This is a genomic window from Brevibacillus sp. HB1.2 (assembly GCF_013332495.1).
Taxonomy (GTDB): domain Bacteria; phylum Bacillota; class Bacilli; order Brevibacillales; family Brevibacillaceae; genus Brevibacillus; species Brevibacillus porteri.
The window spans coordinates 346,029-403,699 of sequence record NZ_JABMIU010000002.1 but is presented as its reverse complement, the minus strand read 5'-3'; the positions used below and the strand labels follow the sequence as shown (position 1 = coordinate 403,699).

The following is a 57,671-nucleotide window of genomic DNA, read 5'->3' as shown; positions in this document are numbered from 1 at the left end:
AAAAAGGGCCGCCAATCTGCAAGTACGCTACCCTTGGACTCTGAACTGTGTACACAGTTCCTGGAAAAGTTTTTCCAGGGACAAACAGAGACTTCCGAAACCAAGAAGATTCGTGAGTTGCTGATGCAGACTGCGGCAGATTCGCCTACAGTCGCAGAGTGGTTTGCCCGCTTGATGGCAAAACTGTTTGGCAAGCACGGTCTAGTTCTGGTTGAATCCTCGTTGCCATTTGTTCGTGAACTGCAGCAACCCATTTTTTCACAGATCATTGAGAACAATGAGCAATTGACAAAGGTGATGCTACGGGCGGCGGATCGGATTTCAACGGCTGGCTATCCGCTTCAATTGCAAGTGGAAGAACATCAAGCTAATTTGTTCGTCTATGAGGGCAATGATCGATTGCTGCTAGAACGTCACGGGGAGCGCTTTATCAATCGGAGACGCTCTTACAGTCGCGATGAATTGCTCAAGCAGGTTGCAGATTCCCCGGAGCGTTTTAGCACAAATGTCGTTACTCGCGGGTTGATGCAGGAGCATCTGTTTCCTACGCTTGCCTTCATTGGAGGTCCTGGCGAGATTGCTTATTGGGCGTTTTATCGGGAGGTATTCGAGCTGTTCGGGATGCAGATGCCGATCGTATTGCCTCGTATGTCCATTACCCTTGTGGAAGGTGCTCAACAGAGACTGCTGGATAGCTTGGGGCTTTCTATGGAACAAGTCTTGACTGATTTCACCGCTTGGAAAACCGAGTGGTCCAAAAACCAGGCACCGCATCCGTTGGAGCAGCAATTCGCATCGGCAAGGGAGTTGATCATGTCGATCTATCGTCCGCTGGTAGAAGAGGTCGTTTCTTTGGATGGCGGATTGCGTGGTCTGGCTGAGAAAAATAGTAAGCTGCTATTAGAGCAAGTATCCTTTTTGGAAGAGCGTCTGATTCGTTCGCTACAGCAAAAAGATGATGTGGAGCATGTGCGCGTCCAACGAATTGAGACCGCTTTGTTGCCCGAAGGTGCTCTGCAAGAAAGAAAGCATTCGTTTTTCCCATTTGCAAATAAGTATGGTCTTGGCTTGGTTGACCGTTTAGTAGATGCGCCATTCGCGCATGATGGTACTCATCAACTTTATTACCTGTAAAATGCAGTACAAAATAGTCGGATCGTCCTAGAAGTGGACCCGGCTATTTTTTGTTGTTTAAGCTGATGGAAAACTTTTCTTCTAATTATGCTGAAACTTTTCCGACAAATTCTGCGTATTAGTAGTAATGGATTGTTTTTGGGGAAAGGTGGTACTCGGGATGCAGATTACATTACAACAAATCGGGAAAAAAGCCACTCTACTAGTTGTTAGCTTGTCGGTTTTATTGACGGGTATTGCAACCGCAGGATTGAAAAAGGCCGACGCACGGGAAGAATACGTGGCCAATTCACCTGCATTTATCGACACAAATGGACATTGGGCAGCAAAAGAAATAGGGATCGCTACCAAAAAAGGATTAATTAAAGGATTTCCCGACGGGACCTTTAAGCCAGAACAAACAGTGACGCAAGAACAGTTTTTATCCCTAATTGAACGCGTCATTCCTTCCTTTACAGGTCATGAGCCTGACAGCTTTATCAAAGAGACCTACTTGCAGGCTGCTGCGGGACGTTGGTCGGAAAAAACCTATCACCATTTGGCTTCAGCGGGTATCATGCCATCCGGGAAGCCGACGCATAGCATGACACGGTTGGAAGCGGCAAGAACCTTGCTGGCAGCCATCGGGCATCAATCAGAAGGGGAAAAATATCGGGGAACGACAGCGAAATTTTTCACGGATCTTTCAGTCGAAAATGAAACACAGGTGATGACGGTCTACCCTGCCTACAAAATGGGGATTTTGGCTGGCTTTCCAGATGGAAGCTTTCGTCCTGATGACAAAATCAACAGAGCACAGGCAGTCGTCCTGTTAAATCGTTTGGAAACAAAAATCGACGAGCTGTACCCTGGCAATGTAGCAGAGAGCGAGAAAAAGGCAATGACACAAGCCGTCTCGTCATTTGTGGGAGACGTGATGGATAAGCAAAAGATTCGTCGCTTTGATGACTTGTCCGCGTATGTAAAGAAAAACAATCTACCTGTCAGCGAATCGTTTTTACGTGAGCATTTTTCGTTTATGCAGTATGAAGTGTATGATTATGTCCGGTTTCCGCAATTTAATGAGCTGATGTACTTTGCAAAAATCGGAATGAATAAATACAGAATGACGGTTCAATATTACGCAGGGGATTTGGGTGGAAGTGTCGATCGCACGTTTTACCTTTCCTCGAGCGATGGCAAAACGTTTAGACTGATTGGAAAAGATGAATAAGAAAAGAAGGCTGGGATATGACCCCAGCCTTTTTTTGTGTCAGGCATGCCGTTTTTGCCAGATAAAAAGGACGAATGCAATCACGAGGGGATAGAGGGCGGACCATCCCAAAAAAGGATAGAGTCCTACTGTACAGACGAGAGAAGTCCAGGAAGCGATTCGGCCTACGCGACTATTACGCAAGAGTCGTACACCAGCCAGACACCCGCCGATGTAAGTCGCAAAAAAGGTTGCATTAGGCAGCTCGATGAGTCTGGACAAGTCGATCATGTCGAAATAGAGTACACCGAGAACGAGGACAAAACATAGAGAGAGAAACAGAAGTCCGCCGGTTGGTGTCCGGTACTTGGCGTGGAGGGTGCCAAACCAGCGAGGAGCGATCTTTTCTTGCGCCAGCGAATAGGCGATACGTGAAGCAGCACCAATGTAAGCGTTGGCTGTTGCGATACAAATGAACAGTGCGGTTACGGCTACGATCCATCCGCCGGTCGGACCCAGGGAGAGTTGAACCATGACACTGAGTGAGGCAGCGGAGATACCGAACCCGTAGCTATGCGTAGCGACAGTCATAAAGGCCACGGCAAAATACAAGAGAGCGACGATTCCCGCGCTCCACAAAACACCGCGAATCGCGTTTTTCGCAGGATCGACGAATTCCTCTGAGAGATGCGTCACGGCTTCCCACCCAATGAAGCACCAGAACATCAGACCTGCTGCTTGCACGACACTCAACCAACCGTTTGGCATAAAAGGGGTAAAGTGCGTGACTGATGCATGCGGAATGCTTGCGACAATGGCCAAAATCAAAATCGTAATAATCAGCGAGACAACAATCGTTTGGACACGTGCAGCTACATGCAAGCCTATAACATTCATCATAAGGACAGCGAGAAGAAGCAGAGCAGCAGCCGCATAAACTTGCGACTCACTCCAGTTCAGCAGGATCGCAATGTAGTTGGCCCCTGTAACACTTAGAATCGGTGCGCCAATCGGGACAGACAAGAGAAAGAACCAGCCTACCATGTTTCCGAATCGATCTCCGTACGCTGTCCGTACAAATGTAGAGACTCCACCTGAGCTCGGATAACGAGCAGATAACAGCCCCATCGTAATGGCCATGGGCAGGACGAGAATAGACATGACGAGCCAAGCTAAAATGGAAGCAGGACCAGCCTTCTGCGCTGCGAGTCCGGGGATGAGCAGTACGCCGGAACCGATCACAGCTCCGATGTATAAGGCGACGATCTGCGGAAGTCGCAGTGTTTTGGCTAGACTGGGGGCTTGCGTCGATGATTTCCCCATAGGTAGATCCCTCACTTTTTTTACTTACCTTGTCGTTGGTAACTGAAGTGTAGCATAGACTTAATCATCGGAGTTATCTATAATGTTAGATAATTCAAATCGGTTTTTTCGATGAAAAGAGGGGGAAATCTGGATACTCGTTATTTGCAAACATTCCGTGAAGTAGCAAAATTCCAAAGTTTTACTCGTGCAGCAGAAATTTTAGGATACGCGCAGTCGAGTGTAACGACCCAAATTCAAAATCTGGAATCGGAGTTCGGTGTCAGTCTATTCGAGCGTTGGGGCAAAAAAATTAGGCTTACCCATGCAGGCGAAGTGCTTCTCGGCTACAGCGAACAGCTGCAAGCTGTATTAGATGAAGCAAAAGCGAATCTGTCAGAGCAAGCACATCTGGCGGGAACGTTGAGTATCGGAACAGTGGAGTCACTGGCAGCCTTTTATTTACCACCCTATTTGCAAAAATTTCGCTTGGAGCAGCCGCGTATGCGAATCATGCTTGCACCGGGCATCTGTCAAGACTTGAGGCAGGGGGTAAAGGAAGGGAAGTTCGATTTCGCCTTTGTGCTCGACTGGCTCCACGATCAATCTGAGCTGACAAATGTCGTTTTAGGTGAGGAAAAACTAGTTGTTGTGGCTGCGCCTACACACCCGCTTGTGAAAAAAGAGAAGGTAGAAACGCACGATTTTAGCGGGGAAACCTGGATTTTTACAGAAAAGGGATGCAGTTACCGAGGGATGATGGAATCGGTGTTGCGTGAAGCAGGAGCCACCGTGGAATCTTCTTTTGAATTTGGCAGTCTGGAAGCGATAAAACAATGTGTCGCATATGATTTAGGAATTGCGTTACTTCCGAAAATTGTCGTACAAGAAGAAGTGAAAAATGGTACACTTGTAATACTCTCGTTTTCCCATCCGGATATCCGTGTTTTCCGACAGTTGGTCTACCATAAAAAGAAATGGATGCCACAGGCTTTGTTACGCTTTTTGGAGTTACTTACGGTAGAAACTGCAGAGTGTAAAGTGCCGATAATAGGAAGATAATTGGAAAAACTGATGATGGTTGAACTTGCGTATGATATGATAGACAAGGTTGCTTTATGAGATAAAAGGAGGTCCATCCGTACATGAACACAGTATCTGAAAGCATCGTAAAAGATATGGCGTTGGCGCACAACGGCCATCTGAAGATTGATTGGGTAAAAGAACACATGCCTGTCCTGAACCGCATTCGCGAGCGCTTTGAAAAAGAGAAGCCGTTTGCAGGACTGAAAGTTGCGATCTCCTTGCACTTGGAAGCGAAAACAGCTTATCTGGCAAAAGTAGTTCAAGCTGGTGGCGCTGAAGTAACCATTACCGGTTCCAACCCGCTCTCTACGCAAGATGACATTTGCGCAGCGTTGGTGGAAGACGGCATTCGCGTATTTGCGAAATACAATCCAGATCCTGCTGAGTACAAAGAGCACCTGATCAAAACACTGGAAACTCGTCCTGACTTGATCATTGATGACGGTGGCGACCTGATCACCATTTTGCACAGCGAGCGCCGTGATCTGCTGTCTCAAGTACGTGGTGGTGCAGAAGAAACCACAACAGGTATTCTGCGTCTGAAAGCGCTGGAAAAAGAAGGCAAGCTCGAATTCCCAATGGTTGCCGTAAACGATGCATTCTGCAAATACTTGTTCGACAACCGCTATGGTACTGGTCAATCCGTATGGGATGGGATCAACCGTACAACGAACCTTGTAGTTGCGGGTAAAACTGTTGTTGTAGCAGGCTATGGCTGGTGCGGTAAAGGTGTAGCGATGCGCGCAAAAGGTTTGGGCGCAAAAGTAATCGTAACCGAAATCGACCCAATCAAAGCGGTAGAAGCTTACATGGATGGATTTGAAGTAATGCCAATGCTTGAAGCTGCGAAGCATGGTGACTACTTCGTAACAGTGACAGGTAACCGCGATATCATCAGCAAAGACCATTTTGCTGTGATGAAAGATGGCGCAATCTTGTCCAATGCGGGTCACTTCGATGTCGAAGTAAACAAGGTCGATCTGAATGCAATGTCGACTTCTTCCCGTATTGTGCGTAAAGATATTGAAGAATTTGTCTTGGCTGATGGTCGAAAAGTGTATCTGCTCGCAGAAGGCCGCCTCGTGAACTTGGCTGCTGGCGACGGACATCCGGCTGAAATCATGGATATGACCTTTGCTCTGCAAGCAGTATCCTTGGCTTATGTCAATGAACAGTACCAAAACATTGGCAAAACAGTGCTGAACGTACCATTCGAATTGGATCAAATGGTGGCACAGTACAAGTTGGAAGCTCTGAACATCGGAATCGACAAATTGACAAATGAGCAAAAATCCTACCTGGAAAGCTGGGTCGAATAGTCACTCGAATCCCGTCTTTTCCCGGCAAAAAAATATGCGAAAAAATCCTGCTTACAAACGCAGGATTTTTTTTTATAATAACAAATAGGTACCAGGTGGGGAAAAGTGGGGGAAAGTGGAGCCAACCGACAGGAAAGTGGGGGACCAGGGCGTGTTCATGGGGGAATATCAGCACAGCATCGACGAAAAAGGCCGCCTGACGATCCCAGCCAAATTCCGTGAAGGGCTAGGCGCTTCCTTTGTTATTACCCGCGGGCTGGACCAATGTTTGTTTGCTTATCCGCAAGATGAGTGGAAACAACTAGAGGAAAGACTCAAGTCTCTCCCATTTACAAAAGCAGATGCTCGCGCATTTACACGATTTTTCTTTTCAGGTGCCACCGAATGCGAGTGGGACAAGCAGGGAAGGGTAAACATACCACCCAATTTACGTGAGCATGCAGGCATGCAAAAAGAATGTGTGATCATTGGGGTGTCAAACCGTGTAGAGGTATGGAGCAAGGAACGCTGGGAAGATTATTTTGCTCAGTCAGAAGGCTCTTTTGGAGAAATTGCCGAAAAACTGGTTGATTTTAATTTGTAGCAGCGAGAAGAACAGGAGTGACGACATTGTCGTTTCATCACGTAACCGTTTTGATGGATGAGGCTGTCGCAGGACTAAACATTCGTCCTGGAGGCATTTATGTAGACTGTACACTTGGTGGAGCTGGGCATAGCAGCTTGATTGCTTCCAAGCTGACGGATGGCGGTCGCCTTATCGCCATCGATCAGGACGACTGGGCACTGGATAATGCCCGCGAAAGACTCGCTTCCTATATGGACAGAGTCACGCTGGTAAAGAGCAACTTTCGCCATATCAAAGACATTGTGAGAGATTTAGGTTTGGATGGCGTAGACGGGGTGTTGTTTGACCTCGGGGTATCCTCTCCGCAATTGGACGAGGGAGAGCGCGGCTTCAGTTACAATGCCGATGCGCCCTTGGATATGAGAATGGACCAACAAGCGCCACTGTCTGCCTATGACATTATCAATGAGTGGGATGAAGAAGAGATTGCTAAGATCATTTGGCTGTACGGAGAAGAGAAATTTTCCCGGAGAATTGCCCGGCAAATCGTTCAACAACGAAAGAAGCAGCCGATCCAAACAACAGGCGAGCTGGTTGAATTGATTAAGGAAGGAATTCCTGCCGCTGCGCGCCGTACCGGACCCCATCCGGCGAAGCGCACATTTCAGGCGATTCGGATCGCAGTCAATGATGAGCTGGATGCATTCAAAGAGGCCGTCGTCGATGCTATTACTGTCTTGAATCCAGAAGGTCGCGTAAGCGTCATCACGTTTCATTCCTTAGAGGACAGAATTTGCAAGCAAATTTATCAAGACTTTTCAAAAGGGTGCACGTGTCCGCCAGCCTTTCCGATTTGCACATGCGGCAATAAAGCGGTTGTAAAAGTCATTACAAAGAAGCCGATTTTGCCATCAGAAGAAGAATTGGAAGCAAACAAACGTGCACGATCAGCTAAACTACGGGTAGCGGAGAAGCTATAGACCGGGATCGACGAGAAAGGGGAGGGAGAAGCGATGAGTTATTACTACCGAGGAAATCTAGCTATGGAGTTGGAACAACAATCCCGCTCTGTAACGAAAACAACAAAGCGCACGGTTCGAATCAAGCCAACGATTCCGACCGGAGAAAAATTGCTGTATCTCTTATTTATCTCGTTAACCGTCGTCGGCTTGGGTCTAGTGGGTGTCCGCTACTCGCAAATTTCCCAGTTGAATTACGAAATTCAAAGCACCAAACATGAAAACCGTGTGACGGCAGAAAAAAGTGCAACGTTGAAATTGCAAATTGAGCAAATGACCAATCGGGATCGCCTGCAAAAAGAAGCAGAGAAGCAGGGGATGGTATACACTCCAGCAGCTGTACATACGATTGGAAAACCAGAAGTACAAGCGAGTTCTCTGCCGCAAACACAACCCAAAAAACCTTAAATGTTACTGCTCTCACGTGCGGTAACATTTTTTCTTAGCTAGGCCCGAGTCTGCTCCTGACTCGGCTAGGTTGCGTTCGTCTCCCCCATCTACCTTTGTTGGGAGGCGGGCGATCTTTGATGCGACGGAGTTGAATGGAGATGGAATGGAAACGAAAAGTAAATTGGCGGATTCTCGTGGTAGCCTTATGCTTGATCTTGACCTTTTCGACGTTGAGCTTTCGAATTTATTGGATCCAAACCGCAGAGGCTGCCAGAATCATGGAAACTGCACAAAAGCAGTGGGACCGGGAACATGTTTTGAAGCCAAAGCGTGGAGCGATCTATGATCGAAACGGAGAGATTTTGGCGTATGATGGTAAGGCATACACGGTAAATGCAAGGCTGAAGCCACTTGATGCGAGAGACGAAGATGTGGTGAAAGACCCTTACTACACAGCGAATATGCTGGCTCCTATTTTGAATGCGCCTGTTCCAGAATTGGTGAAGAATTTGACCAAATCAAGTAAAGTAGTGGAATTGGGACGCTACGGGCTAAAGATCAGTGAAGAGCAGAGAAACCGTATTTTGAATTTGCAATATCCGACACTGCCAAGCGGTGAGAAGCTCAAAAAGAATCAGCTCCCAGGAATCTATTTGACTGAAACGACTCGCCGGGTTTATCCGAATAACGCCTTCGCTTCCCATGTGATCGGTTATCTTGATTTGTATGATGAACCGAAAATGGGGATTGAGCTGAAATTGAACGAAGAATTGGCTGGGAAAAAGGGAAATATTGCCTACCAAAAGGATCGCGCAGGCTACCAGCTGCCAGACGGAGAAGGGGAGTACATTCCGGCAAAGGATGGTTTAGATGTTTACCTGACAATTGACCGGCAAATCCAGAATTATGTAGAACAAGCGCTTGACAAGGTGGAGCAGCAGTACAAGCCACAGGGCATGACGGTGATTGTGGCCGACCCACAAAGCGGTGAGGTTCTGGCCATGGGCAACCGCTCACAGTTCAATCCGAATACGTACTACAACGGGATTGATAATTACAATAACCATGCAGTCACCACAATGTTTGAGCCGGGCTCTACGTTTAAGATTATTACTCTTGCGGCAGCGATTGAAGAAAAAATGTTTAATCAGAATGAAACCTATCAATCAGGTGCCTATACCATCAAGGGGCAGATTCCGATCCGCGACCACAACAATGGTGCTGGTTGGGGAACCATCACCTTTTTGGAAGGGGTTCAGCGATCCAGTAACGTATTGTTCGCGAAGTTGGGGTATGAACGGTTGAAGCTGGAGGGTTTGAAGAAATACTTCAAAAAATTCGGGATGGGTGAAGTAACCGGAATTGAGCTTCCCTACGAGAAAAAAGGAAGTCTGATCAACCTGGAAAAACCTCGGTCACCACGTGACTGGGCTGCAACAACGTATGGACAAGCCGCGACGGTTACGGCGATCCAGCAGGTTGCCGCTGTAGGGGCGATCGCGAATGGAGGAGAGCTTCTAAAACCTCATATTGTAAAAGAAATGCGCGATCCTCACACGGGAGCAGTCGTCAAACGCACGCAACGTGAGGCTGTGGAGAGGGTTGTAAGTGAAGCGACTGCGAAACAGACACGCGACATTTTGGGTAAGGTTGTCTCAGAGAAGCCCGGGACCGGTTTACAATATCAGATCGAAGGGTACCAAGTAGCAGGAAAAACGGGAACTGCACAAAAATATGATCCCAACACAGGGAAAATTATGGATGGACGTTATGTAGTTTCCTTCATTGGTTTTGCGCCAAAAGACAATCCAAAGCTGTTGGTCTATGTCGTTATTGATGATCCGCAAACAGATGCTTGGTATGCATTGTGGGGTAAAATGATGCTCGCTCCAATGTTTACATCCATTATGGAACGCAGCCTCCAATATTTGCAGCAGCAGCCCGATTTGTCGGTAGTCAAGGATAAACAGACTGAAAAGCCGACGACGAAAAAAGAAGCGCAGGCAGCACTTGCATCTTCACCTGCGACACCGAAGACATTGCCTAAGTTTGAAGGGATGTCCACGACAGCCGCACAATTGCGGGCGAAGCAGGACAATTTGACGGTCACAGTAGCCGGAACAGGTACGAAAATCGTCAAACAGTATCCGGAAGCCTACGATCAGGTCGTTCCAGGTGAACAGATCATCCTGGTAACTGACAGGGTAAAAGGAACAAAGATGCCTGATTTCAAAGGAAAATCATTGCGTGACGTTATGGAGTTCAGCTCTTTGATCAATCTCGAAATGAAATCGACTGGAACTGGATTCGTCACTCAGCAAAGTATTCCTCCGGGAACGGTGCTCCAGGGTACAGAGCTGCTTCAGGTGACGCTGCAATCTGTGTCCGAACCACCTGTACCGACTACACCACCTCCAGGTCAGGAGGGCGGCACAGTGCCTGCTACAACGACGCCTAACAATCAAGGGTCGAATCCTACTACAAATCCAACAGGTGGAAATAATCCGGCTCCGCCATCTTCCGGTCAGCAAACTGGGCAAGGTGGAGAGGCACAGCCGCCGGCATCTGGACAGGCACCTCCTCCTGACAAACCAGGAGACCAAACGACGCAAACACCGACAACTCCATAGTTCTAACTAGTCCCCCCTGCGAATAAGGTTAAGAAGAGACAACCTATTTGAGGGGGGACTCGCTTTGCGGGTATCCAATGCTACTGTACGCCGACGCATTTTTATCATCTTGATTGTAGGAGTCGTTTTGTATTCGGCACTTGTCACCCGTTTGGGGTATGTTCAATTGATAGAAGGACCGAAACTCTCGCAAATGTCAGATGAACTGCTCAAGCGGGAAATTAAATTTCAACCCAATCGCGGTCGCATTCTAGACAGAAGCGGCAATGAGCTCGTGACGAATATGACCGTCCCTACACTGGTATCGGTAGGGGCGCAAATCAAAGACCCTAAAGAAACAGCGAGACAGCTCGCCGTCATTTTGGAGCAAAAAGAAGAAGATGTATATCGTGCCATTACAAAAAAAGAAATGAGTAACAACCAGATTCCAGGTGGAAGAAAACTGTCTATTGAAAAGGCGAGAAAAATACAAGAATTGAATTTGCCAGGTATATACTTGGCAGGAGATACGAAGCGTTTTTACCCGAACGGAAATATGGCAGCCCATATTCTTGGTTTCACAGGCATTGACAATCAAGGGTTGACAGGACTTGAAAAAATTTACGATCCCTTCTTGATGGGGACCGAGGGGCATATTTCATTTCCGTCAGATGCCAAAGGGCGTGTACTGCCAGGTGGAACAGAAGACTACGTAGCACCCGTAAATGGTATGGACATGTATTTAACACTCGACAATACCATCCAATCGTTTATCGAACGCGAGCTGGATCAGGCGGTGGTCGCTTATCAGCCTGATGATGTGCTGGCGATCGCCATGAATCCAAAGACAGGAGAAATATTGGGGATGGGAAGTCGCCCGACTTTTCAACCGGATGCGTACAGGGACTATCCTTCAGAGGTGTACAATAGAAATCTCCCTATCTGGAAAACATACGAGCCTGGTTCCACTTTCAAGATCGTGACCCTTGCAGCGGCTTTGAATGAAGGTGTCATCAATTTGAACGAGGGATTTTACGATCCGGGTTTCATTAATGTGGCAGGTAAGCGATTGCGATGCTGGAAGCGGCAGGGGCATGGACAGGAAACGATGCTGGAAGTGGTAGAGAATTCTTGTAACCCTGGCTTTGTTACGATGGGCCAGCGACTGCAAAAAGAACGACTTTTTGACTACATCAAAAAATTTGGCTTCGGACAAAAGACAGGGATCGATTTGATCGGCGAAGAAAACGGGCTGTTATTCAACTTGAATAAAGTGGGACCGGTAGAGCTGGGTACGACTTCTTTCGGTCAAGGGGTATCGGTAACACCGATTCAACAAATGGCGGCAGTCTCAGCTGCTATCAATGGTGGCAAACTTATGAAGCCGTTTGTTGCCAAAGAATGGCGGGATAGTGTGACACACGATGTCGTAGCAAGGACCTTGCCGACGGAAGTTCGACAGGTGATTACTGCGGAGACCTCAGCCAAAGTTCGGCATGCGCTGGAAAGTGTGGTCGCTCAAGGAACGGGTAATAAGGCATATATTGAAGGGTATCGGGTAGGAGGAAAGACGGGAACCGCGCAAAAAGTAAAAAATGGCCGTTACGTAGATGGGGAATACATCGTGTCGTTTATCGGCTTTGCGCCGGCGGATGATCCACAGATTGTCGTATATTTCGCCGTGGACAATCCGAAAGCACTGGCGTTTGGTGGATTGATTGCCGCCCCGAGTGTAAAAAGTATCATGGAATCCTCCCTTCAACATTTGAATGTACCCAAACGAAAAGATGGCATCCCCAAGGAAATTAACAAAGCACTTGGAGAAAGGGCGCCAATTGAAGTGCCAAACATGGTCGGACAGTCCATGAGAGACGTAGTGACAACGTATGATACTCTGCCGCTAGTCGTTTCAGGTAAAGGACAGTACGTCATCCAGCAGTCCCCTGCACCTGGAGTAAAAATTGATGAGGGCGGAAAAATTCGCATATACCTTGGTGACAAATCGACCAAATAGCTTTAAAATGAGATTTCGAAGGCGGAGGGGAGTAGGCTTGTCTACGTTCGCTCTGCCTTTGTTCGTCAAGACTGCGCCTAAATGAACGGCGTAGCCAAGTACAAATGTTCAAATTTCTGTCTATACTAGTTGGAGAATGGGGTGCCTGTTTCATGTTTCTACGGGATCTGCTCATGCCTTTGTTGCCAGTAACGGTTTCGGGGGATGACAGCATGGAGATTACGGGTTTGACAGCAGACTCGCGCCAGGTAAAGCCCGGCTACGTGTTTGTCTGTCTGACTGGATATACCGTGGATGGACATACGTTCGCGGCCCAGGCGGTGAAGGATGGTGCCGTTGCCGTGTTATCCGAACAAGATCTGGACGTGCCAGCGACTATTGTCAAAGTACCGGATACCCGGCGGGCAATGGCTATGCTGGCTGATCGTATTTTCGGATCTCCTACGAAAGAAGTAAAAGTCATTGGCGTAACGGGGACAAATGGCAAGACGACCACTACGCATCTGATCGACAAAATTTTGTGCGATCAAAGCAAGCAAACAGGCTTAATCGGAACGATCCATATGAGAATTGGAGACGTAACGGAGGAAGTCAAGAATACGACTCCGGATGCCATAGATTTGCAAAGAAGCTTTCGCCGTATGTGCGATGTAAACACAGACTATGCGATTATCGAGGTTTCCTCTCATGCACTGGAGCTGGGAAGAGTCCGCGGTTGTGAAATTCATACAGCGGTTTTCACCAACCTGACGCAGGATCACCTCGACTATCATAAAACGATGGAAAACTATCGCTACGCCAAATCATTGTTGTTTTCCCAGCTGGGCAACAGCTATGACACAGACCGTTTAAAAACAGCTGTACTGAATGCGGATGACGAGGCGTCCGAATTATATGCTACCGTTACACCGGCGCGAGTCATTACATACGGCATTGATCAACCAGCAGATGTAAGGGCAAAACAAATCGAAATCACCAGTAAAGGAACTTCTTTTACAGTCGAAAGCTTCGCTGGTAGTGCGCGTCTGAACCTGAAGCTGATGGGAAAGTTCAATGTGTATAACGCTTTGGCAGCCATCGCGGTTACACTCGCAGAAGGGATTCCACTAGAAGAGATCAAAGCGAGCCTGGAAGAGGTAGCGGGCGTAAATGGGCGATTTGAAGCAGTAGATGCTGGTCAGCCGTTTGCAGTACTCGTCGACTACTCCCATACACCAGACAGCTTGGAAAATGCATTAATGACCGTCAAGGAATTTGCCCGTGGCAACGTATTTTGCATTGTTGGTTGCGGAGGCGACAGAGATCGAACCAAACGCCCAATCATGGCGCAAATTGCAACGAAATATGCTGATCTGACCGTCTTAACATCAGATAATCCGCGTTCAGAGGAGCCGCAGGCGATTCTCGATGACATGCTGGCTGGCTTGTCGGAAGTGGCACCTGATCGTTATACAGCACTGACAGACCGACGCGAAGCAATTGCACATGCCGTTTCGCTTGCAAAGCCGGACGATGTGATCTTGATCGCCGGAAAAGGACACGAAACGTATCAAATTATGAAAGACCAGGTGTTGCCCTTCGATGACCGTGAAGTTGCGCGCGAAGCGATTGCCCGGTACAACCAAGAATAGAACAGATGCCACACACTGCATCGAAAGAAAGGGGGCTCGGGCATGTTCGTTGACAACGTCCTAATCGTCACGATCGTCGCTGCGTTTCTCATCGCTGTACTCATTGGCCCATTGTTTATTCCCTTCCTTCGCCGCCTGAAATTTGGGCAGGCAATTCGTGAGGAAGGACCGCAATCCCATTTTAAGAAGGCTGGAACTCCCACGATGGGAGGCACCATCATTCTTTTGGCACTCATATTTACCGTGTTGAAGTTTGCCAATGCGAAAATGGAAATTTACTTCCTGTTATTGGTGACTCTCGGATACGGTTTAATCGGGTTTCTGGATGATTTCATCAAAATCAAGAAAAAACGCAACCTCGGGTTGACCGCCAAACAGAAGTTTGCTGGTCAGATTGTCTTGGCAATCGGCGCTTATATTTTGCTGCTCATGATGGGGCATGACACGTCCATCCATCTGCCAGGTACACCGTGGAAGCTCGAGCTTGGCTATTTTTACTTCCCATTCCTGTTGTTCCTGTTGGTAGGTACAACGAATGCCGTTAACATCACAGATGGATTGGATGGACTATTGGCAGGGACGGGAGCAATTGCTTTTGGTGCTTATGCGATCATCGCATGGTTTGGTCAAGATTATGACACCGCTATTTTTAGTGCAGCTGTTGTAGGTGCGGTACTTGGCTTCCTCGTCTTCAATGCACATCCGGCACGCGTGTTCATGGGTGATACCGGTTCACTCGGACTGGGTGGAGCACTTGCGGGAATTGCAATCATGACCAAGACGGAATTGCTCTTGGCTATTATCGGTGGGGTATTTGTTGTCGAGACGCTCTCTGTAATTATGCAGGTAGTCTCCTTTAAGACACGTGGAAAGCGTATTTTCCGTATGAGTCCCCTGCATCATCATTTTGAATTAACAGGCTGGTCAGAGTGGCGCGTGGTTGTCACGTTCTGGCTCGTCGGTATGTTCTTTGCTGGATTGGGTGTATACCTTGAGGTGGTGACAATCAGATGATGCGTTTTCAAGATAAGCATGTCGTCGTTATTGGTATGGCAAAGAGCGGTGTCGCAGTGGCAAAACTGCTACACCGCTTTGGTGCTCATGTCGTCGTAAATGATAAAAAGCCACGTGAAGAAGCGTTGGGGATAGAAGAGCTGGAATCATTGGGGATTCCGGTCATTTGCGGCTATCACCCAGATGATCTGATTCATGAAGGTGTTTCCCTTGTGGTCAAAAATCCGGGGATTCCGTATGAAGCAGCACCCGTCAAGCAGGCGCAGGCACTAGGCATTCCTGTTGTGACGGAGGTGGAGCTGGCCTCCCAGATTGCCAAGGCACCGATTATCGGCATTACAGGCTCCAATGGCAAGACTACGACCACTACGCTCGTCGGACTGATTTTCAAAGAAGCGGGTCTGGATGCGAAGGTAGGAGGCAACATTGGTACCGTGTTGTGCGGCCTGGCGGAGGAAGCTGGTCCTGACGAATGGCTCGTTGCCGAATTGAGTAGCTTCCAACTGATGGGGACGAGGGAATTCCGCCCGCATATCGGTGTTTTGCTCAATCTGTATCCTGCACATCTCGATTACCATCACACCATGGAAGAGTATTTGGCAGCCAAACTAAAAATGTTTACCAACCAAACGGCAGATGACGCAGCTATTTTGCCATATGACCAACCAGAGATCGTAGAAAAATGCAAAGACCTCCCAGCAGCCATCTACTACTTTAGCAAGAGTCAAGAGGTGCCAAAGGGAGCTTTTGTCAAGGATGGTTTGATCCTGTTTGCGGATGGGAATGGGAATACAGAGCCAATCGTTGCGATAGCGGACATTACCGTTCCTCATCTGGACAACGCTCTTGCAGCAATTCTTGTTGCGAAGCTCGCAGGCGCGGACAAGCAATCGATTATACAAGTTCTTACTACCTTCCCAGGGGTAGAGCACCGGATGGAGTTCGTGGATTCGATTCGCGGTGTCAAATACTTCAATGATTCAAAAGCAACCAACCCGGAAGCGGCATCGCGTGCCTTGCAAGCGTGTAAGGAGCCGGTCGTATGGATTTGCGGCGGGCTGGATCGTGGTGTTGATTTTCGGGAACTGCTGCCTGTGATCCAAGGTCGGGTAAAAGCAGTTATCGCTCTCGGGCAAACGGCTCCGATTTTATTGGAACGTGCTCAGGAAGCAGGGATTAATGAGCGTATCCATGTCGATACTGTGGAAAAAGCCGTTCTTGCTGCTTCCCAGTTGGCCGAATCAGGTGATGTGGTCTTACTGAGCCCTGCTTGTGCGAGTTGGGACATGTTTCCTTCGTTTGAGACAAGGGGGAGCATGTTTAAGGACGGCGTGCATAGACTTAAAACAAGCCTAGCATAACGTCCCACTGTACTATCAAGAATATGACAAAAGCGGGACGGCATGAGAAAGGATGACCTGGCACAATGAGCAAGGTACGCTCTGCCCCCGACTTCGTAATTATTTTTGCAACACTTTTTTTATTGGGAATTGGCATCGTGATGGTGTACAGCGCCAGCGCGATCGTGGCGCAAAAGCCGCCGTTTTCCGATCCGTATTTTTTCGCCAAGCGGCAACTGATCTTCGCTCTGTTAGGGATTACATCCATGTACATTACGATGAATATCGACTACTGGGTGTGGAAGCAATGGGCCAAGCCAGGGTATTTGGTGAGCATCGGTTTGTTGATTTTGGTTCTGATCATCGGGATTGAAGTAAATGGTTCGAAAAGCTGGCTTGGTTTTGGAGCCTTTGGAATTCAACCAGGTGAATTTGCGAAGCTAGGTGTCGTTGCATTCCTGGCCAGATGGCTCTCCGATAATCAGAAGCAAATTGTGTTGTTCCGAAAAGGTCTTATGCCTGCCTTGGGAATCCCGGTTCTGTGTTTTGGCTTGATCATGCTGCAACCGGATTTGGGCACAGGGACGGTTTTGATGGGAACAGCAGTTGTCATGATTTTTGCTTCAGGTGCGCGGATCAGTCATTTTGTCGGACTGGGAATGATCGGAGTTGTTGGCTTCATCGGCTTAGTTTTGTCAGCCCCTTACCGAATCAAAAGGATTACGTCCTTCCTCGATCCGTGGTCTGACCCGCTCAATACCGGCTATCAAATCATCCAATCCCTTTACGCGATCGGTCCCGGCGGTTTGTTGGGTCTTGGTCTAGGGCAAAGCAGACAGAAGCATTTGTACTTACCTGAGCCTTACAATGATTTTATTTTCTCGATTGTCGCGGAGGAGCTTGGCTTTATCGGAGGCACGCTCATTCTCCTGCTTTTCCTCCTCTTGTTGTGGAGGGGAATGCGAACGGCGATTACGGCTCCAGATTTGTTCGGAAGCTTGCTTGCACTAGGGATCATTGGCATGATTGCCATCCAGGTGGTCATCAATATTGGTGTTGTGACAGGGATGTTTCCGGTGACAGGGATCACGTTGCCGTTCTTAAGCTACGGTGGTTCATCATTGACACTGATGCTCACTGGTGTAGGTGTCTTATTGAACATCTCTCGTTTTTCTCGATAATAGAAACCTCAACGGGGAGTACGCAATCAGCAAGTAATCAGTCTATTGCTACTCCTTCTCAAAAAAGGGTGTGATCGTATGCGTGTCGTCTTAACAGGCGGTGGCACAGGTGGACATATTTATCCGGCGCTTGCGGTGGCGAGGGAAGTTTCCCGCCAAAATCCGCAGGCTGCCTTTTTGTATATTGGTAGTAAAAAAGGCTTGGAAGCAGGTTTGGTTCCGAGATCAAATATACCTTTCCAATCCGTGGAAATTAGCGGGTTGAAACGCAAGCTGTCGTTGGACAACCTGAAGACCTTGTGGAAATTCGTCCGGGCAGTTGGCGATGCGAAGAAAATGCTGCGCGAATTCAAACCGGATGTCGTAATTGGGACGGGTGGCTACGTATGTGGTCCAGTCGTATATGCAGCTTCGCGATTGGGGATTCCGACTCTCATCCATGAGCAAAACGTAGTACCAGGCTTGACCAACAAGTTTCTTTCTCGTTCATCTACTCGGGTGGCCGTTTCGTTCAAAGAATCGCTTGCCCATTTTCCCCCGTCCAAAACGGTACTGACCGGAAATCCGCGTGCAACGGAAGTTATGCACGGTAATGCAGAGGCGGGTCGTAGCTTTTTGGGCGTGGACAACAACAAAAAAATCGTGCTGATCTTTGGCGGTAGCAGGGGAGCGCGCGCAATAAATGAGGCGGTGCTTTCAGTTGTTACGCAGTTGGGCAAATATGCCGATACTCATTTTGTATATGTGACAGGCGACGTTCATTTTGAAACGATTTCGGCACAGCTTCGTGAACTGGGAACACTTCCAAGTAACATTTCTGTGCTTCCTTTCGTCCATAATATGCCGGATGTTTTGGCGGCGACGCATGTATTGGTTGGTCGTGCAGGGGCATCTACCTTGGCTGAAATAACGGCACTAGGTGTGCCTTCGATCTTGATTCCGTCCCCGTATGTCACGAACAACCATCAAGAGAAAAATGCAAGAGGATTGGAGCGCGCAGGGGCAGCTCATGTTATCGTAGAGCGGGAGCTTACCGGAGAGAGCTTGCTACTTTCCTTGGAAAATATCCTTGCCAATCCAGCGAAATGGGAAGAAATGAAAAACAGTGCTCTTTCCTTGGGGATGCCGCAAGCAGCGACGGAGATTGTCCGTCAATTAGAGGCGATTACACGAAAAAAATGATCGGATGGGCGATTGTCACGCCGATCTGGGCGAACGCATAGTATAGAGCAAACACGTGAGAAGACTAGGTCCGACCTAGCAAACGTATCAGGAGGTTCACAAATGAAAAAGATCGCAGATGAACTCATGCAAGCAGGAATCGAAAAAGTGTGGACCGATGAACCCCTTGCTAATCATACAACGTGGCGGATCGGGGGTCCTGCTGATTTGTTAATCCAACCAAAGGATAAAGCATCCTTGCAAAAAGCCTTGCAGATCATCCATCGTCATGAAATTCCTTGGAGTGTAATCGGGCGCGGCTCAAACCTTCTGGTGAGGGACAGAGGGATACGTGGAGCCGTGCTTAAAGTGGCCGAGGGCTTAAGCCACTGTGAGTTCAGGGGCGAAGAGGTGTGTGTGGGTGCCGGATATTCCATGATCCGCCTGGCGGTGGAGACAGGCAAGATGGGATTAACAGGTATGGAGTTTGCAGGAGGGATTCCTGGTACGGTAGGCGGCGCCGTCTATATGAATGCGGGGGCACACGGATCTGATCTTTCACGTATTCTTATTGATGCCGAGATCCTTTTCGACAACGGCGAAAGTAAAGTGTTGAGTAACGAGGAACTGAGCTTTAGTTATCGGACGTCTCTTTTGCAAAAGCAAAAAGGGATCGTGTTAGAAGCCCGTTTTCAATTGAGGAAGGGCGACCGCAAGGAGATTGCGGCCACGCTCGCTGCCAATAAGGAACGACGGCGAAATACGCAGCCACTGCAGATGCCGTGTGCCGGCAGCGTGTTCCGAAATCCGCCAAATGACCACGCAGGTCGCCTGATTGAGGCGGCTGGGCTGAAGGGCTATCGGGTCGGAGGAGCTCAAGTTTCAGAAAAACACTCCAACTTCATCGTGAATTGCGGAGGTGCAACGGCTGCCGACGTCCTCACCTTGATTGATCACGTGCGGAGCACCATTCTCGAGAAAAATGGGATTGACCTGCATCCGGAAGTCCTGGTGGTGGGCGAGGGGTAACACGGAGGTGAAAGTTTGGAGACTTTTGCGATCGAAGGCGGAAGACCTCTGTCCGGTTCGCTTCGGATCCAAGGTGCTAAGAACGCTGCTCTTCCCATTCTTGCCGCTGCTGTGCTCGCGGAAGGGCAATTCTATATCTATGACGTCCCCCATCTAAAAGACATTAAAGTCATGCTCGAAATCTTGACGCTGCTTGGGGCGAATACGAAGCATGAGGACGGATGTGTCGATCTGGATACAACATCTGTCTGTGTCCCGCAGGTGCCGGATGATTTAATGAGCCAAATGCGATCTTCGATTTTTTTGGCGGGACCACTCCTGGCACGTCTGGGTGAGGTCACGATTTCCAGACCAGGTGGATGTGACATTGGAGAGCGCAGGATTGACTTACACTTGGCTGGATTGACTGCGCTAGGAGCCAAGATCGAAGAATCGGAAGGCTACATTACATTTCGGGCCAAACAATTGCGTGGGTCCAATATCTTTCTTTCCTTCCCTAGTGTGGGCGCGACGGAAAATATCATGATGGCGGCTGTGCTGGCAAAAGGCACGACCCGAATTTGTAATGCAGCACGAGAACCGGAAATCATCGACCTCCAAAATTTCCTGAATGCAATGGGCGCGCGGATCAGAGGGGCAGGCACCGATACGATTGAGATCAGTGGTGTACCTCGCTTGCGTTCCGTCAGTTACCGGATCATACCGGACAGGATTGTGACAGGGACCTATCTGCTGGCTGTCGGTATTTCACAGGGACATATCGAATTGACCAATACACTGCCTGAGCAATTGATGGCATTGATTGAGGTCGCCCGTAGCTGCGGTGTTGAAATCAAGACCCGCCATGATATAATGGAAATCAAAAGCACCTCCCGTCCACGTGCCTACGACCGGATCATCACCTCGCCATATCCAGGGTTTCCAACCGATTTGCAGGCGCAGCTGATGGTGTTTCTGTCACAGGCTAGGGGAACGAGTGTCATCAAAGAGACCATTTTTGAAGGAAGATTCAAACATGTGAATGAATTGGCGCGAATGGGCGCCTCTATATACGTAGATCTTGGCTCCGCAATCATTCGGGGTGTCAACAAATTGACCGCTACGAATGTCGAAGCTACCGATCTTCGAGCAGGTGCTGCCTTAGTCCTCGCAGGGCTTGCTGCAGAAGGTATTACCACGGTGAACCAGATCCATCATATCGATCGCGGATACGATCGGCTGGAAGAGCAGTTGCTTCAATTAGGAGCCGATATATCACGCGTATCGATTTAACCGAGGGAGAGTGGGCGGCATAATGTTATGCCGCTTTCCCTGTTTTGTTTAATGACATTTATTCGAAAGACATCCAGTAATTTACTTTGCTCTGGGCAATGAGCCTAAAAAACATGAGGAAGGGTACGGCCATGGCGGTATATGAGGAACGCATTCCGCAAGTTAAGCAACAACGCCCCAGAAGAAGGGGCAACCGCAAGCTGGTCATTCTACTGGTACTATTTTTTCTTACCATTCTCATCATCGTTTTTATCCGTTCCCCTTACAGTAAGGTGCAAGAGATTCGAGTGATTGGTAATGATATTTATACGACGGAGCAAATCATTACACAATCTGGCTTAAAAAAGGACATGCAGTTTCTAAACGTATGGGAGAACAGTGTACGAACTAACATGAAACCATTAGAGGCCATTAAAGATGTGACGGTGAACCGCTCTTTCCCTGGGTTGATCACGCTACATATAACCGAACAAAAGCGCGTCGCTTTTTGGAGTGGGCAGGACGGAAGCCGTTATGCCTTACTGGACAATGGCTATGTGCTCAAACAGGTTAATTTCGCCAAGCGCGTAGTGGACAGGCCATTGATTAGCTCGTGGGCTTCACCTGAGCTCCTTCCCCATCTTGCGAAGTCGCTATCGAAATTATCGCCAGATGTACTCGCGGAAATTTCGGATATTACGCTGACACCAACGGTTTACGACAAGCAACGCGTCACGCTGTACATGCGAGACGGGAATGAAGTAAGAAGCGTCATCTACAAGCTCGACAAGATGATGAACTGGTACCCGACGATCGTGAAAGAATTGCCGTCAAATACAAAAGGGGTGCTCTCTTTGTTTGAGCAGCCGTGGTTTATTCCGTACGGTGCTCAAGGGGCTATTCCTATACAGGAAGGGCAAGAGCAACCACAGCAGTAAATGAAAAAGGGGAAAGTAGACAATGAGTCGTCGTCGCAAATTTCATTTGTATTTAACCATCGTGACGTTATCTACCGGCTTTCTAGTGGCCACTTCCTTCGAAACGAACAAGCTTACGCGCAAAGAACGGATGAATGATCAGCTGTTCCAACAGGAAACGCAATTAAATGACCGAATTTTGGCTGAGAAGGAGCAAAATCGGCATCTGGAAAATCAACTGCTCGATTTGCAGCGTCAGGTGGGAAAAGTGGAAGAAGCGATGGCAGAGCGTAAATCGGAGGCTGCAGAGACACTCAGTCAACTGGATGCAGCGCGGATGCTGGCAGGGGTAGTCGCTGTTGCAGGGCCGGGTATTGTCATAACGATGCAGGATAGCCAAAATGCAGCGAACAGCGCAGACATCGCGAACTACATCGTGCATGAGCAGGATGTGCGCCTGGTCGTCAATGAACTGCGTGCAGCAGGAGCAGAGGCCATCAGCATTAACGGACAGCGAGTGGTGAGCAATTCCGAGATCCGTTGCATTGGACCAACGATTATCGTAAACGGCATCAAGTCGGCCGCTCCGTTTGTCGTAACAGCGATTGGAAATCCCGATACACTAGACAGTGCTTTGAACTTGCCGGGTGGTGTTTTGCACTCCTTGCAAGATTTTGTCCAAATAAGCGTAGCCAAAAAAGAGCGGGTCGAGCTGCCTGCCTTTGTTGGTGACGCGAAAACGAAACACTCCTAAATAAAAGGATGCGTTTACCTATGTTACAAAAAAGCCGTAAAATCACATTTATTCTTGCCATTATTAGTGCTATCATAGGTGTGATGTTGACTGTGCAATTACGAAGCAGTCTTCATCCTGTTCATAAAGAGTCTCGCAGCATCGCGGAACTTCGGACCACGTTGCAAAAAGAACTGGAGAAACACAAAAACCTGCTCGCAGACATTTCAAAGTATAATCAGCTGTACTACCAATACGAAACCTCACTCAGTGAAGATGAAAGTATCTCCGTTATGAAAGAGGAGTTGGCACGGACTCGCCGAATGGCTGGTATGGTAGGGATGGAGGGAGAAGGCATCGTTATTGATGTTGTCGATGCCCATACGTCTGAACAACCAGCTATGGATGAACATATGCCTGTGCCTGTTGTAGGAGACTATACGATTGACGATGAAGATTTGCGCTGGTTGGTAAATATCCTGTTTGCAAACGGAGCACAAGCTGTTTCCATTAATGGCCATCGACTGATTGCTACCACTGCAATCCGCAATGTGGGAGACGTCATCCAAATCGATACCAGGACGATTAGGGCTCCGTATGAGATAAAAGCATTGGGGGAACCTGAAGTATTGTTGTCCGCATTGAAGCTGGAGGGCGTAGAAGAGAACTTTCAACTGGCGAATAAAAAGGTGCTGGCAGAAAAACGGGACAAGCTGATGATTTCAGCGAATAACGAAACACGTGTCATTCAATTTATGAAACCTGTGAAAGAAAAAGGAGATTCGTAACCATGTGGCTCCCGCTTATCGGACTGATTGTCGGTCTTGTTGTCGGCTTCCTGCTGGATTGGCGTGTGCCCCAGGAGTATAGCAGCTATCTATCAATAGCCCTCCTGGCGGGATTGGATACGATCTTTGGGGGGATTCGTTCGTTTTTAGAACGTACTTTTAACGTTCGTATTTTCATGTCTGGATTCTTTTTCAACACACTTTTTGCAGCAGGCTTGGCCTTCATCGGAGGGTTCTTGGGGATTGATCTATATTTGGCTGCGATCGTGGCTTTCGGCGTCCGCTTGTTCAACAATCTCGCTGTCATTAGGAGAATTGTTCTATCCAAATGGATCAATCAGCAAGATTAACGCGAAGGAAAATGGGAAGATGGTCATTTTTTTACAAAAAATCAATAAGAAAAAAAGGGAATGGTTGTCCTGTGTGGAATAATTTATGCAGGTGTTCTCATTTTAGCAAGAAAAAAGACGTAGCAGGGGAGGTGTCACAGGTTTGGTAAGCAATGAACTCATAGTCAGCCTAGACATTGGAACATCCAAAGTACGCGTCATGATCGGCGAGATCAACAATGGTTCCATCAACATCATCGGCGTCGGACAATCACACTCAGAAGGCATCAAGAAGGGCGTGATTGTAGACATCGACCAAACCGTGCATGCCATCCGAGAAGCGGTTGATCATGCGGAGCGCATGGTTGGCGTTTCAATCGAAGAAGTGTATGTGGGGATCACTGGAAACCATATCGATCTGCATGAAACCCAAGGGGTTGTCGCTGTATCCAGCGAAGACCGTGAGATACGAGAAGAAGATATTCAACGCGTAATTCAGGCAGCGAAGGTTGTGGCTATTCCTCCAGACCGTGAAATCATCGAGGTAGTCCCAAAGGAGTACATCGTTGATGGACAAGGGAGCATTAAGGACCCTCGTGGGATGATTGGTGTCCGACTGGAAATGGAAGGGACTATTGTGACCGGGTTGAAAACGGTCGTACATAACATCGTTCGCTGTGCTCAACGAACCAATCTGCGTGTAGCTGGAATATTCTTGCAACCGCTTGCGGCTAGCACTGTTGCTCTATCCAAAGATGACAAAAATATGGGTGTCGTTCTTGTCGACATCGGTGCGGGTTCTACCACGATCGGTGTATTCGAGCAAGGGAAACTGGCAGCGACCACCGTGATCGGCATCGGTGGCGACCACATTACGAGCGATATTTCACTGGGACTACGCACGCATACAGATGTGGCAGATCGTGTGAAAACCAAAAACGGCTGTGCCCTTATTGACGAAGCATCCGAAGATGTGAAGTTCAAGGTGAACCGGATTGGTAGCGAAGTCGAGAAACAATTTACGCAAGTGGATTTGGCCAATATTATCGAGCCGCGCGCTGCGGAAATATTCCAATTAGTCGAGGATGCTGTATACAAATTGGGCTACCGCGACGAAATTGCAGGGGGCTATGTTCTTACGGGTGGTACCGTAGCCATGCCGGGCATGTTGGAATTGGCAAAAGAAGAATTGGACGCACCTGTTCGAATTGCGATTCCTGATTACATCGGAGTGCGAGATCCTGCCTACACCACCGGGGTAGGTTTGATTCAATATGCCTTGCAGTTGATGGAGCGCCGCAGCATTCGCGTCACCCCCTCATTCAAGGGCACTCAGAAGCAAACCGTCTCGTCTAAGCCAAAAGAAGGCGGCGGTTTGATGGAAAAAGTAAAAAACTGGTTTAGCGAATTTATTTAAGGGAGTTCGCTTTACCGAGGTTAACTACAATGACGAAGTCGGGCATCGTTTCGTTCCATTGTGTTTAGTTGACAGGCTTCTGTAGCCACGAGTTTTTCTTATGTTGAATTGGGGAGGACTAGCAATATGCTGGAATTTGATATGGACTTGGAATCTTTTGCACGAATTAAAGTCATTGGTTGCGGGGGCGGAGGTAGCAACGCAGTAAACCGCATGATCGCAGGTGGAGTAAAGGGTGTAGAATTCATCACCTTGAATACCGACGCGCAAGCACTTCAGCTCTCTAGTGCAGATATCAAGCTGCAAATCGGGGAAAAGCTGACACGTGGACTTGGAGCAGGTGCAAATCCTGAGATCGGTAAAAAAGCAGCGGAAGAAAGCCGTGATTTGATTGAAAACGCTCTGCGTGGAGCTGACATGGTATTCGTAACTGCCGGTATGGGTGGTGGTACGGGTACAGGTGCAGCACCTGTTGTTGCAGAGATCGCTAAGGAAATGGGTGCTCTTACCGTTGGTGTAGTAACCCGTCCGTTCTCCTTCGAGGGTCGCAGACGTTCCCAGCACGGTGAGATCGGTATTGCTGCTCTGAAAGAAAAAGTAGACACACTGATCGTGATTCCTAATGACCGACTTTTGGAAATCGTTGACAAAAATACGCCAATGCTCGAAGCGTTCCGCGAAGTTGACAACGTACTGCGACAAGGGGTTCAAGGTATTTCCGACCTGATTGCGGTACCTGGACTGATCAACTTGGACTTCGCTGACGTGAAGACGATCATGACTGAGCGCGGTTCTGCTCTCATGGGTATCGGTGTAAGTAGCGGCGAAAATCGTGCGGCTGAAGCAGCTCGTCGCGCTATTTCCAGCCCACTGCTCGAAACTGCGATTGATGGTGCACGCGGTGTTCTCATGAACATCACAGGTGGTACGAACCTGAGCTTGTACGAAGTAAACGAAGCAGCTGATATCGTATCTTCTGCATCGGACCCAGATGTTAACATGATTTTCGGTGCGGTAATTAACGAGGATTTGAAAAATGAATTGGTAGTGACCGTAATTGCCACAGGCTTCGAGCATAGTCAACGCGCTGCGGAAGCTCCACGTCGTCAACAACAGCCGATCAACACGCCTGGCAATCGTCCGACACCAGTTTCCAATACGAATAACAGCCGTGCGAAGGAAGAAGAGGAAGACAAGTCCTTCTTCTCCATGGGCAACCTGGATAATCTGGATATTCCAGCATTCCTGCGCAATCGCCGCCGCAACAAAAACTAAAGCGATAAACGACTGTCAAAAGCCTTGTTCCCGTCATTGGGGACAAGGCTTTTTTTCGTTGATTGGATGAAAAAATGTTAGACAAAAAAACCAAAAAAACACCGTCAAGAATTGACAGACTTTACATACACATTGATATATACTGCTTTTACTGATAGAAGTCGTCCTACTATTTACCATTTTTGCTAGGACACATGCTTGCTGCCAAGTCGGTCAAAAGATGAGGAGGAAAGCAAGTGGTTGTGTATCTTGATATCATTCTACTCCTGAATGTGGCTATTGATACCTTGTTACTCTGGTTTACTGCTTATTTTCGCAAAGAGCGCATGGTGTGGTGGAGAATGATACTTGCGTCCCTGTTTGGCTCCGCGTATCTGATCTTTTTCTTTTTTCCTGTATTTTCTCCGATGTATCAATGGTGGGTCAAACTGCTCTTTTCTGTCATTATGCTGTGGATTGCTTTTGGGAACAGGAGGTTGTTGTCCTTTGCGCAAAACTTAATCATTTTTTACTTTGTCGCATTTGTGTTCGGAGGGGGAGTGCTTGGGTTACAGTATTTTTTGGCACCGCAGAGTGAAATTGTAAATGGACTGGTTGTCACGCATAATGATGGGTTTGGCGTAGGTTTCAAGCCAACCTTGGGGATTGTTCTGATCGGTTTTATCCTGATCTTTTTTCTCGGGAAAAAGAGCTACCGCGCGATTCAGGAGCCGCGAAGAATCGAAACCTTTCTTGTCGATGTCGTCGTTACGGTGGCAGGGGAAAAAGTCATTTGCCGTGGACTTGTGGATACTGGAAACCAGCTCCACGAGCCAATTACACGCATACCCGTCATGATTATGGAGAATCGCATGTTCGCACATTTGCTTCCGCCGTCGCTTCTCCGACAAGCCGATGAAAACGGTGGAGTGTGGGAGAAGCTGGACGGATCTTGGGACCATCTGCCGCTGGAATGGCAGTCTCGGGTACGCTTGATCCCGTATCGCAGCGTGTCAAGAGGTATGGATTTTTTACTCGCAATCAAACCAGACCATGTCATGGTCGTGCAAGACGGGATTCGTTTTGAAACAGAACGGGTGTTAATCGGGCTAAACCCGATCCCATTGGCCGCTGACGGCAAGTATCAGGCCATCGTGCACCCAGCCATGATGGAAACCTATGAAGCGGATGTTCAAAAAGTCATCTTTTAATCACGAAGAAACAACCTTTATTCTCAAACAGGAGGGCTAATCATGTATGTAAAACTTCGCCTACAACTCCAATTGACCTGGTACCGAATCTTGCTCTGGCTTGGTGTACGCGCCGAAGAAGTCTATTATATTGGCGGGAGTGAAGCATTGCCTCCACCTTTGACCAGAGAAGAAGAGGAGCTGCTGCTCGGACGACTGCCGTCTGGTGATCCGGCTGTTCGCGGTATGCTCATTGAACGCAATCTTCGTCTGGTCGTATACATCGCCCGCAAGTTTGAGAATACGGGAATTAATATTGAGGACTTGGTCAGCATTGGCACTATCGGCTTGATCAAGGCTGTGAACACCTTTGATCCAGACAAGAACATCAAGCTGGCAACGTATGCTTCTCGTTGTATCGAAAATGAAATCCTCATGTATCTTCGCCGCAATAATAAAATTCGTTCAGAGGTATCTTTTGATGAACCGCTTAACATTGATTGGGATGGCAATGAGCTCTTGCTCTCAGATGTTTTGGGTACGGAGAATGACACGATTTATAAAAACATCGAGGACCAAGTGGATCGAAAGCTTCTGAAAAAAGCACTGGATAAGCTGTCTGACCGCGAGAGAATTATCATGGAGCTGCGCTTCGGCTTAGCGGGAGAAGAGGAAAAGACACAAAAGGATGTAGCGGATTTGTTAGGAATCTCACAGTCGTATATTTCGCGTTTGGAAAAGCGAATTATAAAACGGTTGCGAAAAGAATTCAACAAGATGGTCTAACGCATATTTTCCCAGCTTGGGGGGATACTGTTCCTAAACCGAAACAGATGGTGGTTTTTGCCACCTTCTTGGTCGGCTACGCGTCAGTTACGCGGCCTTTCAAGACAACCGGGTTAGGGACTTTTTTCTTGCTTCGAGGAGGGAAAGACGTGACGCGCAATAAGGTAGAGATATGCGGGGTAGATACCTCCAAGCTTCCGGTGTTGACAAACAAAGAGATGCGGGAATTGTTTGAGCGCCTGCAAAGTGGGGAGCTGGCTGCCCGCGAGAAGCTGGTCAACGGCAACTTGCGACTGGTGCTTAGCGTAATTCAACGGTTCAACAATCGCGGAGAATTCGTGGATGACTTGTTTCAAGTGGGCTGCATCGGATTGATGAAAGCGATCGACAACTTTGATCTCGGACAAAATGTGAAGTTTTCCACGTATGCCGTACCGATGATCATTGGAGAAATTCGACGCTATTTACGGGACAACAATCCGATTCGCGTTTCCCGTTCTTTGCGAGACATCGCGTACAAGGCCTTGCAGGTGCGTGATAATCTGACCAACAAACATTCGCGAGAGCCTACCATTATCGAGATTTCTCAGGAATTGAACGTAGCCAAAGAAGACGTCGTGTTTGCACTCGATGCGATCCAAGATCCGGTTTCTTTGTTTGAACCGATTTATCAGGATGGCGGCGATCCGATTTACGTCATGGATCAGATTAGTGACGAGAAGAACAAAGATGTCACGTGGGTAGAAGAAATTGCGCTTCGTGAGGGAATGCAGCGGCTAGGTGACCGAGAAAAAATGATATTATCCATGCGCTTTTACGAAGGAAAAACGCAAATGGAAGTAGCAGAGGAAATCGGTATCTCACAGGCACAGGTCTCTCGATTAGAAAAAGCGGCAATTGCCCATATGCAAAAGCACGTTCAATCGTAAGGAGAAACCAAATAGGCGACCCGGCGGTCTTGTACCGTTCGGGTTTTTTGTACGAGCGGAAAAGTTAGTTTTCAATCGCCTTACTTTTTGGCAAAGAAGCGGACATATTCCTCGGTGGACTCATATACTGAAAGTAACGGAGAAAAGAAGGTGAGGAAGAATGGTAAAAATCTCTGACTTCCAGACCAAAGAAGTGGTAAATATTCTCGATGGGAAACGGCTTGGGCAAATTTCAGATTTGGAGATCGATCTGCGTCACGGTCGTGTAGAGGCTATCGTCGTACCGGGACCAGGCAAGTTTCTCGGCTTCTTTTCTGCCGGGAACGATTATGTCATACCCTGGCGCAATATTGTGAAGATCGGGAAAGATGTGGTGCTTGTTCGGATGGAAGAAGCACTTAAAGTTGAAGTGAAAACTTCAGGTGGAGAAGAATACTAATGCGTAAAGGGAGAAAGGCACGGATAGCCTTTCTTTTCTTTTCGGCTATGGTATGATTAGCCATATGAGGAAGGTGACAACATGAGAGAACCATTTGTCAGGGTAGAGGATAAGTCAATCTTATCGGTAACAGAGTGGGAGCAACAATTTCCTGGCTTAGTGGCGGGGTTTACTATTCGCTCAGGCGGGGAAAGTGAACAACCGTACGGGTCTTTTAATATGGGGTTGCATGTGGGTGATGAATCTGCGAACGTAGTAGCCAATAGACGCAAGCTAGCAGAACAAGTCGGGATGTCTTTTACAGCGTGGACATGCGCCGACCAAGTGCACGGGAATCGGGTATGCCAGGTCACAGCAGGCGGTGCGGGAAAAGAAAGTCTGGAGGACGTCATAGCTGCAACGGATGGATTGTTTACCCTTGAAAAAGGAGTCATGCTGACCTCGTTTTATGCAGATTGCGTTCCTCTCTATTTTCTAGATCCCCAATCGGGAGCAATCGGACTTGCGCACGCAGGCTGGAAGGGGACAGTGGGCCGTATTGCCGAGGAAATGGTGAAGGCAATGACGAAGCACTATCAAGCAAAGCCAGAGGGTATCCGCGTCGCAATTGGCCCATCCATTGGCGGCTGTTGCTATGAAGTCGATGAGCGAATCATGACGCAAGTACGCACTTGTGCAGCCGATTGGGAAAAAGCAGTAAACTCCTCGACAGGAGAGCGGTATATGCTGGACCTTCGTCAGCTGAACACAGAGATATTGCTCGAAGCAGGAATTTCTTCAGGGAATATTTTATCCACGGATTGGTGTACAAGCTGCAGAACAGACTTGTTTTTCTCTCATCGCAAGGAAGCTGGGATACAAGGGACTACCGGACGCATGGCTTCCTATATCGGCTGGAAGGAAAACCTGTAGAAGAAAGGGAAGGGTTCGTTATGACCAAGGAACAAGAACTGTTAAAAGAACGACTGCAATCCATTGAAGCAAGAATTCAGGCTGCTTGCGATCGGGCGAACCGCAAACGTGAGGAAGTAAAAATTATTGCTGTGACCAAGTATGTCGACGCAGATGCCATTGGGGACTTGCTCGCTGTAGGCGTAGAGAATATCGGGGAAAATCGTGTGCAGGATGCCTTGCCCAAGCACCAGCTACACGGCGATAAAGGGATCTGGCATTTTATCGGACACCTCCAGACAAACAAGGCAAAAGAAGTCGTAGGACGATTCCCGTACATCCATTCTCTGGACCGGCTTTCTTTGGCACAAGAGCTGAATCGACGCGGTGAAGCGTTGGATCATGTCGTAAAATGCTTTTTGCAGATCAATATATCCGGCGAAGAGACAAAATTTGGGCTTAGTCCCAATGACGTATTGGCTTTTTTGCGCGAAACCAGTAATATGAAACATATAAGTATCGTCGGATTAATGACGATGGCGCCTGTTGTCGAAACCCAAGAGGAAGCCAGACAGGTGTTCCGTGGCCTCTATGAGTGGAAGCAACGGATTAACGAAATGGCATTCCCGCACGCACAGGTGGAAGAGCTGTCTATGGGCATGTCTAGTGATTTTGAAGTGGCCATTGAAGAAGGAGCTACATATATTCGGTTGGGGTCGGTATTGGTCAAGCCGGAGTAAAGGAAAACAGACCAAACCACGCAGTAAGAGAGGAGGAAGAGTATGGGTGTTATGAATAAATTGATGGGGTTTCTGGGGTTAGAAAACGAGGAATACATCGAAGAGACAACAACGGTGGAAGAGGAAAGAGAAGAGCAAGAATCCTCGCACAAACGCCAGCCGACGGGTCGAGCTAATAACGTGGTACCGTTTCAAGCACGGGAAAAGGAGGGAATCCGTTTGATTCTCTGTGAACCCCGTCATTACAGTGACGCACAGGATATCGCAGACAACCTGCGTCATCGTAGACCCGTTGTGGTCAACCTCCATCGCGTGGAAAAAGACCAAGCCAAGAGAATTATCGACTTTTTGAGCGGGACGGTCTATGCATTAAACGGCGATATCCAAAAGGTCGGAGACACGATCTTCGTGTGCACGCCTGACCATGTAGATATTCAGGGTACGATTTCCAGTGTGTTGGAAGAGTAGCCAATTAAGACGAATATAAAAGGGTGAGCTAATGAAAGTTGTCGTGGATATTTTAGATTTTGCCTTTACGGTATATCAATACATGATTATTGCTTACATTTTGATGTCTTGGGTTCCTCAAATGAGAGGTACAGGCATCGGTCAGTTACTGGAAAGACTGGTTGAGCCTTATTTGGCACCATTTCGCCGGTTTATTCCACCGCTCGGGTTCATCGATATCTCCCCGATTGTCGCATTGATGGCACTGCACTTTGCCCAATCTGGCCTATACGCCATTTTGCGACAAATTCTGTAGGCGAGTGAAACGATGAGCATATTTGACCATTTTTCAAAAGAAGAACGTCCCTTTGTTGAACGGGCGCTGGAAATGCTGACGCAAGTAGAGCGGAAGCAGGCCATGCGCCTTACTGATTTTGTAGACCCTAGGCAGTTGATAATTTTTCAGAGTCTATCTTCACAAGTAAGCGATGTAAAGGTTTCTCCTTATGGAGGCTACGAGGGTGCCGAGCGTGTACGTATCATCATCCATCCGGAGTACCTCCCAGTCGAGCATGAGGATTATCGGCTTACCTTATTGGCAATCAAAGGTGATCAGCGCTTTCATGTGCTGGAGCATCGAGATGTGATGGGGGCGATGCTGGGCGTCGGGATGAAGCGGGAGAAATTCGGAGATATGCTGACAGATTCAGCTGGCAGCTACGCGATTGTAGCAGAGGAAGTCGCTGATTTTGTCTGTGGGCAGGTGACGCAAATTCATCGGACATCTGTTCAATTTGAGCGGGTAGCATGGGAGGCGTTTACACCACCAGCACCCAAGTTTGTAGAGAAAACGATCACCGTGCCATCACCGCGAATTGACGCGATCATCGGAGAAGTACACAATATGTCTCGCGCAAAAGCACTGGTGCCAATTCGAGCAGGAAAAGTAAAAATCAACTGGAAAGTAATCGAAGACCCATCTTATCAACTCGAGATGGGTGATATGGTATCTCTTGCAGGTTATGGTCGGTTCAAAGTTCTTGAGGTAGCAGGTCCAACACGCAGCGGAAGACTTCGCATGATTGTCGGACTGGTTACATAAGATGGACCAAAGCGCAAAAAATTGTAAAATACGGCAGGAAACACAGCTAATCCTGTCGAAATGATTGAAGACGAATTATCGGGAAAAGTGGGGGGTTCATGTGCCATTAACGCCGTTGGATATACACAATAAGGAATTCAGCACAGGCTTTCGTGGGTATAACATTGACGAAGTGAACGAGTTTCTCGATCAGGTGATCAAAGATTTTGAGCTCTTGATAAAAGAGAAAAAAGAACAGGAAGAGCGCGTAGCTATTCTGAATGAGCGCGTAGATTACTATAAGAGCTTGGAAGAAAATTTGAGCAAGTCGATTCTGGTCGCGCAGGAGACAGCGGAAGACGTGAAGTCGAATGCCCGCAAGGAAGCGCAGCTCATCTTAAAGGAATCCGAGAAAAATGCAGACCGAATCGTCAATGAAGCATTGGCGAAGTCACGCAAAATCGCAATCGAAATCGAAGAATTAAAAAAACGTGCTTCGGTTTACCGTATGCGCTTTCGGACGCTTTTGGAAGCACAGTTGGAAATGCTGGAGAATGGCGATTGGGATAACATTGAACAGCCACAAGTTGATTCGCCTGTAACAGTTGAATAAATCATTGACGTTCGAGCAATGATGGTATTATAATGAAAGACAACTTTTTCGAAATAAAGCACTTATAGTAGTTGAACAGGCTTATACAAATCATAGACGATGAACGGGAAGAGTACGTGAGCCAGCACTGCCTAGAGAGTCGGGAAAAGGTGAAAACCCGGCCAGTTGCTTTCACAGAAAATCACCCGGGAGTTCAATATCCGAAAGCCCAGATAACCTTGATGGTTAAACAGGTGAGTAAGTGAGCGCGTCATTCCCGTTACGAATGAGTGAAGTGGAACGAATCCGATGCAGGCTTTTTTGTCGTACGGGTTTGTTCAATCAGGGTGGTACCACGGGAGCTTTCTCTCGTCCCTTTTTGGGGATGAGTGAAAGCTTTTATTTATTTAAGGAGTGAATCAGGCCATGGATTACAGCAAAACCTTAGCGCTACCAAAAACAGATTTCCCTATGCGCGGAAATTTGCCAAGCCGCGAGCCACAGATGCAAGCGGTATGGGAAGAGCAAAATATTTATCAACAAGTGCTAGATCGTACAAAAGACCGCCCGTCTTTTGTCTTGCATGATGGTCCTCCATATGCGAATGGAGATATCCATATCGGTCACGCACTGAACAAAATCCTCAAGGACTTCATCGTTCGCTACAAATCCATGGCAGGATTTTATGCGCCGTACATCCCAGGTTGGGATACACATGGTTTGCCGATTGAACAAGCGATCATCAATGCACAAGGGTTGGATCGTCGTAGCATCGAAGTGAACGATTTCCGCCAGCGCTGTGAAGAGTATGCGTGGTCCTACATCGACAAGCAACGCGACCAATTCAAGCGTCTGGGTGTTCGCGGAGATTGGGAAAACCCTTATGTGACACTCCTGCCTGAGTATGAAGCCAACCAAATTCGCGTATTCGGTGAAATGGCGAAAAAGGGTTATATTTACAAAGGACTGCGCTGCGTGTACTGGTCTCCGTCTTCTGAGACGGCTCTGGCTGACGCAGAAATCGAATACAAAGATAAGCGCTCTCCTTCTATTTACGTCAGCTTCCAGGTAGCAGATGGAAAAGGCAAGCTGGACACAGAAACAGGCGTTGTTATCTGGACAACGACTCCGTGGACATTGCCAGCAAACCTTGCGATCAGCCTGCATCCTGAACTTGAGTACAACGTAGTGAAGGTAGATGGCCGCAAATTCCTGGTAGCCAACGGTCTGATTGAAGCCGCGAGCAAAGAAATTGGCTGGGAAGGCGTAGAGATTCTCGCGACCTTTAAAGGTCAAGAACTGGAAGGCGTAGAAACTCAGCATCCATTCTACGATCGCAAGTCTCCACTCATCCTGGGTGAGCATGTAACCTTGGATGCAGGTACTGGTTGCGTTCATACTGCTCCAGGACACGGGGAAGATGACTTTAACATTGGTCAAAAATACAATTTGGGCGTCCTTTGCCCAGTGGATCACGAAGGTAAAATGACCAATGAGGCTCCAGGCTTTGAAGGTCTGTTCTACGAAGATGCCAACAAAGTGATTACAGAGAAGCTGAAAGAAACCGGAGCACTCTTGAAGCTCAATTTCTTCACGCACTCCTACCCACATGACTGGCGTACGAAAAAACCGGTTATCTATCGGGCGACAGAGCAATGGTTCGCGTCTATCGACGGATTCCGTGAGCAAATGCTCGAAGCGATTAAAAATGTAAAATGGATTCCTCATTGGGGAGAAACTCGTCTGGCAAACATGATTGCAGATCGTGGCGACTGGTGCATTTCCCGTCAGCGTGTATGGGGTGTACCGATTCCAATCTTCTATTGCAAATCGTGTAACGAACCGATCATTAACGACACGACGATCACCCATGTTGCTGATCTGTTCCGCAAAGAAGGATCGAAAGTATGGTTCTCCCGTGAAGCAAATGAGCTGGTTCCAGAAGGGCTTTCTTGCACCAAATGCGATTGCAAGGAATTCCGCAAAGAAACGGATATTATGGACGTTTGGTTCGACTCCGGTTCCAGCCACCAGGCTGTTTTGCGCGAAAGAGGCATTGCTTGGCCAGCTGACATGTATCTGGAAGGCTCTGACCAGTATCGTGGCTGGTTCAACTCTTCTCTCTCGACGGGTGTTGCCGTATATGGCACAGCTCCTTACAAATCCGTCCTAAGCCACGGCTTTGCATTGGATGGAGAAGGACGCAAAATGTCCAAATCCCTCGGTAACGTCATCGTGCCTCAACAAGTTATTGACAAGATGGGCGCAGATATCTTGCGTCTGTGGGTAGCTTCTGTTGACTATCAGGCAGATGTGCGCATTTCCGATGCGATTCTGAATCAGATCGCTGAGGTATATCGCAAAATCCGCAATACGTTCCGCTTCCTGTTGGGCAACCTGGATGGATTCAATCCTGCAACAGACCGCGTAGCATATGAAGAGCTGGGCGAGCTGGATCGTTATGTTCTGGCGAAAGCAGCAAAAGTCGCGAAGCGTACGCGCAAAGCGTATGATGAATATCAGTTCCACACCGTTTTCCATGCGGTGCACAACTTCTGCGTCATTGACTTGTCCGCGTTCTATCTGGATATTTGCAAGGATCGCTTGTATGTAGAAGCGCCAGATAGTTTGAAACGACGCGCTGCACAGACAGTGATGTACGATTGCTTGCTCAGTCTGGTGAAGCTGGTTGCTCCACTGTTGCCGCATACAGCTGATGAGGTGTGGGCGTTCATTCCAGGCGTGGAAGAGAAGAGTGTGCAGTTGACGGATATGCCAGAAGGCGACGAACAACATCTCAGCTTTGCAGCAGAAGCAGAGAGCAAGTGGGATGCGTTCCTGGCGATCCGAGACGAGGTACTCAAAGCCATGGAAGAAGCGCGCCGCAACAAGGTGTTCGGTAATTCCGTTGATGCGAAGGTAGCTCTGTACCCACAAACGGAAGAAGTTGCGAAAACATTGGCAGCAATGGACGATCTGGCTGACCTGTTCATCGTGGCTCACGTGGATGTACACAGCGGGTCTGCTCCAGCAGAAGCAGTACAACTCGAAGGCATTGCTGCTGTGGTCTCAGCCGCAGACGGTGGAAAATGCGAGCGTTGCCGCGTAGTGAAACCTGATGTTGGTACTCGCGAGTCGCACGCGTCACTCTGCGTACGTTGCGCGGATATCGTAGAACAACACTACGCACATGTAGCAGAATAAAAATCGGTTGATCAACCTGTCATTCCCTTTGGGGATGGCAGGTTTTTTGCTGTGAAAAACATCTCGATATTTTCATAAAGGTGGATATGAACTCATGCGGACCAACAAAACGGTCATGGCCGTTTTATTGGTCATATTTCCTTCGCGACCAAGACATACTACCTGTTGAGGAAACCAAACAAAGGTGGTGTACAGCGTGGACCAAAAGATGGTGACCAGCTTCCGGGAAAAGCTGCTGGAACAGAAAAAGGAACTGGAAGACCGCGTACAGGACCATTATGGCATGAGAGAACCGATGACAACCTCTTTGCAGGAGTTTGCCATGTACGATAATCATCCGGCAGATATCGGCAGTGAGATGTTTGAACGGGAAAAAGATTTGGCCCTAGATAGTCTCGATCGTGAGACATTGAAAGAGATTGATCAGGCGCTACTGCGTATGGAGGAAGGCACCTACGGACTGTGTACGGTCTGTGGAGAGCAAATACCTGTGGAGCGACTCGAAGCACTGCCTCAGGCACAAACGTGCAAGGAGCATGCACCAGCGCCCTCAGTCAACGATTCACGTCCGATTGAGGAACAGTTTTTGCAGCCGCCGTTCGGACGTACATCTTTGGATGAAAAAGAAGGACAGAACGGATTTGACGGTGAGGATGCTTGGCAAATTGTCGAGTCTTGGGGGACATCCAGCACGCCTTTCTCGTACCAGGAACCCGACAAAACGGATTATGATGAAATGTATATCGAGAGCAATGAGCCGGATGGCTTTGTAGAAGCCGTAGAGGAAATCGGTTATACCGATATTGAAGGCTATCACGGACCGGACAGTGTGCATTTTATGAGAAGCGGGACGTATGAGGAGTACATGAGAAAAGGAGAAGGGAAAGGAAACTTCCTCTCCTATGATGATTACGAGGGAGAGCAAGCAGAACGAGAGGGCATGGATGACTACTCATGAGCAGGTAGCGGTCTTGGACCTACAAATTGAGCGCGTGGAAACGTATCCACTACTTCATTGTCTATCGCAAGCTTACGGTGATGCGAATGGGTATAAGCGTTATCGAAGCAGTTATCTCATTCGGATTATCACACGGGCTGGTATAGATGGCTGGGGAGAAATTATCGATTGGCTGCCGACGCTTCATAAGGGCTTTTGTGAGCGCATCATTCCGTACTTGCTGGGTAAGCAGGTGGATAACAGAGTAGCCATTGTCGATGTCGTAGGAAAGTGGCATCAGCGTTCGGCTTCAGGTGTCAGTATGGCACTTACGGAAATTTTGGCGAAAGCGGCGGGGCTATCTGTGTGTCAACTATGGGGAGGCCAGATACATTCAGGCATCCCGGTATATGCCTCCCTCCAATCCTACCGTGAAACAGAAGACTGGATGCAACAGTCATGGAAGCAAGTCGCCCAGCAAGTCGACAATGGCTTCAAGATGGTGAAAGTAAAGATTGGCGGGCGCTCTGTTCAAGAGGATCAGACGCACATCGAAAAACTGATGAATTTGCTTCCTGAACAAGTTCAAGTAGCGGTAGATGCCAATCAGAGCTACGACTGTGCGACTGCAAGGAAGTGGGAAGGGCTTTTTTCCCGTTATGGCAATTGGCTTTGGCTGGAGGAGCCGATGCCCATGGATCGTACAAACGAGTATGTTAAGCTTCGTTCGTCCATATCCATTCCACTTGCTGGTGGAGAAAACTTGATTCGTTGCGCACAGTTTTTGCCCTTGTATGAGGGTGGCGCCATCGATATTGCTCAGCCTGACCTGATGCATACAGAGGGCATTGACGATTATCGAACGCATCTACAAATGGCCCGTCAGTTTGGCTATCGCGTGTCTCCACATTCCTTTGACGGTTCGCTGGCACGAGTGTATACGTTATTTGCACAAGCTTGCTTGCTGGCATGGACCAAGATGGATAGCCATCCGATTGAGCCTGTCGAATGGGATGTCATGGAGAACCCGTTTACACAATTGTTTCCGCTACGACCCATAAATGGCGAAGTGACGCTACCAGCTGGCGTTGGAATTGGCGTCGAGCCTGATTGGGAGATTATTAACGCGTTGCGCTGGGACGGTAGCGCTTATGCGTAAGACAAGGAGTTTCGTATGGCACAAAATGCGAAAAACCTGATTGGGCTTGTCGGGGTTCCATTAGTGATGGTGCTGGGCAACTCGATGCTGATTCCTGTACTACCTACAATGAAGACGGAAATGAAGCTCACGGCTTTACAGACGAGCTTGTTAATCACTGCTTTTTCGATTGCAGCAGGTATGGTTATCCCTTTTGCCGGCTATTTGTCAGATCGATTTGGGAGAAAAATTGTCATTATCATCTCCCTTGCCCTGTACGGTCTGGGTGGTTTGGTCGCAGGGCTTGCTGCTCTGTGGCTGGATCAACCTTATATGGCTATCATGGGAGGGCGTGTCTTGCAGGGGATCGGGGCAGCCGGGACAGCTCCCATCGCGATGGCATTGGTAGGGGATCTGTTCGATGGCGCTTCGGAGAGTAGGGCATTGGGGCTTTTGGAGACATCAAACGGGATGGGAAAAGTATTAAGTCCGATTTTTGGCTCCTTGCTTGCTCTCATTTCTTGGTACATGGTCTTTTTAGCTTTTCCGATTATTTGCGGTGTCGTTCTCCTGATGTTTTTATTTCTGACCAAGGAAAAGAAACAGGATAAGGAGCCGCTCCCCATCAAGCAGTACATGCATTCGATCGCGCAAGTGTTTAAACAGCATGGAAAATGGCTTGTCCCTGCATTTTTTATTGGTAGCATCTGCTTGTTCACGTTGTTTGGGGTACTGTTTTACCTGTCTGATTTATTGGAAGAAAAATACAAGATCGATGGTGTCATCAAAGGCTTCTTTTTGGCGATTCCCTTGCTCGTGATGAGTATAGCGGCGTATGTAACAGGAATCATCATCAAAAAGAAACTGAAGCTGATGCGTCTGTTTGTGATTATCGGCATGTTTTTGCTGGCTACGTCTTACATTCTGGCTAGCTTTGTCAAAGGGGCTTATGTCCTAATTGGTATTTTGGTCATCGGCAGCATGGGGACGGGGATGATTTTACCTTGCTTGAACTCCATGATCGTTGGGGCCGTGCAAAAAACAGAGCGGGGCATGATTACTTCTTTGTATAGCGGAGTCCGTTTTATCGGTGTTGCGATCGGCCCACCTATTTTTACTTGGTTGCTCGGGATTTCTCGGACGGTCATGTTTCTATCAATCGCAGGTTTATCGCTCGTTTTCGCTGTGCTTGCGATCTTTTTCTTGAAGCCCAAGCAGGTCGAGCAGCAAGGACAAGGGACAAAAGACAGCGAGACGAAAGGGTGGCGGCAAATATCAGAGGTATTGGGAATTGAACCTGAAACGGTACACGAGGTACAACGTGAGAGAGCCATCGAAAAGTATGGCTTTGATCCAAATGAGCTCGTCAAGCGTGTGTTGTCGGGAAAGAAGGAAAAGGAAAAACAATAAACAGGCTGTCTCTGTCGGTCATTCTCACCGGATACAATGCCGAGGAGCGACAGGGACGAGCCTGTTTATGATGGCTAGGACTCCGCGAAGGGATGACGTAGGGCTCGATCGAGTGTGAGCGGATACACATCATCTTGCAGAATGCGACTAAACTCCTGATTGCCTTTTACATCTCGCGGAATATCCGCAAACACAATGGTGGCAAGTACGTCTCGGCCGCTTGGCTGGTTTGTATAATGCGCTACCTTTGCGATATAAATGTCTTTTCGCATTGAGTCGTCGATGGTGTACTGTCCGATGCGCTCAATCCCTTCCAGAATGGCACCGGTTTCTTCATAGACTTCACGAACTGCTGCTGCCAGGCTATTTTCACCTGCTTCTACTTTTCCCCCTGGGAGCTCCACACCCCGTGTACGATGGCGAGTAAATAACAGCTTTCCTTGATAAAAAGCGAAGATCAGCACGTGACCTGCTTGGTGGTTACGATACTCTTCGGGGGAAAAGGTTAGCTTGACAGGTAAGCCGAAATCGTCATAAAAAGCGTACATGCAAAGCTCTCCTTCTACAGGCTCATTGATCTGTTGTTTTGAATTTGCAAGGAAATATGTTTGACCGCCTTCATCGCTTGACCAACTGCCAGTGACAAACTCGCATAAGCGGCTCCGTTGTTCACGTCTCCGACTGCGTATATCCATGGAGAGTTGACTCGTTGAGACGAATCTGTTTGCAAATAGTCATCGCCAAACATGTCCAAGCCATCGAAACCAGCTGTGTTTCCATGAACACCAATTCGTGGCAGAATCCAATCGACTGCGATCGTCTCTGGATTGCCTGTGCGTGTAGAGGTGAGTGTCAGAACCGTCCGTGCCTCTTCGTGCTGATAGTCACTTACTTGTGTTTCCCACAGGACTTGGATGTTGGGGAGGCCTGTGATTTTCTTTTGCCATTCGGGACGAGCACGCCACTCACTGCTCCGAACCAATAGATAAACATGTCGGGCATGGAAACTCAAATTTGCTGCACTCTCTAATGCACGATCTCCTCCGCCAATAACGGCGATATCTTGCCCGGCGATGGTGTGCGCTTGGGCAGTTGTAGAAAACCAAGGCGACAGGACGCTCGGACAATCAGCTAGAGCTGGTATTTCGTTCCAGCCAACTCCTGTGGCGATGAGTAGATAGTCGACACGATAAACGGATTTCGAAGTAATTACCTGTTTCGTTTCCCGATCAATGGAAAGAATGGCTTCGTTCAATCGTATGTTTGGCTGCTGGATGAAAGGATGTGCGATCAGTACCTTTACAAGGGCAGCTCCCTGGTCATATACAAGGGGCGGAAAGTCGGTAATCTCGTTGTAAATGTGATGCAATTGGCCGCCGAGTCTATCCGTTTTTTCGATAAGAAGACAAGAAAGACCTAATCGGTGGCACCATATTGCTGCGGACAACCCTGCGATGCCGCCACCTGCGATCAGCACCTGTATGTGTTCCACTCTCAAGTCCCTCCGATTCCCTTATTCATCTATCCGATTTTCCTCAGTTTTAGACTACCTGTTTCGATTCGCAAGTGCAAGAACTCTCAGGGAAAACCGATCGAGTTGAATCGGCAGAATTCTACATTTTGACAGCAAATTGTGGTAAAATGGGACGAAAGTTTTCCAGAATATATTGAAAAATGAAAAGCCCAAAGCACTATGGACCCCGTGATTTTAAAAAGGAGTGAACCGAACGTGCAAGCCAAGAATGACAAGCCTCAAGCTCCTGCAAAACAGCCGCGTAAACGGATCAAGCGTGGTCAGCGAAGCAAGCGGATGTATCTGCTCTTGGTGGGTTGCTTATTCCTCTGTTTGTTGGCTGTAGGAGCAGGCTTCGCCCTCAACCAGTTAGACAAGACACTGGACGTTGTAACGGTAGACCCGTACAAGCTACCGGATCAACCCGTGGTGGAAAAGCCGTACGAACAAAAGAAATCAATCGCCTTCGCCATCGTCGGGGTGGACACGCGCAAAAACATCGGTATGTTAAACACGGATGTTCTGGTCGTCGCAGTCGCCAATCCGGTTACGCAAAAGCTGAGCATGGTATCGTTGCCACGTGATACCCGCGTTCAAATCCCAGGATATCCAGGCTATCACAAGGTTAATGAAGTATTTGCATTAGGGGAAAATATCAGGAAAGATTCGGAAATCAAAGGGAAGCCTGTTACAGAAAATGGCATGACGATGCTCAAAAAGACATTGAATCACATGCTGGGGATCTCGGTTGAGCATTACGTGCAGCTTGACTTTGAGGGCTTTACAGCGGTCATTGACAAGCTGGGCGGGATTACGGTTGACGTAGATCGCGATCTCGTATACGAATTGCCGAAGCAAGGTGTATACCGAAGTTTGAAAAAAGGGAAACAAGTATTGAACGGAGAACAGGCACTTGGCTTCGTCCGTCATCGCATCGACAGACGTGGAGACGCTTACAACTCGAGCGACTTCGATCGCAATCGCAGACAGCAGCAGGTGATTCGTGCTGTAGCAGAAAAGAGCATGTCCATGGATGGATTATCGAGTTTGACAGCCGTACTGGATACCGTTGGTCAGCATATCAAAACCGATCTGTCGAAAGACCAAATAAAAGGATTGGCACTCGATTTTGCCAGTTTTTCGTCAAGCAACATGGTTACTTTGGATAATGGGGCGATCTGGAGCTCTCCGTATTCCTTATGGCCGAGGGAGAACATGCAAGCTGTTCGAACTGCCCTGCAAACAGAAGTGGGAGCAGCTGGATCTGGCGAACAGCTCAGTGATGCAGCTGTAGCAGAAGTAGCCAAGGTCGAAATGAAAGCGGAGAAGAGAACACCAGCTCCGAACCCCAAGCCCACGACAGGTACAAAAGAGCAGCCCAAAACACAAAAACCAGTTACACCACCACCAAATACGGCTCCAGAACCAACACAGGAGCCTGTAACACCAGATGGAAATGGCGGCGAACGCAATCCTGAGCCGACGGATAGTAATATGCCACCACCCGATATTTTGGCCCCGCCTGCACCGGCGACAGATAGTGCTGACATCGGGCAAACTGGTTGATCTTGAGCACACCCCCCAGGCAAAAGCACATATTCTAACGTACATAGACAGTCTTGCCTGTGCTGGGAAGGGAGTGCGGAAGTTATGAAAAACCTGCAAGAGACCATGAAGCAGTTGCAAAAAGCATCCGAAAGTTTGTCCAAGCTCGGCTTTGACCCAGATCATCCATGGAAAGCATTGAGCCAGATGGGACAGATGCTGGACACGAACTTTTGGGAGAATATCGCGACGCTCAATAAGCAAGCAGCACAAAAGACGGCCACCGCCGCCGCGCCAAATGTACCACCCGTGAAAAAGGGGAAAAAAAAGACAAAGGGAAAATCGATGCGTTTCGGGCAGGTAGACGATTCGCATTTTTCCCCCGTCTCGGATATCTTCCAATCAGAGCAAATGGTCATTATTTCCTGTGAACTCCCGGGCTTCGATCGCGATAGTCTGGAGATTACCCTCTCCGACCAACGGTTGCTGGAGGTCAAGGGGATCATCAAAGAAAGTGAGCATCAGGGGCTTCGTACACAAGGGGAAAGAAGCTACGGCCCCTTTTATCGCAAGCTGGCTCTACCGGTTTTCGTTAGTTCAAAAGGGATGAGGGCCCAGTATCAGGATGGGGTGTTAGAAATCTATTTGATGCGTGATGGAGCTGCGAACGAACGAAAAACAACATTTAAAGCGAGCTTGTAAAAAGTGGATGTGCAGGACAGTTTCATTCGTGGAAAATCAAAAAAGAACCTGGACATTTCTTCCGGGTTCTTTTTTATTGCACATAAACAGACGCGATGATATAATCAGTTCACGACTGTTTGTATCTATGTAGACATAATCATTGCATCTTACACTTTAATCGTACCATGCTGGTGAACTCTTGTCAAATGCTTTTTCTCAATTTAATGGTTAGGAGAGATATTGAATGAGTTCTTTGGTTCTCGGTTTTCAGGAAATGGAAAAAACACAGCTTTTGCTCGTTGGCGGAAAAGGGTTACATTTAGGGGAATTATCAAAAATTCAAGGAATACAAGTACCAGAAGGATTTTGTATTACAACAGTAGGGTATCAAAAGGCCATCGAACAAAACGAAACGTATCATACTTTGTTGGCTCGACTAACCATGTTAAAAGTACAAGATCGAGATCAAATTGGTGAAATCAGCAGGAAGATTCGCCAAATCATTATGGAAGTAGAAATTCCTTCCGATGTTGTGAAAGCCGTTACTCACTATCTCTCCCAATTCGGAGAGGAACATGCTTATGCAGTGCGTTCTAGTGCGACTGCTGAAGATTTACCACATGCCTCTTTTGCAGGTCAACAGGACACCTATTTAAATATCATCGGCAAAGAAGCAATCTTGCAGCATATCAGCAAATGTTGGGCTTCCCTATTTACGGATCGTGCGGTAATTTACCGTATGCAAAATGGATTTGACCACAGTCACGTTTATTTATCCGTTATCGTTCAAAGAATGGTTTTCCCACAGGCTTCCGGGATTTTATTTACCGCTGATCCAATTACATCCAACCGGAAGTTGCTATCCATCGATGCCAGCTATGGACTTGGAGAAGCACTGGTCTCTGGTTTGGTATCTGCTGATTGTTATAAAGTGCAGGAAGGGGAAATCGTCGATAAGAGGATAGCGACCAAAAAATTGGCTATCTATGGACGAAAAGAAGGCGGAACGAAGACACAGGAGATTGATCCTGATCAGCAAAAGACCCAAACACTTACGGAACAACAAATTTTACAACTGGCGCGTATCGGAAGACAGATCGAAGCTTATTTTGGTTGCCCACAAGATATCGAATGGTGTTTGGTTGATCATACTTTTTCTATCGTCCAGAGTCGTCCAATCACGACTTTATATCCCATTCCTGAAGCGAATGATCAAGAAAATCATGTCTATGTATCTGTTGGTCATCAACAAATGATGACCGACCCCATGAAACCATTGGGACTGTCTTTTTTCCTGTTAACGACTCCTGCACCTATGCGCAAAGCGGGTGGAAGGTTGTTTGTTGATGTGACAAATATGCTAGCTTCACCTGACAGCAGACAAATCATAGTAGATACCCTGGGACAATCCGATCCACTTATAAAAGATGCGCTTATGACCGTAATCGAGCGAGGAGATTTTATACAATCGTTACCAGTAAGTAAAAAAGAGCAGAGTCCGGGTAAAAGCAATAAAGGTATGTCGTCTTTGGGTTTTCAAGAACAATTCGAAAACGATCCGAGCATTGTTTCTGATTTGATAAAGCGTAGTCAAACATCAATCGAAGAGTTAAAGCATAGCATTCAAAAGAAATCAGGACCGGATTTGTTTGAATTTATTCGAGAAGACATCCAGCAATTAAAGAAGATGTTATTTGATCCACAAACCATCGGTGTGATTACGGCTGCTATGAATGCTTCAAAATGGATCAATGAAAAAATGAACGAGTGGTTGGGGGAAAAAAACGTAGCAGACACACTTTCGCAGTCTGTGCCAAATAATATTACTTCGGAAATGGGATTAGCGCTAATGGGTGTTGCAGATGTGGTTCGTCCTTACCCAGAAGTCATTGACTTTTTACAACATGTAAAAAAGGATAACTTTTTGGATGAACTGGTTCCGTTTGAAGGTGGACAGGAAACGCAAGACGCCATCAATGCTTATCTCACGAAATACGGAATGAGATGTGCCGGAGAAATCGATATAACGAAAACGCGTTGGAGTGAAAAACCAATGACGCTTGTCCCCATGATTCTAGGTAACATCAAAAACTTTGAGCCAAATGCTGGCAAGCGGAAATTCGAACAAGGGCGACAGGAAGCTTTGGAAAAAGAGCAAGAGCTATTAGCGCGATTGAAGCAATTACCGGATGGTGAACAAAAAGCAAAAGAAACCAAACAAATGATCGACCTCATCCGGAATTTCAGTGGGTTTAGGGAATATCCAAAATACGGCATGATTAATCGCTACTTCGTTTATAAGCAGGCTTTACTAAAAGAAGCCGAACAACTTATACAAGCTCGCGTTATTCATGAAAAAGAAGATATCTACTATCTCACTTTTGAAGAGCTTCACGAGGTCGTACGCACAAACAAATTGAATGATGAGATCATCAGCAAACGAAAAGACGATTACAAGTTTTTTGAAAAACTGACTCCTCCACGTGTCATCACGTCTGATGGTGAAATCATTGCAGGTGAGTACAAACGAGAAAATCTGCCCGCCAATGCGATTGTAGGTCTTCCTGTTTCTTCCGGGGTTATAGAGGGGAGAGCGCGTGTCATCTTAAACATGGAAGATGCTGATCTAGAAGATGGAGATATATTAGTCACCTCCTTTACTGATCCTGGCTGGACACCGTTGTTTGTATCCATAAAAGGTCTTGTCACCGAAGTGGGTGGACTGATGACCCATGGGGCAGTTATCGCGCGTGAATATGGCTTACCAGCAGTTGTCGGCGTGGAAAATGCTACCACGCTGATAAAAGACGGGCAACGTATTCGCGTGCATGGAACAGAAGGGTATATTGAAATATTGTAGTAAGGGGGCCTCGTGCCTCCTTTTTTTGTTTCGTTTTTCAGCCAAAATAAAAACAGTGTCAATGAGAAGACATTAACACTGCGGGGATTAGATGTTCCCAAACATCGGTTGATCGACGACATTGGGGTCCAGTGTATTCGTTGCGTTGACACCATTGAGTGTATTGACGACGTTACCTGTGTTGCCGCCCCCTGAACCGGAGAATGTCTTGGCGGCTGTTTTGGGTGATATGTTGAGCGTATCTCCGAAGTTAACGGTACCCGAATTACTATTGATATTGACAGCTCCAATGACAGAAGGCACAGCTTACCCCCTCCCTCTAGTTTTTTGCTCGTCTTGGAAAATGTGACGAATATTTACGACTCGCGTTTCGAGTGTAATGGATTCGTTCGAACCAACATGGACGACGGACGATCCTGCTAAGAAAGGGACTTCCACTTTTCGAATGAAAATGTACGGACAGTCGTGGAACGTATCAATGCAAATGGGATCAGAGAGACTAGGGGGAGTTAACGGAACGGAAAAGGCCGAGTAATTCTCGAACATAAATTCATTTTCATAGAAGATGGCCTGTTCACGTTGGACGGCTAATATGTTCGCGACAGCATCAATCTGCCGGGAATCACCTATTTGCAGAACAGATGAGGTATCGACCGAGAGAACATCCAGCTTACGGACATGACTGGTCCTTCGGTACATGGTGACAAACCTCCTTATGAAGCAGGTATAGCAGTATCAATCGGGATCGTGGCTCCGACAATCATTTTTTCGGGTGGCGTTTCATAAATCGCTCTGAGGTCTACTGTCTGTGTGTCCCCAATAAACAAGGAAGCGGCAGAAGTGAGGGCACTGACGGAGACCCTCTTTACACAAATGGCTTCGTTTATCACTTGATACCTCATCATGGTTCGTTCACCTCACGAGGCAAATTTTTCAGGAATGTTTCGCAGGTCTTATCGATATCCCGTTTCACTTTTTGGACGGTATTTTGTACGAAAACATCGAGCTGTTCTGGTTCTAGTTCATCGGTAGGGAGCTCGCTCAGGTAATACTTAATCCGTTGATCGATCTGCTTTTTAATGTCATCCAAGATAAAGGCTCGATAATTGTTATCCAGTGGATAGTTGCACTCTGTTTCGATTCTTTCAAGAACGAGGTAGGCATCTGTCTCCAAATATTGATAAATTTCTTTCTGGACACGGTCAAAAAGTGGGGCATTGCTTTGGTGCGGATTAGGGACATCCATCGATTGATTGATGGAAAAATCACCGATTCCTGCATCATTTCCTTTCGGGTTTAAGCCGATATTGAGAGTCCCTTCCAGTCGCTCAACCTTAAGCAGATCGAATTTGTACTCGTTTTTGATGACGGAAGGAATCTGTTTTTCCTTGAGATCATTTACATCTTGCTGCAGCTGTTCAATCATTTCCTTCAATTTCTCGATCTTATTACTTTGCAATTGTATATAGTCATGTAACTGTTGCAAATACTTCATCATTTCGGGATCCATGTACATGACGACCATCCTTCTTCATCTAGCATACAACGAATTAGCCAAGCCGTGAAAGAATACCAGGGCGTATGAGCGAAGGCTGAACCAATGGAATGAGGGGCACGAATTCTTCCGAACCGGTTGTGGGCAGCGGCCCCACCTGTGGAGCTGGCTCTGTGAATCCGCCGGTGTTGTACAGCTTGGATACGGGCTTAATAATCCCGGCGCTTCCTATTTGGCACACCGAAGAGTTGCTAATGCCTTCGATTTTGAGCGAATTGATTACGATATGTTGCGTCACAAAAAAATTCATGCGAAATCGCGTCCCTTTGCCCTGAAATCGTTCGTTTCTTCTACAAAAAGCGGGATATCATTATCGGATTGTTCATTGACGTAGACGACGCTACGTGGAATTTTAAAGGACAGATTGGTACCAGAATTGAATGATCCTCCACCCGCGAAGGTTTTGGCGTAAGTGGTAGGTGCGATTTTACGGACGTCTCCGACATTGAAAACGCCGCCCACGTTGTTTACATTAATGACTCCAACGAATGCTGGCATGTTCGGCACATCCTTTTGGGAGAGATCCTCTCTGTATTGTATGTCGTAGGCCAGTGGGTGTTCATACCTGTTTTTGCGACCGAACCAGTGCGAGCAGCATACGATATTTGGATAGGCGCGAGTTTAGGAAAAGGAGAAAAAGTTCCATGAATATGAAGGTGACGAATAAAAAAATAGACGTCGGTGATTTCAGTTTTGGTGGAGTAACTAAGTCGTCGATTGTGCTGATTGGGGACACCGATGTCCTTTCCTGCTACTCCATTTTTGATACGCCTCCACACGCCGTAATTTTATCACCCCAGGTTCCTCTCCAGCCGTTAGACCTTGGTTTGCGAAGAGGGTAGTAGTGTTTTTTACGTGTTCGCGTATTTCGTCTGGTAGTGGCTGAGAGCCAGCAACGGCCAAATCCAACGATAGCTGTGATAAGCAAAGTAAGTACCGCCAGGACGTCCCCCGCCAGTCGGGTAGCGAGTTGTCCAGTCATTTGCTTGATTGTGAGTGAGCAAATGGCGAATCCCGCGTTGTAGCTCTGCTGTCGGCTTTGACGACACGGCTATCAGTGCATCGGTTGCCCATGCCGTCTGCGAGGGAGTACTTGCTCCGAGGGGGACGTACGTTTTTTTCTGGTCGCTTTGGCAAGATTCACCCCAGCCGCCGTCGGGATTCTGGTTGGCAACCAGCCACGCAACCGCTTTTTGGATGGCGGGATCAGTAGGGGAAAAGCCAACCGCCATCAACCCGGTAATTGCAGCCCATGTACCGTATAGGTAAGCAATTCCCCAACGTCCATACCAGGAGCCGTTTGCTTCTTGATGGTTGAGAAGCCAGCGGACTCCTTTTTCTACATGGGGGTCAGTCAGTGTACGCCCGGCATCGTTTCCGAGGAATTCTAAGGTTCTCCCTGTCAAATCGGCAGAGGACGGATCTGTACTGACGGTATCGGCTCCTTCGATCGGCAGGTGGCGAATGAAATCAGCGTCTGTATTTCGTTCAAAAGCAGGCCAGCCCCCATCGTCGTTTTGCATGGACAAGAGCCATTCGAGACCGCGCTTCCAAGCGGCAGCTGTTGTTATATCCGTACGGGAGAGCAGGCGCAGAGAGCGCAGAGCTGCCGTCGTATCATCAATATCGGGGTTCATGGTGTTGTAGTCAGAAAAGCCCCAACCGCCAGGCTTTCCTTTTGGATTGCGAATTTTCCAGTCACCGTACGTATGCTGCTGCTTTTGGAGAAGGTAACGGTTTGCTTTTTGAATGGCGGGGTGTGTGGTAGAAAGTCCGCTTTTTTGCAGAGAAGAAGTCAAGAGCGCGGTGTCCCAGACGGCTGAGGTAGCCAGCTGCAAGTGTGCGCCGTTTTCATAAACGTAGACACTATCTGTAAGCCCCTGCATCGCTTTTTGGATGAGTGGGTCTTTCGGAGAAAACCCTCGAGCGAGCAGCGCAAAAATCATGAAAAAGGTAGAGGTCGAATAATTGTACAGAGTACCGTCCGGCTCGATTCGCGCTAGGATGTATTGTTCTAGGCGCCGTAGGGCGAGCTTGTGTAGTTGTCCGGGTAAAAAGGGGAGACGCTGCAAGGAATCATGGATAGTGGCGAGGAACGATTGCCCCTCTTTGAGGAAATTTTCTAGGAATCGATGCGGATATAGACCGCGAGAGATAGGTGCATCTGCGTATAGATCGGACAAGTCTGGCGCATTGTCAGGCTTTTTTACATATTTGCGATCAGCCACAATCATCATGGGGGCAAGATGGACACGTGCGTACCCGACAAAATCGTAAAAGCTGACAGGGAAGCTCGGGGGAAATAGAGCAATCTCGACGGGAACGAGAAAGTGCGAGGGCCACTGGTATTGGCCTGTCAGGGCTGTAGAGAATTTGGTCAGCATGTTCGCGTGTGTCAGCCCACCCTTTTCCAAAATAAACGTGCGAGCCAGAGCCATTCTCGGTTCGTCCTTCGTGTATTTGCCAGATAGCAGAAGGGCGTAATACGAATCAATGGTGGTAGACAGATGGCCTTCATGCTCGTCAGGGTACAGCTTCCATGCCCCATTATCGTGTTGGAGAGACGTGATGTGAGCAGTGAGCTTCTCCATCAAACGCTCATCATGAATACCTAGCGTGCGCAATAGGATGATCATGTGAGAATCTGTCATCGGTGAGCTTTCCAAACAAAAGCGCCAAGTGCCATCCGCTTGTTGGCGCTGTAATAAAAAGGCTTGAATGCGATTAATTTCTTGCTGGACTTCGCGCAACTCATTCACCTCCCGATAAAATACATCGCCTAAGGAAGAGAGGGGGAAGAGCATCGATGGGTTTGTCGTGGTACCAATATGCATCGCGTCTGCCGCTTTCCATGAATTTGGGGAGAGTCCGTACGGCGACAGCACCATTGCCAGCGCAAGATCAAAAGACGGTAGAGAGGATTAGACAGGAGACGCTCGCCCACAACCGTGACAACATAGACAGAACGCGCGCCTATTTGTCGTTTTATCAAAAGCATCCACAAATTCATTGGGCGCTATTGGCACATCTCGTATCGCGCAATGCGGGATGGAGTATGACCGATTTGCGGGGAGAATTATTGCCTCGCTTGCTTCGAATAAAAGAGCAGCAGGATTATTTTTTGTTTTTGGAGCGGGGAAACTGGCTGATTTTTCACGATGCGTACCCTCAATTGTTACTGTATGAAGAGAGTGTCAGGCGACAGACCAACCTTTTTTATATACTACCTCATCTAGGTGTCTCTACTTTCATGCAGGCGATCTGGAATCATTATTGGAAGACAACTGACAAAGAGCTGCTCACCATTGGCTTGATTATCAATGAACAAAACTACTTGGAAGAACAGGTCATGAAAGAGTCGGGTTATCAAAATTCAGTTGTCCGCACAATTCCGTTTGCCCTGCAGGAGCTTTTGCAACTGAATATGATCTTGCTTCCCCATCGGAAAATGGCTGATGAGCAGGGCAGCTCCTTGCAGCTCGCTGGTGAGCGAGTGTTTCATTTTGCCTCCTTACCAGAGAGAATCAGCTTGGGGAAAAGGCTGTATAGTCTGCTGTTCGGTAATACGAATAGGCAAGAGGCAGCGTACGCTTGGGCATTGGAACAGCCACACACAGGTTCGCGAAAAGATTATTGGCCCCATCTTTTTCACGATGTGAATGATATAGCTCCTGGCAAGCCTTATCAGGTAAAACTAATGAACTGTCAGCTGCGATCAGGGGCAAAGCGGCTGTTTTCCCCAACGCTGCGTCAAGTTTGGAGACTTATCCACCATGAGCCACCAAAAGAGTTAGATTGGTACCAAAACAAGAGCGACGTATGGCGTTTGCTGACTCGAACGCAGGAGACAACAAATGCAGGAGAGTTGAGTGAGGCGTATTGCCAGGCGTTAGCAAAAATCGAGTGGGCTGTCGCAGCCAGAACGAGAATACTTGGCTAACTTGTAGTAAAATAGAGAGGAATCCAGAACGTAAGACTGCACCTCGACAGGTTGCTTAGAGCGTTTTAGAAGGAGCGATTATCATTTGAAGACACTAATTATTGCGGAGAAACCTGACATGGGACGAAATATTGCCGCCGCAATAGATCCTAAAGCGAAAAATAACCGCACCTATTTAGAAGGTGAAAAATACATCATTACGTGGGCAATCGGTCACTTAATTGAACTAGCGGAACCGGAGGCGTACGACCAAAAATATAAAAAGTGGAACATCAATGATCTTCCTATTATTCCCGATCCATTTAAGCTAGTGCCCAATCGGAAAACATTCGATCAGCTAAAAATGATCGGGCAGTTGGCCAAACGAAGCAATCTGCTAATTAATGCATGCGATGCCGGGCGGGAAGGTCAACACATATTTTCACTTATTCAGCGACATCTAAAATTGAGTCAACCCGTTAAAAGGCTTTGGATCTCGGACTTGACCCCTGAAACGATCAGGAAAGGATTTGCGGAGATGAAAGATGCCGCAGCCTATGAAAACTTAACGAGGGCAGCAAAAGCCCGTAGTGAAGCAGATTGGCTCATCGGGATGAATGGCTCACGTGCATTTACGACCAAACATAACGCGCTCCTTTCTGTCGGACGAGTACAGACACCTGTCCTTGCTCTCATTTATGATCGACAGAAACAGATTGAGGCTTTCTCATCGGTTACGTTTTTTCAAGTGGAAGGGCATTTTTCGCAGGGTGAAAGGGCGTATAAGGGTATTTGGCAAGGTGATCGCTTAACCGATCCATCAAAAGCAGAAATGTTGGCTCGTAAAGTGAAAGGAAAACAAGGGCGGATCACATCCTACGAAGTAAAGGATACCAAGGAGTATCCATTCAAGTTGTATGACCTGACATTGCTGCAACGTGAGGCCAATGGCAAGTACGGTTTTTCCGCCAAGAAAACCTTGGATTTAGCGCAGGCACTCTATGAAAAACACAAGGTGATCTCATATCCGCGGACGAATTCCAACTATGTGACAGAGCAAAATATTCCTGAAATGCACAACACCTTGTCGTCCTTGCAAGGCACTGCATATGACAATTTGGTAAAGGGTGCAAACCGTAGTTTGGTTCATAAAGGCAACAAATTTATATGTAATCCAGCAAAAGTAGACGACCACCATGCGATCCTGCCGACAAATCGTAAGGCTACAGGGCTTACGCCAGATGAGCAAAAGTTATACGATTTGATCGTTCGCCGCTTTCTTTCACAGTTTTATCCACCAGCTGAATATAAGATGCATACGGTCATAACCGAAGTGGAAAAAGAATTGTTCAAAACGTCGGTGAAAGAACGGAAAAGTCTCGGTTGGAAGATTATTTATGCCGATCAACAGAAGGAAAAGCCCAAGAATGGGAAAGGTGCGGCCAAAGAAGAAGAGGATAAAGAAGAGATTGAAGTTAATGAGCCTTTTGTCATTCAACCTGATGCCAGCGTAGTATGCTCCGATGCTATGGTAAAAGAGAAAGAAACACAGCCGCCCAAGCATTTTACGGAAGGAACGCTTCTAAAGGCCATGGAAAGCGCAGGCAAGCAAATCGAGGACGAGGAACTGCGTGATGCGATGAAAGAATCTGGTCTGGGAACCCCGGCAACTCGTGCCGCTACCATCGAACGACTGAAAAAGGTCGGATATGTTGAAATGCAGGGGAAAAGGGTTCAACTTACGCTAAAAGGCCGTACCGTTATCGAATTGATTAGAGGAGCAGGGATCGAACTATTAACCTCTCCTGAAATGACGGGGCATTGGGAGCGCCGCTTGAATGAGATTTCCCGAGGGACCGCCTCCGACAAGCAGTTCATGGAGAATGTGAAGAAATTCGCTACGATGATCGTAGAAAAGGTTCGTGTACAATCTCGTGCTGAGAAGACCTTGTTTGAGAGTGAGAGTACCACTCAGAAAGGATCGTCGAAAACAAGAGGACGAGCTGGTGGGCGAAGTACAGGCAGATCCTCATCTCGAACGGTAGCAAAGACCACTAGTACAGCGTCGAGTATCATCACTAAATGTCCACGACCGAGTTGCGGAGGCTCTATTTTCATGGGACGCAAAGGTTACGGTTGTTCGAATTACAACGTGGGCTGTAAATTCGTCATATGGAAAGAGAACTATGGACGTATGCTGACGGATACACAGATTAAAGCGCTCATTGAAAAAGGCAAAACGGGTAAAATGAAGCTGGAACGTCAGGATGGGACACAATTTCAAGCAAAACTTATTTTGAAAAGTGTAGAATCGGGCGAACTTACTTTCGAGTAACGACGAAATCGCCGCGCACTACGAAAAACAATAAAAAAATAAATTGTTGAAACTTACTTGCGTAATTATCGTAAATACATGTATAACGGGGACGGCAACATAGGCCGAACAACCTGGTACGTACTCAAGGAGGAATAAATCCATGTCCATTTTTAAAAGACTCCGTGATTTGACCATGTCCAATTTGTACGCTTTGATTGAGAAAGCAGAAGATCCAATTAAAATGACAGACCAGTATTTACGTGATATGCAAGAAGACTTGAACGAAGCAGAGAAAGCGGTTGCCGCCCAAATTGCTTTGGAAAAGAAATTCAAGGTGCTGTATGAAGAACAGGAAGCCTTGGTGAAAAAGCGTGAAGAACAAGCTCACATCGCAGCACAAGCGCAGAACATTGATCTGGCTCGACGAGCTCTGGAGGAAAAGAAAGCTGCCGAGCAAAAAATGAACGAATACAAGGATAGCTACGAGAAAAACAAGCTGGCAGCTGACGGATTGCGCGAGAAGCTGACTGAAATGAAAAAACAGATTACCGAGCTGAAAAACAGGCGCGAAACATTAGTTGCCCGTGTCAATGCAGCCAAAGCGCAAAAGACGATCAACCAGGCGATGGGTGGCTTCGACACGAACTCGGCTATGTCTGGCTTGAAACGCATGGAAGAAAAAGCACTGCAAATGGAAGCAGAAGCAGAAGCCAGCGGCGAGATTTACAAAAAACAGAGCTCTTTAGATGATGAAATTGCGAAGCTGAATAAGGATCAGGCCGTTGAGGACGAACTGGCTGCTCTGATGAAAAAATATGAGGGGTAAACCGCTTCAGGCGGTTTCCCTTTTTTTCAGACCTTAAACACCTTGACGAAAGTGGAGTGATTCGCTTTGACGTGGACAGAAATACTAGGGATGCTGGTTTGGACAGGAGCCGGTGGCATTTTACTTTTTGTTTTGATGTGGATCGATTCGTTGTTTACGAAATACAAGGACATCACGGAAATCAAAAATGGAAACATCGCGGTCACGACGCGTTTTGTCATGAAGCTGTTTGCGCAAGGATATATCTTATCGCAATCCATTATTACCTCCAATTTATTGTGGACAGCACTACTCGTTTCTGTGCTCTCATTTATCATTCTGTTCCTTTTGGAGAGAATCGTGGAATGGCTGTTAAAGCAAGTGGCCGGACTGGACCTGGAAAAAGGGACGCAGGAAGGAAAAGTGGCATATGCCATGATGGCTGGTTCATTCCATCTCGTGGGTGCACTGATTATAGCTGCATGTTTGTAAGACGTGAAAGGGAAGGGAGTACAGCATGAGTTTGATGAAGCGAATCCAAAATATTTTTGCCAAGCATGAGCCTCCTGCACCGGAGAAGAGCATCCTGACGGTGGGACCGGGGGATGTAGTCGATGTATCGCTCGTTACCTATCAAGTAATAGGGAAGGCGAGCAATGCGAGTCGCAAAGCTACGATGCTTACGTTACAGGATGGAACGACCATTCGCTACCTGTACATCGAGGAACGGGAAAAGATTGTCTATCAGCTGTATAGCGTGATTGATGGACGACTGGATTCAATAGACGAAGTGCCGACCACAATCGAGATGGACGATGTCACCTACCATTTGGAGGAGCAATATAATGGCTCCGTTCAGGTTGCGGGGAAAGCTCCTTTTCATACGTCAGGGGAGCAGTACATCTGGCAATTCCAATCGGATCAACGCCAGTTGCTGCGAATCGAGTGGCAGGATGGCCGTTTCATGCTCTATGAGGGAGAAAGTGTTCTGCCAGCGGACGTGCAGGTACTGCGCGGAGCATAGAGAGGAGGGACAAGTACATGCCAAATCCATGGATGAAATCAATCAAGCTCCTGCTGATTCCGGCCTTGTTCCTCCTTACGCTAGCGGGTTGTGGCAGTCCTGCGGTTGGCGAGACATATCCGCTTGAATCTGTCTCTACCAAAGACAATGGACAGTCGTCACGCATCTATCGTGCGGAAGACAAGACTGTACCGGAAGTGGCCTTGGAGCTGGCGGAGCAGAATACGCCAGATGAAATCTCCAAAGAAGATCCGCAGCATATGTTCCTCATTTATCCGGATGAGGTATACCATTTGCAGCAAGACGCTGCCAAGCCGACGGATACGTTGATCGAGGTCGACAGCAAAGAGTACGTCCGGCAAAACTACGATTCTTCGTTTTTGCAGGGATACATTGTAGCCAGCGTACTGGATGATTTGTTCGATGGGCTTAAGAAAAGTACAAAGGGCAGTTATCGTGGCTACAATAGCAAGGATATATACAAGCCTTCCGGAACGTATCGCGTGCCTACAACCGAGGACAAAAAAGTAGCGCCGCCGATTACCAAAGAGGGTACGGGAAGTATTTTCAAACGGGGTAATGCGAAGAACACGGATGGTACGGTAGGTTCTGACGGCAGCCTTTTCAAGAAGCAGGGGGAGTCGTCGTCTAGCGGTAGTTCAGGTAAAATTATTCGTTCTTCCAGCAGTTCGTCGAAGTCGAGTGATTCTGTCTCATCCAAGCGCTCGAGCTTTTCTCCGCCGAAAAGTAAATCGCCCCCACGAACGAAGGTAGGGGGCTCGGGGCGAATTACAAAGCGTCGATAACTGTAAAAAATAGGACAGAAACGAACACCCCCAAACGATTCTTGTAGCTCGTTTGGGGGTGTTTTTGTTCTTCGGATTAGCGCTGCTTGGTCTCTACCGTATACACAACATCTTCGTTTTGATATTTGTACACATACAAGTAGTAGCGGCCTGGCTTTACTTGATAATGGGCACTTTGCAGATT

At 47.7% G+C, this 57,671-nt stretch carries 57 protein-coding genes and 1 other annotated feature (2 of these 58 cut by a window edge); of the genes, 46 read left to right on the top strand and 11 right to left on the bottom strand.

Annotation, left to right across the window (positions count from 1 at the left end):
- Together bshC and HPY28_RS06800 are read left to right on the top strand one after the other, a co-directional pair.
- Positions 1 to 1,134, top strand: partial view of a bacillithiol biosynthesis cysteine-adding enzyme BshC gene (gene bshC, locus HPY28_RS06805; protein WP_174230277.1) — the 3' portion only. 489 nt of this gene lie to the left of the window's left edge; only the last 1,134 of its 1,623 coding nucleotides appear in the window; its start codon lies beyond the left edge, outside the window; its stop codon occupies positions 1,132 to 1,134.
- Between the two features lie 160 nt (positions 1,135 to 1,294).
- Positions 1,295 to 2,347: an S-layer homology domain-containing protein gene (locus HPY28_RS06800; protein ID WP_017249571.1), complete on the top strand. Its 1,053-nt coding sequence runs from the start codon at positions 1,295 to 1,297 to the stop codon at positions 2,345 to 2,347.
- Between the two features lie 39 nt (positions 2,348 to 2,386).
- Here the strand turns inward: HPY28_RS06800 and HPY28_RS06795 are convergent, their stop codons facing one another.
- Positions 2,387 to 3,649, bottom strand: a complete 1,263-nt coding sequence (locus HPY28_RS06795; RefSeq protein WP_173622195.1) for an APC family permease — start codon at positions 3,647 to 3,649, stop codon at positions 2,387 to 2,389.
- A gap of 111 nt (positions 3,650 to 3,760) precedes the next feature.
- Between HPY28_RS06795 and HPY28_RS06790 the strand changes: the two genes are divergently transcribed.
- The 34 genes from HPY28_RS06790 (at position 3,761) to HPY28_RS06625 (ending at position 40,459) form a co-directional block, all read left to right on the top strand.
- On the top strand, positions 3,761 to 4,690 hold the full coding sequence (locus HPY28_RS06790; protein WP_174230276.1) for a LysR family transcriptional regulator: 930 nt from the start codon (positions 3,761 to 3,763) through the stop codon (positions 4,688 to 4,690).
- Positions 4,691 to 4,773: 83 nt separating this feature from the next.
- Positions 4,774 to 6,033: an adenosylhomocysteinase gene (locus tag HPY28_RS06785; protein WP_174230275.1), complete on the top strand. Its 1,260-nt coding sequence runs from the start codon at positions 4,774 to 4,776 to the stop codon at positions 6,031 to 6,033.
- 151 nt (positions 6,034 to 6,184) lie between these two features.
- Positions 6,185 to 6,616: a division/cell wall cluster transcriptional repressor MraZ gene (mraZ, locus tag HPY28_RS06780; RefSeq protein WP_017249567.1), complete on the top strand. Its 432-nt coding sequence runs from the start codon at positions 6,185 to 6,187 to the stop codon at positions 6,614 to 6,616.
- Positions 6,617 to 6,633: 17 nt separating this feature from the next.
- Positions 6,634 to 7,578 carry a 16S rRNA (cytosine(1402)-N(4))-methyltransferase RsmH gene (rsmH, locus tag HPY28_RS06775; protein ID WP_173622193.1) on the top strand — a complete coding sequence of 315 codons (945 nt, stop codon included), beginning with the start codon at positions 6,634 to 6,636 and terminating at the stop codon, positions 7,576 to 7,578.
- Between the two features lie 33 nt (positions 7,579 to 7,611).
- Positions 7,612 to 8,025, top strand: coding sequence for a cell division protein FtsL (gene ftsL2 / locus HPY28_RS06770; protein ID WP_173622192.1), 414 nt, complete (start codon positions 7,612 to 7,614; stop codon positions 8,023 to 8,025).
- A 140-nt stretch (positions 8,026 to 8,165) separates the two neighbouring features.
- Positions 8,166 to 10,637 (top strand): penicillin-binding protein, encoded by a 2,472-nt coding sequence (locus tag HPY28_RS06765; RefSeq protein WP_026043163.1) that lies wholly within the window; start codon positions 8,166 to 8,168, stop codon positions 10,635 to 10,637.
- Between the two features lie 64 nt (positions 10,638 to 10,701).
- The gene (locus HPY28_RS06760) at positions 10,702 to 12,630 is read left to right on the top strand and encodes a stage V sporulation protein D (RefSeq protein WP_017249563.1); all 1,929 of its coding nucleotides are present in this window, start codon (positions 10,702 to 10,704) and stop codon (positions 12,628 to 12,630) included.
- A gap of 152 nt (positions 12,631 to 12,782) precedes the next feature.
- Positions 12,783 to 14,261, top strand: coding sequence for a UDP-N-acetylmuramoyl-L-alanyl-D-glutamate--2,6-diaminopimelate ligase (locus tag HPY28_RS06755; protein WP_174230274.1), 1,479 nt, complete (start codon positions 12,783 to 12,785; stop codon positions 14,259 to 14,261).
- A gap of 42 nt (positions 14,262 to 14,303) precedes the next feature.
- A complete protein-coding gene (mraY, locus tag HPY28_RS06750) occupies positions 14,304 to 15,275 on the top strand; it encodes a phospho-N-acetylmuramoyl-pentapeptide-transferase (protein ID WP_015892099.1) in 972 nt (323 codons plus the stop codon).
- Positions 15,272 to 16,636 carry a UDP-N-acetylmuramoyl-L-alanine--D-glutamate ligase gene (gene murD / locus HPY28_RS06745; RefSeq protein ID WP_174230273.1) on the top strand — a complete coding sequence of 455 codons (1,365 nt, stop codon included), beginning with the start codon at positions 15,272 to 15,274 and terminating at the stop codon, positions 16,634 to 16,636. The genes mraY and murD overlap by 4 nt, the downstream gene beginning before the upstream one ends.
- 65 nt (positions 16,637 to 16,701) lie before the next feature.
- Entirely contained in the window at positions 16,702 to 17,796 is a 1,095-nt protein-coding gene (gene spoVE / locus HPY28_RS06740; RefSeq protein ID WP_017249560.1) for a stage V sporulation protein E, read from the top strand.
- A gap of 78 nt (positions 17,797 to 17,874) precedes the next feature.
- Positions 17,875 to 18,978: an undecaprenyldiphospho-muramoylpentapeptide beta-N-acetylglucosaminyltransferase gene (murG, locus tag HPY28_RS06735; RefSeq protein ID WP_174230272.1), complete on the top strand. Its 1,104-nt coding sequence runs from the start codon at positions 17,875 to 17,877 to the stop codon at positions 18,976 to 18,978.
- 102 nt (positions 18,979 to 19,080) lie between these two features.
- On the top strand, positions 19,081 to 19,986 hold the full coding sequence (gene murB, locus HPY28_RS06730; protein ID WP_017249558.1) for a UDP-N-acetylmuramate dehydrogenase: 906 nt from the start codon (positions 19,081 to 19,083) through the stop codon (positions 19,984 to 19,986).
- A 15-nt stretch (positions 19,987 to 20,001) separates the two neighbouring features.
- On the top strand, positions 20,002 to 21,258 hold the full coding sequence (murA, locus tag HPY28_RS06725; protein ID WP_017249557.1) for a UDP-N-acetylglucosamine 1-carboxyvinyltransferase: 1,257 nt from the start codon (positions 20,002 to 20,004) through the stop codon (positions 21,256 to 21,258).
- 131 nt (positions 21,259 to 21,389) lie between these two features.
- A complete protein-coding gene (locus HPY28_RS06720) occupies positions 21,390 to 22,175 on the top strand; it encodes a cell division protein FtsQ/DivIB (RefSeq protein ID WP_174230271.1) in 786 nt (261 codons plus the stop codon).
- Between the two features lie 22 nt (positions 22,176 to 22,197).
- Positions 22,198 to 22,908 carry a DUF881 domain-containing protein gene (locus HPY28_RS06715; RefSeq protein ID WP_017249555.1) on the top strand — a complete coding sequence of 237 codons (711 nt, stop codon included), beginning with the start codon at positions 22,198 to 22,200 and terminating at the stop codon, positions 22,906 to 22,908.
- Positions 22,909 to 22,928: 20 nt separating this feature from the next.
- The gene (locus HPY28_RS06710; protein WP_017249554.1) at positions 22,929 to 23,675 is read left to right on the top strand and encodes a DUF881 domain-containing protein; all 747 of its coding nucleotides are present in this window, start codon (positions 22,929 to 22,931) and stop codon (positions 23,673 to 23,675) included.
- A gap of 2 nt (positions 23,676 to 23,677) precedes the next feature.
- Positions 23,678 to 24,025, top strand: coding sequence for a small basic family protein (locus tag HPY28_RS06705; RefSeq protein ID WP_017249553.1), 348 nt, complete (start codon positions 23,678 to 23,680; stop codon positions 24,023 to 24,025).
- Between the two features lie 142 nt (positions 24,026 to 24,167).
- Positions 24,168 to 25,421, top strand: a complete 1,254-nt coding sequence (gene ftsA / locus HPY28_RS06700; protein ID WP_015892089.1) for a cell division protein FtsA — start codon at positions 24,168 to 24,170, stop codon at positions 25,419 to 25,421.
- 126 nt (positions 25,422 to 25,547) lie between these two features.
- Positions 25,548 to 26,696, top strand: coding sequence for a cell division protein FtsZ (ftsZ, locus tag HPY28_RS06695; RefSeq protein WP_015892088.1), 1,149 nt, complete (start codon positions 25,548 to 25,550; stop codon positions 26,694 to 26,696).
- 236 nt (positions 26,697 to 26,932) lie between these two features.
- Positions 26,933 to 27,886 (top strand): sigma-E processing peptidase SpoIIGA, encoded by a 954-nt coding sequence (spoIIGA, locus tag HPY28_RS06690; protein ID WP_017249552.1) that lies wholly within the window; start codon positions 26,933 to 26,935, stop codon positions 27,884 to 27,886.
- A 42-nt stretch (positions 27,887 to 27,928) separates the two neighbouring features.
- Complete coding sequence (gene sigE, locus HPY28_RS06685) at positions 27,929 to 28,651, top strand: RNA polymerase sporulation sigma factor SigE (protein WP_007717727.1); 723 nt, start codon at positions 27,929 to 27,931, stop codon at positions 28,649 to 28,651.
- Positions 28,652 to 28,800: 149 nt separating this feature from the next.
- Positions 28,801 to 29,580 carry an RNA polymerase sporulation sigma factor SigG gene (sigG, locus tag HPY28_RS06680; RefSeq protein WP_007717728.1) on the top strand — a complete coding sequence of 260 codons (780 nt, stop codon included), beginning with the start codon at positions 28,801 to 28,803 and terminating at the stop codon, positions 29,578 to 29,580.
- Between the two features lie 160 nt (positions 29,581 to 29,740).
- A complete protein-coding gene (locus HPY28_RS06675) occupies positions 29,741 to 30,019 on the top strand; it encodes a YlmC/YmxH family sporulation protein (protein WP_017249551.1) in 279 nt (92 codons plus the stop codon).
- An 81-nt stretch (positions 30,020 to 30,100) separates the two neighbouring features.
- Entirely contained in the window at positions 30,101 to 30,931 is an 831-nt protein-coding gene (gene pgeF / locus HPY28_RS06670; RefSeq protein ID WP_017249550.1) for a peptidoglycan editing factor PgeF, read from the top strand.
- Between the two features lie 20 nt (positions 30,932 to 30,951).
- A complete protein-coding gene (locus tag HPY28_RS06665; RefSeq protein ID WP_017249549.1) occupies positions 30,952 to 31,650 on the top strand; it encodes a YggS family pyridoxal phosphate-dependent enzyme in 699 nt (232 codons plus the stop codon).
- A gap of 42 nt (positions 31,651 to 31,692) precedes the next feature.
- On the top strand, positions 31,693 to 32,118 hold the full coding sequence (locus HPY28_RS06660) for a cell division protein SepF (RefSeq protein WP_017249548.1): 426 nt from the start codon (positions 31,693 to 31,695) through the stop codon (positions 32,116 to 32,118).
- Positions 32,119 to 32,149: 31 nt separating this feature from the next.
- Positions 32,150 to 32,413 carry a YggT family protein gene (locus HPY28_RS06655; protein WP_017249547.1) on the top strand — a complete coding sequence of 88 codons (264 nt, stop codon included), beginning with the start codon at positions 32,150 to 32,152 and terminating at the stop codon, positions 32,411 to 32,413.
- A gap of 12 nt (positions 32,414 to 32,425) precedes the next feature.
- A complete protein-coding gene (locus HPY28_RS06650) occupies positions 32,426 to 33,199 on the top strand; it encodes a YlmH family RNA-binding protein (RefSeq protein WP_173622187.1) in 774 nt (257 codons plus the stop codon).
- Between the two features lie 100 nt (positions 33,200 to 33,299).
- Positions 33,300 to 33,791, top strand: a complete 492-nt coding sequence (locus HPY28_RS06645; protein ID WP_017249545.1) for a DivIVA domain-containing protein — start codon at positions 33,300 to 33,302, stop codon at positions 33,789 to 33,791.
- Between the two features lie 90 nt (positions 33,792 to 33,881).
- Positions 33,882 to 34,150 (top strand) — a binding site (T-box leader).
- 46 nt (positions 34,151 to 34,196) lie between these two features.
- Positions 34,197 to 36,974 carry an isoleucine--tRNA ligase gene (gene ileS / locus HPY28_RS06640; RefSeq protein ID WP_017249544.1) on the top strand — a complete coding sequence of 926 codons (2,778 nt, stop codon included), beginning with the start codon at positions 34,197 to 34,199 and terminating at the stop codon, positions 36,972 to 36,974.
- A gap of 184 nt (positions 36,975 to 37,158) precedes the next feature.
- Positions 37,159 to 37,932, top strand: a complete 774-nt coding sequence (locus HPY28_RS06635; protein ID WP_017249543.1) for a TraR/DksA C4-type zinc finger protein — start codon at positions 37,159 to 37,161, stop codon at positions 37,930 to 37,932.
- Positions 37,919 to 39,070 (top strand): mandelate racemase/muconate lactonizing enzyme family protein, encoded by a 1,152-nt coding sequence (locus HPY28_RS06630; RefSeq protein WP_174230270.1) that lies wholly within the window; start codon positions 37,919 to 37,921, stop codon positions 39,068 to 39,070. The genes HPY28_RS06635 and HPY28_RS06630 overlap by 14 nt, the downstream gene beginning before the upstream one ends.
- A gap of 15 nt (positions 39,071 to 39,085) precedes the next feature.
- Positions 39,086 to 40,459: an MFS transporter gene (locus HPY28_RS06625; RefSeq protein ID WP_174230269.1), complete on the top strand. Its 1,374-nt coding sequence runs from the start codon at positions 39,086 to 39,088 to the stop codon at positions 40,457 to 40,459.
- A gap of 74 nt (positions 40,460 to 40,533) precedes the next feature.
- On the opposite strand, the gene HPY28_RS06620 is transcribed toward HPY28_RS06625, so the two are convergent.
- Positions 40,534 to 41,007, bottom strand: a complete 474-nt coding sequence (locus tag HPY28_RS06620; protein WP_017249540.1) for an NUDIX domain-containing protein — start codon at positions 41,005 to 41,007, stop codon at positions 40,534 to 40,536.
- Between the two features lie 14 nt (positions 41,008 to 41,021).
- Complete coding sequence (locus HPY28_RS06615; RefSeq protein ID WP_017249539.1) at positions 41,022 to 41,951, bottom strand: NAD(P)/FAD-dependent oxidoreductase; 930 nt, start codon at positions 41,949 to 41,951, stop codon at positions 41,022 to 41,024.
- A gap of 237 nt (positions 41,952 to 42,188) precedes the next feature.
- On the opposite strand from HPY28_RS06615, the gene HPY28_RS06610 reads away from it, so the two are divergent.
- The 3 genes from HPY28_RS06610 to ppsA all read left to right on the top strand — a co-directional run bounded on the left by HPY28_RS06610 (position 42,189) and on the right by ppsA (position 47,061).
- Positions 42,189 to 43,538 carry an LCP family protein gene (locus HPY28_RS06610; protein WP_174230268.1) on the top strand — a complete coding sequence of 450 codons (1,350 nt, stop codon included), beginning with the start codon at positions 42,189 to 42,191 and terminating at the stop codon, positions 43,536 to 43,538.
- Between the two features lie 84 nt (positions 43,539 to 43,622).
- Complete coding sequence (locus HPY28_RS06605; protein WP_174230267.1) at positions 43,623 to 44,219, top strand: Hsp20/alpha crystallin family protein; 597 nt, start codon at positions 43,623 to 43,625, stop codon at positions 44,217 to 44,219.
- A 226-nt stretch (positions 44,220 to 44,445) separates the two neighbouring features.
- Positions 44,446 to 47,061: a phosphoenolpyruvate synthase gene (gene ppsA, locus HPY28_RS06600; protein ID WP_174230266.1), complete on the top strand. Its 2,616-nt coding sequence runs from the start codon at positions 44,446 to 44,448 to the stop codon at positions 47,059 to 47,061.
- An 87-nt stretch (positions 47,062 to 47,148) separates the two neighbouring features.
- Here ppsA and HPY28_RS06595 read toward each other — a convergent pair whose 3' ends face one another.
- From HPY28_RS06595 to HPY28_RS06570, 6 genes are read right to left on the bottom strand one after another with little or no spacing between them, the layout of a single operon-like run.
- A complete protein-coding gene (locus HPY28_RS06595) occupies positions 47,149 to 47,364 on the bottom strand; it encodes a spore germination protein (protein ID WP_017249535.1) in 216 nt (71 codons plus the stop codon).
- 3 nt (positions 47,365 to 47,367) lie between these two features.
- Positions 47,368 to 47,760 (bottom strand): spore germination protein GerPE, encoded by a 393-nt coding sequence (locus HPY28_RS06590; protein ID WP_017249534.1) that lies wholly within the window; start codon positions 47,758 to 47,760, stop codon positions 47,368 to 47,370.
- A gap of 14 nt (positions 47,761 to 47,774) precedes the next feature.
- Positions 47,775 to 47,966, bottom strand: a complete 192-nt coding sequence (locus tag HPY28_RS06585) for a hypothetical protein (RefSeq protein WP_017249533.1) — start codon at positions 47,964 to 47,966, stop codon at positions 47,775 to 47,777.
- Complete coding sequence (gene gerPC / locus HPY28_RS06580) at positions 47,963 to 48,577, bottom strand: spore germination protein GerPC (RefSeq protein WP_069849585.1); 615 nt, start codon at positions 48,575 to 48,577, stop codon at positions 47,963 to 47,965. Before gerPC ends, HPY28_RS06585 begins: the two co-directional genes overlap by 4 nt.
- Before the next feature lie 34 nt (positions 48,578 to 48,611).
- A complete protein-coding gene (locus HPY28_RS06575; protein WP_017249531.1) occupies positions 48,612 to 48,866 on the bottom strand; it encodes a spore germination protein GerPB in 255 nt (84 codons plus the stop codon).
- Positions 48,863 to 49,114: a spore germination protein gene (locus tag HPY28_RS06570; protein ID WP_016740748.1), complete on the bottom strand. Its 252-nt coding sequence runs from the start codon at positions 49,112 to 49,114 to the stop codon at positions 48,863 to 48,865. The genes HPY28_RS06575 and HPY28_RS06570 overlap by 4 nt, the downstream gene beginning before the upstream one ends.
- A gap of 146 nt (positions 49,115 to 49,260) precedes the next feature.
- Here HPY28_RS06570 and HPY28_RS06565 point away from each other — a divergent pair, with 146 nt between their 5' ends.
- On the top strand, positions 49,261 to 49,458 hold the full coding sequence (locus tag HPY28_RS06565; RefSeq protein WP_017249530.1) for a hypothetical protein: 198 nt from the start codon (positions 49,261 to 49,263) through the stop codon (positions 49,456 to 49,458).
- A gap of 9 nt (positions 49,459 to 49,467) precedes the next feature.
- On the opposite strand, the gene shc is transcribed toward HPY28_RS06565, so the two are convergent.
- Positions 49,468 to 51,450 (bottom strand): squalene--hopene cyclase, encoded by a 1,983-nt coding sequence (shc, locus tag HPY28_RS06560; RefSeq protein WP_017249529.1) that lies wholly within the window; start codon positions 51,448 to 51,450, stop codon positions 49,468 to 49,470.
- Between shc and HPY28_RS06555 the strand changes: the two genes are divergently transcribed.
- The 6 genes from HPY28_RS06555 to HPY28_RS06530 all read left to right on the top strand — a co-directional run bounded on the left by HPY28_RS06555 (position 51,423) and on the right by HPY28_RS06530 (position 57,487).
- Complete coding sequence (locus tag HPY28_RS06555) at positions 51,423 to 52,556, top strand: DUF2515 domain-containing protein (protein ID WP_174230265.1); 1,134 nt, start codon at positions 51,423 to 51,425, stop codon at positions 52,554 to 52,556. The two genes, shc and HPY28_RS06555, sit on opposite strands and share 28 nt — an antisense overlap.
- A gap of 85 nt (positions 52,557 to 52,641) precedes the next feature.
- The gene (locus tag HPY28_RS06550) at positions 52,642 to 54,870 is read left to right on the top strand and encodes a type IA DNA topoisomerase (RefSeq protein WP_017249528.1); all 2,229 of its coding nucleotides are present in this window, start codon (positions 52,642 to 52,644) and stop codon (positions 54,868 to 54,870) included.
- Between the two features lie 142 nt (positions 54,871 to 55,012).
- Complete coding sequence (locus tag HPY28_RS06545) at positions 55,013 to 55,678, top strand: PspA/IM30 family protein (RefSeq protein WP_017249527.1); 666 nt, start codon at positions 55,013 to 55,015, stop codon at positions 55,676 to 55,678.
- 66 nt (positions 55,679 to 55,744) lie between these two features.
- Positions 55,745 to 56,149, top strand: coding sequence for a DUF350 domain-containing protein (locus HPY28_RS06540; protein ID WP_017249526.1), 405 nt, complete (start codon positions 55,745 to 55,747; stop codon positions 56,147 to 56,149).
- A gap of 25 nt (positions 56,150 to 56,174) precedes the next feature.
- Positions 56,175 to 56,681, top strand: a complete 507-nt coding sequence (locus tag HPY28_RS06535; protein ID WP_017249525.1) for a DUF4178 domain-containing protein — start codon at positions 56,175 to 56,177, stop codon at positions 56,679 to 56,681.
- Positions 56,682 to 56,698: 17 nt separating this feature from the next.
- On the top strand, positions 56,699 to 57,487 hold the full coding sequence (locus HPY28_RS06530; protein ID WP_173622176.1) for a DUF4247 domain-containing protein: 789 nt from the start codon (positions 56,699 to 56,701) through the stop codon (positions 57,485 to 57,487).
- Positions 57,488 to 57,563: 76 nt separating this feature from the next.
- Here the strand turns inward: HPY28_RS06530 and HPY28_RS06525 are convergent, their stop codons facing one another.
- Positions 57,564 to 57,671 carry the 3' portion of a collagenase gene (locus tag HPY28_RS06525; RefSeq protein WP_174230264.1) on the bottom strand. Its footprint extends 2,814 nt past the window's final position, so only the last 108 of its 2,922 coding nucleotides appear in the window; its start codon lies off the right edge, out of view; the stop codon is at positions 57,564 to 57,566.

Bases quoted from the DNA above. Each gene is read 5' to 3' on its own strand.
- murG (WP_174230272.1), top strand. From the start codon at position 17,875: ATGCGTGTCGTCTTAACAGGCGGTGGCACAGGTGGACATATTTATCCG.
- HPY28_RS06555 (WP_174230265.1), top strand. From the start codon at position 51,423: ATGGGTTTGTCGTGGTACCAATATGCATCGCGTCTGCCGCTTTCCATG.
- HPY28_RS06530 (WP_173622176.1), top strand. From the start codon at position 56,699: ATGCCAAATCCATGGATGAAATCAATCAAGCTCCTGCTGATTCCGGCC.
- HPY28_RS06585 (WP_017249533.1), bottom strand. From the start codon at position 47,966: ATGATGAGGTATCAAGTGATAAACGAAGCCATTTGTGTAAAGAGGGTC.
- spoVE (WP_017249560.1), top strand. From the start codon at position 16,702: ATGAGCAAGGTACGCTCTGCCCCCGACTTCGTAATTATTTTTGCAACA.
- HPY28_RS06660 (WP_017249548.1), top strand. From the start codon at position 31,693: ATGGGTGTTATGAATAAATTGATGGGGTTTCTGGGGTTAGAAAACGAG.
- ppsA (WP_174230266.1), top strand. From the start codon at position 44,446: ATGAGTTCTTTGGTTCTCGGTTTTCAGGAAATGGAAAAAACACAGCTT.
- HPY28_RS06715 (WP_017249555.1), top strand. From the start codon at position 22,198: ATGAGTCGTCGTCGCAAATTTCATTTGTATTTAACCATCGTGACGTTA.
- pgeF (WP_017249550.1), top strand. From the start codon at position 30,101: ATGAGAGAACCATTTGTCAGGGTAGAGGATAAGTCAATCTTATCGGTA.
- murD (WP_174230273.1), top strand. From the start codon at position 15,272: ATGATGCGTTTTCAAGATAAGCATGTCGTCGTTATTGGTATGGCAAAG.
- ftsL2 (WP_173622192.1), top strand. From the start codon at position 7,612: ATGAGTTATTACTACCGAGGAAATCTAGCTATGGAGTTGGAACAACAA.
- ftsZ (WP_015892088.1), top strand. From the start codon at position 25,548: ATGCTGGAATTTGATATGGACTTGGAATCTTTTGCACGAATTAAAGTC.
- HPY28_RS06650 (WP_173622187.1), top strand. From the start codon at position 32,426: ATGAGCATATTTGACCATTTTTCAAAAGAAGAACGTCCCTTTGTTGAA.
- HPY28_RS06705 (WP_017249553.1), top strand. From the start codon at position 23,678: ATGTGGCTCCCGCTTATCGGACTGATTGTCGGTCTTGTTGTCGGCTTC.
- HPY28_RS06565 (WP_017249530.1), top strand. From the start codon at position 49,261: ATGAATATGAAGGTGACGAATAAAAAAATAGACGTCGGTGATTTCAGT.
- sigE (WP_007717727.1), top strand. From the start codon at position 27,929: ATGTATGTAAAACTTCGCCTACAACTCCAATTGACCTGGTACCGAATC.
- HPY28_RS06605 (WP_174230267.1), top strand. From the start codon at position 43,623: ATGAAAAACCTGCAAGAGACCATGAAGCAGTTGCAAAAAGCATCCGAA.
- HPY28_RS06630 (WP_174230270.1), top strand. From the start codon at position 37,919: ATGACTACTCATGAGCAGGTAGCGGTCTTGGACCTACAAATTGAGCGC.
- HPY28_RS06625 (WP_174230269.1), top strand. From the start codon at position 39,086: ATGGCACAAAATGCGAAAAACCTGATTGGGCTTGTCGGGGTTCCATTA.
- HPY28_RS06795 (WP_173622195.1), bottom strand. From the start codon at position 3,649: ATGGGGAAATCATCGACGCAAGCCCCCAGTCTAGCCAAAACACTGCGA.
- HPY28_RS06665 (WP_017249549.1), top strand. From the start codon at position 30,952: ATGACCAAGGAACAAGAACTGTTAAAAGAACGACTGCAATCCATTGAA.
- HPY28_RS06790 (WP_174230276.1), top strand. From the start codon at position 3,761: ATGAAAAGAGGGGGAAATCTGGATACTCGTTATTTGCAAACATTCCGT.
- mraY (WP_015892099.1), top strand. From the start codon at position 14,304: ATGTTCGTTGACAACGTCCTAATCGTCACGATCGTCGCTGCGTTTCTC.
- HPY28_RS06535 (WP_017249525.1), top strand. From the start codon at position 56,175: ATGAGTTTGATGAAGCGAATCCAAAATATTTTTGCCAAGCATGAGCCT.
- ileS (WP_017249544.1), top strand. From the start codon at position 34,197: ATGGATTACAGCAAAACCTTAGCGCTACCAAAAACAGATTTCCCTATG.
- HPY28_RS06590 (WP_017249534.1), bottom strand. From the start codon at position 47,760: ATGTACCGAAGGACCAGTCATGTCCGTAAGCTGGATGTTCTCTCGGTC.
- HPY28_RS06655 (WP_017249547.1), top strand. From the start codon at position 32,150: ATGAAAGTTGTCGTGGATATTTTAGATTTTGCCTTTACGGTATATCAA.
- gerPC (WP_069849585.1), bottom strand. From the start codon at position 48,577: ATGTACATGGATCCCGAAATGATGAAGTATTTGCAACAGTTACATGAC.
- murB (WP_017249558.1), top strand. From the start codon at position 19,081: ATGAAAAAGATCGCAGATGAACTCATGCAAGCAGGAATCGAAAAAGTG.
- HPY28_RS06545 (WP_017249527.1), top strand. From the start codon at position 55,013: ATGTCCATTTTTAAAAGACTCCGTGATTTGACCATGTCCAATTTGTAC.
- shc (WP_017249529.1), bottom strand. From the start codon at position 51,450: ATGCATATTGGTACCACGACAAACCCATCGATGCTCTTCCCCCTCTCT.
- HPY28_RS06710 (WP_017249554.1), top strand. From the start codon at position 22,929: ATGTTACAAAAAAGCCGTAAAATCACATTTATTCTTGCCATTATTAGT.
- HPY28_RS06620 (WP_017249540.1), bottom strand. From the start codon at position 41,007: ATGTACGCTTTTTATGACGATTTCGGCTTACCTGTCAAGCTAACCTTT.
- HPY28_RS06570 (WP_016740748.1), bottom strand. From the start codon at position 49,114: ATGCCAGCATTCGTTGGAGTCATTAATGTAAACAACGTGGGCGGCGTT.
- HPY28_RS06755 (WP_174230274.1), top strand. From the start codon at position 12,783: ATGTTTCTACGGGATCTGCTCATGCCTTTGTTGCCAGTAACGGTTTCG.
- HPY28_RS06785 (WP_174230275.1), top strand. From the start codon at position 4,774: ATGAACACAGTATCTGAAAGCATCGTAAAAGATATGGCGTTGGCGCAC.
- HPY28_RS06800 (WP_017249571.1), top strand. From the start codon at position 1,295: ATGCAGATTACATTACAACAAATCGGGAAAAAAGCCACTCTACTAGTT.
- HPY28_RS06720 (WP_174230271.1), top strand. From the start codon at position 21,390: ATGGCGGTATATGAGGAACGCATTCCGCAAGTTAAGCAACAACGCCCC.
- HPY28_RS06675 (WP_017249551.1), top strand. From the start codon at position 29,741: ATGGTAAAAATCTCTGACTTCCAGACCAAAGAAGTGGTAAATATTCTC.
- HPY28_RS06575 (WP_017249531.1), bottom strand. From the start codon at position 48,866: ATGAATTTTTTTGTGACGCAACATATCGTAATCAATTCGCTCAAAATC.
- HPY28_RS06765 (WP_026043163.1), top strand. From the start codon at position 8,166: ATGGAATGGAAACGAAAAGTAAATTGGCGGATTCTCGTGGTAGCCTTA.